General features: G+C 64.2%; 50 protein-coding genes (2 of these 50 running past the window's edge). 18 read left to right on the top strand and 32 right to left on the bottom strand.

All coding sequences use genetic code 11. The features are described 5' to 3' along the window. The 3 genes from UP06_RS26040 to UP06_RS26030 all read right to left on the bottom strand — a co-directional run. On the bottom strand, positions 1-97 hold the beginning of the coding sequence (locus tag UP06_RS26040; RefSeq protein ID WP_045006516.1) for a metallophosphoesterase family protein. Its footprint begins 848 nt before the window's first position; 97 of the gene's 945 nt are visible here — the first part of the coding sequence; its start codon is at positions 95-97; its stop codon lies off the left edge, out of view. A gap of 193 nt (positions 98-290) precedes the next feature. Then, positions 291-1,178 (bottom strand): alpha/beta fold hydrolase, encoded by an 888-nt coding sequence (locus UP06_RS26035; protein ID WP_045006515.1) that lies wholly within the window; start codon positions 1,176-1,178, stop codon positions 291-293. 12 nt (positions 1,179-1,190) lie between these two features. Then, positions 1,191-2,810 carry a GMC family oxidoreductase gene (locus tag UP06_RS26030; protein WP_045006514.1) on the bottom strand — a complete coding sequence of 540 codons (1,620 nt, stop codon included), beginning with the start codon at positions 2,808-2,810 and terminating at the stop codon, positions 1,191-1,193. 175 nt (positions 2,811-2,985) lie between these two features. Here UP06_RS26030 and UP06_RS26025 point away from each other — a divergent pair, with 175 nt between their 5' ends. Then, the gene (locus UP06_RS26025) at positions 2,986-4,158 is read left to right on the top strand and encodes a M20 aminoacylase family protein (RefSeq protein WP_045006513.1); all 1,173 of its coding nucleotides are present in this window, start codon (positions 2,986-2,988) and stop codon (positions 4,156-4,158) included. A 75-nt stretch (positions 4,159-4,233) separates the two neighbouring features. Here the strand turns inward: UP06_RS26025 and UP06_RS26020 are convergent, their stop codons facing one another. From UP06_RS26020 to UP06_RS26010, 3 genes are all read right to left on the bottom strand, one after another. Further along, positions 4,234-5,856: an inorganic phosphate transporter gene (locus UP06_RS26020; protein ID WP_045006512.1), complete on the bottom strand. Its 1,623-nt coding sequence runs from the start codon at positions 5,854-5,856 to the stop codon at positions 4,234-4,236. Between the two features lie 124 nt (positions 5,857-5,980). Continuing rightward, positions 5,981-7,426, bottom strand: a complete 1,446-nt coding sequence (locus tag UP06_RS26015) for a UdgX family uracil-DNA binding protein (protein WP_045006511.1) — start codon at positions 7,424-7,426, stop codon at positions 5,981-5,983. After that, entirely contained in the window at positions 7,426-8,661 is a 1,236-nt protein-coding gene (locus UP06_RS26010; protein ID WP_045006510.1) for a putative DNA modification/repair radical SAM protein, read from the bottom strand. The genes UP06_RS26015 and UP06_RS26010 overlap by 1 nt, the downstream gene beginning before the upstream one ends. 162 nt (positions 8,662-8,823) lie before the next feature. Here UP06_RS26010 and UP06_RS26005 point away from each other — a divergent pair, with 162 nt between their 5' ends. From UP06_RS26005 to UP06_RS25995, 3 genes are read left to right on the top strand one after another with little or no spacing between them, the layout of a single operon-like run. After that, entirely contained in the window at positions 8,824-9,618 is a 795-nt protein-coding gene (locus UP06_RS26005) for an ImuA family protein (protein ID WP_045006509.1), read from the top strand. Further along, a complete protein-coding gene (locus UP06_RS26000; RefSeq protein WP_045006508.1) occupies positions 9,509-11,098 on the top strand; it encodes a Y-family DNA polymerase in 1,590 nt (529 codons plus the stop codon). Before UP06_RS26005 ends, UP06_RS26000 begins: the two co-directional genes overlap by 110 nt. Then, on the top strand, positions 11,095-14,469 hold the full coding sequence (locus UP06_RS25995) for an error-prone DNA polymerase (RefSeq protein ID WP_045006507.1): 3,375 nt from the start codon (positions 11,095-11,097) through the stop codon (positions 14,467-14,469). Before UP06_RS26000 ends, UP06_RS25995 begins: the two co-directional genes overlap by 4 nt. 181 nt (positions 14,470-14,650) lie before the next feature. Here UP06_RS25995 and UP06_RS25990 read toward each other — a convergent pair whose 3' ends face one another. Both UP06_RS25990 and UP06_RS25985 read right to left on the bottom strand, forming a co-directional pair. Next, positions 14,651-15,421, bottom strand: a complete 771-nt coding sequence (locus tag UP06_RS25990; RefSeq protein WP_045006506.1) for an SDR family NAD(P)-dependent oxidoreductase — start codon at positions 15,419-15,421, stop codon at positions 14,651-14,653. 201 nt (positions 15,422-15,622) lie between these two features. Then, positions 15,623-15,910 carry a hypothetical protein gene (locus UP06_RS25985; RefSeq protein ID WP_045006505.1) on the bottom strand — a complete coding sequence of 96 codons (288 nt, stop codon included), beginning with the start codon at positions 15,908-15,910 and terminating at the stop codon, positions 15,623-15,625. A 55-nt stretch (positions 15,911-15,965) separates the two neighbouring features. Between UP06_RS25985 and UP06_RS25980 the strand changes: the two genes are divergently transcribed. The 3 genes from UP06_RS25980 (at position 15,966) to UP06_RS25970 (ending at position 21,912) form a co-directional block, all read left to right on the top strand. Then, positions 15,966-17,366 (top strand): CoA transferase, encoded by a 1,401-nt coding sequence (locus UP06_RS25980; protein ID WP_045006504.1) that lies wholly within the window; start codon positions 15,966-15,968, stop codon positions 17,364-17,366. Between the two features lie 154 nt (positions 17,367-17,520). Next, positions 17,521-18,765, top strand: coding sequence for an efflux RND transporter periplasmic adaptor subunit (locus UP06_RS25975; RefSeq protein WP_045006503.1), 1,245 nt, complete (start codon positions 17,521-17,523; stop codon positions 18,763-18,765). A 30-nt stretch (positions 18,766-18,795) separates the two neighbouring features. Next, positions 18,796-21,912 (top strand): efflux RND transporter permease subunit, encoded by a 3,117-nt coding sequence (locus UP06_RS25970; protein WP_045006502.1) that lies wholly within the window; start codon positions 18,796-18,798, stop codon positions 21,910-21,912. Positions 21,913-22,000: 88 nt separating this feature from the next. Here the strand turns inward: UP06_RS25970 and UP06_RS25965 are convergent, their stop codons facing one another. The 3 genes from UP06_RS25965 to UP06_RS25955 form a co-directional block, all read right to left on the bottom strand. Further along, positions 22,001-22,627 carry a LysE family translocator gene (locus UP06_RS25965; RefSeq protein ID WP_045006501.1) on the bottom strand — a complete coding sequence of 209 codons (627 nt, stop codon included), beginning with the start codon at positions 22,625-22,627 and terminating at the stop codon, positions 22,001-22,003. Positions 22,628-22,828: 201 nt separating this feature from the next. Beyond that, positions 22,829-23,740 carry an amidohydrolase family protein gene (locus UP06_RS25960; protein ID WP_045006500.1) on the bottom strand — a complete coding sequence of 304 codons (912 nt, stop codon included), beginning with the start codon at positions 23,738-23,740 and terminating at the stop codon, positions 22,829-22,831. A gap of 42 nt (positions 23,741-23,782) precedes the next feature. After that, positions 23,783-24,340, bottom strand: a complete 558-nt coding sequence (locus UP06_RS25955; protein ID WP_045006499.1) for a P-loop NTPase family protein — start codon at positions 24,338-24,340, stop codon at positions 23,783-23,785. 92 nt (positions 24,341-24,432) lie between these two features. Here UP06_RS25955 and UP06_RS25950 point away from each other — a divergent pair, with 92 nt between their 5' ends. Next, positions 24,433-26,031: an FAD-binding oxidoreductase gene (locus UP06_RS25950; protein ID WP_050032031.1), complete on the top strand. Its 1,599-nt coding sequence runs from the start codon at positions 24,433-24,435 to the stop codon at positions 26,029-26,031. Positions 26,032-26,040: 9 nt separating this feature from the next. Here UP06_RS25950 and UP06_RS25945 read toward each other — a convergent pair whose 3' ends face one another. The 5 genes from UP06_RS25945 to UP06_RS25925 form a co-directional block, all read right to left on the bottom strand. Next, positions 26,041-26,379 carry a hypothetical protein gene (locus tag UP06_RS25945; protein ID WP_156163224.1) on the bottom strand — a complete coding sequence of 113 codons (339 nt, stop codon included), beginning with the start codon at positions 26,377-26,379 and terminating at the stop codon, positions 26,041-26,043. Next, entirely contained in the window at positions 26,357-27,457 is a 1,101-nt protein-coding gene (locus UP06_RS25940; protein WP_050032028.1) for a hypothetical protein, read from the bottom strand. The genes UP06_RS25945 and UP06_RS25940 overlap by 23 nt, the downstream gene beginning before the upstream one ends. Beyond that, a complete protein-coding gene (locus tag UP06_RS25935; protein ID WP_045006497.1) occupies positions 27,450-27,869 on the bottom strand; it encodes a hypothetical protein in 420 nt (139 codons plus the stop codon). The genes UP06_RS25940 and UP06_RS25935 overlap by 8 nt, the downstream gene beginning before the upstream one ends. Before the next feature lie 34 nt (positions 27,870-27,903). Continuing rightward, positions 27,904-28,872 carry an alpha/beta fold hydrolase gene (locus tag UP06_RS25930; protein WP_050032026.1) on the bottom strand — a complete coding sequence of 323 codons (969 nt, stop codon included), beginning with the start codon at positions 28,870-28,872 and terminating at the stop codon, positions 27,904-27,906. Positions 28,873-28,978: 106 nt separating this feature from the next. Next, a complete protein-coding gene (locus UP06_RS25925; protein WP_156163223.1) occupies positions 28,979-30,409 on the bottom strand; it encodes a TolC family outer membrane protein in 1,431 nt (476 codons plus the stop codon). A gap of 227 nt (positions 30,410-30,636) precedes the next feature. On the opposite strand from UP06_RS25925, the gene UP06_RS25920 reads away from it, so the two are divergent. Then, the gene (locus UP06_RS25920; protein WP_045006574.1) at positions 30,637-32,493 is read left to right on the top strand and encodes an acetyl-CoA hydrolase/transferase C-terminal domain-containing protein; all 1,857 of its coding nucleotides are present in this window, start codon (positions 30,637-30,639) and stop codon (positions 32,491-32,493) included. Between the two features lie 42 nt (positions 32,494-32,535). On the opposite strand, the gene UP06_RS25915 is transcribed toward UP06_RS25920, so the two are convergent. Further along, positions 32,536-33,315 (bottom strand): enoyl-CoA hydratase, encoded by a 780-nt coding sequence (locus tag UP06_RS25915; RefSeq protein ID WP_045006496.1) that lies wholly within the window; start codon positions 33,313-33,315, stop codon positions 32,536-32,538. 110 nt (positions 33,316-33,425) lie between these two features. Beyond that, positions 33,426-34,103, bottom strand: coding sequence for a hypothetical protein (locus tag UP06_RS25910; RefSeq protein WP_045006495.1), 678 nt, complete (start codon positions 34,101-34,103; stop codon positions 33,426-33,428). A 290-nt stretch (positions 34,104-34,393) separates the two neighbouring features. Here UP06_RS25910 and UP06_RS25905 point away from each other — a divergent pair, with 290 nt between their 5' ends. From UP06_RS25905 to paoC, 5 genes are all read left to right on the top strand, one after another. Further along, positions 34,394-34,939, top strand: coding sequence for a sigma-70 family RNA polymerase sigma factor (locus tag UP06_RS25905; protein WP_045006494.1), 546 nt, complete (start codon positions 34,394-34,396; stop codon positions 34,937-34,939). Between the two features lie 2 nt (positions 34,940-34,941). Further along, the gene (locus UP06_RS25900; protein WP_045006493.1) at positions 34,942-35,580 is read left to right on the top strand and encodes an NrsF family protein; all 639 of its coding nucleotides are present in this window, start codon (positions 34,942-34,944) and stop codon (positions 35,578-35,580) included. Positions 35,581-35,774: 194 nt separating this feature from the next. Then, positions 35,775-36,431, top strand: coding sequence for an aldehyde dehydrogenase iron-sulfur subunit PaoA (paoA, locus tag UP06_RS25895; protein WP_045006492.1), 657 nt, complete (start codon positions 35,775-35,777; stop codon positions 36,429-36,431). Next, entirely contained in the window at positions 36,428-37,378 is a 951-nt protein-coding gene (locus UP06_RS25890) for an FAD binding domain-containing protein (protein WP_045006491.1), read from the top strand. Before paoA ends, UP06_RS25890 begins: the two co-directional genes overlap by 4 nt. Before the next feature lie 3 nt (positions 37,379-37,381). Next, on the top strand, positions 37,382-39,586 hold the full coding sequence (gene paoC, locus UP06_RS25885) for an aldehyde oxidoreductase molybdenum-binding subunit PaoC (protein ID WP_045006490.1): 2,205 nt from the start codon (positions 37,382-37,384) through the stop codon (positions 39,584-39,586). A gap of 12 nt (positions 39,587-39,598) precedes the next feature. Here the strand turns inward: paoC and UP06_RS25880 are convergent, their stop codons facing one another. Continuing rightward, positions 39,599-40,702, bottom strand: a complete 1,104-nt coding sequence (locus tag UP06_RS25880; RefSeq protein WP_045006489.1) for a DUF2336 domain-containing protein — start codon at positions 40,700-40,702, stop codon at positions 39,599-39,601. Positions 40,703-40,765: 63 nt separating this feature from the next. Continuing rightward, positions 40,766-41,923 carry a GGDEF domain-containing protein gene (locus tag UP06_RS25875; protein WP_045006488.1) on the bottom strand — a complete coding sequence of 386 codons (1,158 nt, stop codon included), beginning with the start codon at positions 41,921-41,923 and terminating at the stop codon, positions 40,766-40,768. Positions 41,924-42,364: 441 nt separating this feature from the next. On the opposite strand from UP06_RS25875, the gene UP06_RS25870 reads away from it, so the two are divergent. The 4 genes from UP06_RS25870 to UP06_RS25855 all read left to right on the top strand — a co-directional run bounded on the left by UP06_RS25870 (position 42,365) and on the right by UP06_RS25855 (position 46,604). Then, positions 42,365-42,934, top strand: a complete 570-nt coding sequence (locus UP06_RS25870) for a sigma-70 family RNA polymerase sigma factor (protein ID WP_045006487.1) — start codon at positions 42,365-42,367, stop codon at positions 42,932-42,934. Further along, a complete protein-coding gene (locus UP06_RS25865) occupies positions 42,931-43,623 on the top strand; it encodes a hypothetical protein (RefSeq protein WP_045006486.1) in 693 nt (230 codons plus the stop codon). The genes UP06_RS25870 and UP06_RS25865 overlap by 4 nt, the downstream gene beginning before the upstream one ends. Before the next feature lie 16 nt (positions 43,624-43,639). Then, positions 43,640-45,322, top strand: coding sequence for a S8 family serine peptidase (locus UP06_RS25860; RefSeq protein ID WP_045006485.1), 1,683 nt, complete (start codon positions 43,640-43,642; stop codon positions 45,320-45,322). Between the two features lie 484 nt (positions 45,323-45,806). Then, positions 45,807-46,604, top strand: a complete 798-nt coding sequence (locus UP06_RS25855; protein ID WP_045006573.1) for a TIGR03809 family protein — start codon at positions 45,807-45,809, stop codon at positions 46,602-46,604. Positions 46,605-46,726: 122 nt separating this feature from the next. Here the strand turns inward: UP06_RS25855 and UP06_RS25850 are convergent, their stop codons facing one another. The 12 genes from UP06_RS25850 to folK all read right to left on the bottom strand — a co-directional run. Then, positions 46,727-48,097, bottom strand: a complete 1,371-nt coding sequence (locus UP06_RS25850) for a TIGR03808 family TAT-translocated repetitive protein (protein WP_045006484.1) — start codon at positions 48,095-48,097, stop codon at positions 46,727-46,729. A gap of 214 nt (positions 48,098-48,311) precedes the next feature. Further along, entirely contained in the window at positions 48,312-48,959 is a 648-nt protein-coding gene (locus tag UP06_RS25845; protein ID WP_045006483.1) for a pyroglutamyl-peptidase I, read from the bottom strand. Continuing rightward, positions 48,956-49,942: a methylmalonyl Co-A mutase-associated GTPase MeaB gene (gene meaB, locus UP06_RS25840; protein ID WP_156163234.1), complete on the bottom strand. Its 987-nt coding sequence runs from the start codon at positions 49,940-49,942 to the stop codon at positions 48,956-48,958. Before meaB ends, UP06_RS25845 begins: the two co-directional genes overlap by 4 nt. 21 nt (positions 49,943-49,963) lie before the next feature. Then, a complete protein-coding gene (locus UP06_RS25835; protein WP_045006481.1) occupies positions 49,964-50,308 on the bottom strand; it encodes a HepT-like ribonuclease domain-containing protein in 345 nt (114 codons plus the stop codon). After that, complete coding sequence (locus UP06_RS25830) at positions 50,309-50,623, bottom strand: nucleotidyltransferase family protein (protein WP_045006480.1); 315 nt, start codon at positions 50,621-50,623, stop codon at positions 50,309-50,311. It abuts the gene before it with no gap. 122 nt (positions 50,624-50,745) lie between these two features. After that, on the bottom strand, positions 50,746-51,735 hold the full coding sequence (locus UP06_RS25825) for a tripartite tricarboxylate transporter substrate binding protein (RefSeq protein WP_045006479.1): 990 nt from the start codon (positions 51,733-51,735) through the stop codon (positions 50,746-50,748). A 127-nt stretch (positions 51,736-51,862) separates the two neighbouring features. Further along, a complete protein-coding gene (locus tag UP06_RS25820; protein WP_045006572.1) occupies positions 51,863-52,639 on the bottom strand; it encodes an RsiV family protein in 777 nt (258 codons plus the stop codon). A 218-nt stretch (positions 52,640-52,857) separates the two neighbouring features. Beyond that, a complete protein-coding gene (scpA, locus tag UP06_RS25815) occupies positions 52,858-55,014 on the bottom strand; it encodes a methylmalonyl-CoA mutase (protein WP_045006478.1) in 2,157 nt (718 codons plus the stop codon). After that, positions 55,011-55,205 (bottom strand): hypothetical protein, encoded by a 195-nt coding sequence (locus UP06_RS25810; protein ID WP_245305539.1) that lies wholly within the window; start codon positions 55,203-55,205, stop codon positions 55,011-55,013. The genes scpA and UP06_RS25810 overlap by 4 nt, the downstream gene beginning before the upstream one ends. A gap of 25 nt (positions 55,206-55,230) precedes the next feature. Beyond that, positions 55,231-55,695, bottom strand: coding sequence for a GFA family protein (locus UP06_RS25805; RefSeq protein ID WP_045006477.1), 465 nt, complete (start codon positions 55,693-55,695; stop codon positions 55,231-55,233). Next, a complete protein-coding gene (locus tag UP06_RS25800) occupies positions 55,692-57,563 on the bottom strand; it encodes a methylmalonyl-CoA mutase family protein (protein WP_045006476.1) in 1,872 nt (623 codons plus the stop codon). Before UP06_RS25800 ends, UP06_RS25805 begins: the two co-directional genes overlap by 4 nt. 81 nt (positions 57,564-57,644) lie before the next feature. Then, positions 57,645-57,671, bottom strand: partial view of a 2-amino-4-hydroxy-6-hydroxymethyldihydropteridine diphosphokinase gene (gene folK, locus UP06_RS25795; protein ID WP_045006475.1) — the end only. The gene runs 465 nt beyond the window's last position; the window shows 27 of its 492 coding nt (coding positions 466-492); the start codon falls outside the window, past its right edge; its stop codon occupies positions 57,645-57,647.

Here is a 57,671-nt window from a genome sequence, read left to right as displayed (position 1 = left end):
CCGTGACGGTCCAGAGCACCCCGGTGCCGGCCCAGGTCATGCATTCCAGCACCTTGCGGCGGCTGACGCCGTCTTCGCCGTGATCGTGTCCGCTCATCGCACATCTCCTTTGGCCCGGAATTGGGCCGTCTGGGAGGTGATTGGGGGAGGGGCAGGTTTATTCGCGGGAGGCGATGACGTTTTCGTGAGGAGAATACGCTGGATCGAGACCCGCGCAATTCACGCGGTTGCGGCCCCCGCTCAGCGGCTTCGTGCTGCGCTGTGTCCGGGGCAAATAGATGAACGGGCGTCTACTTCGAATATTCCCGGACCGCCCGTACCACGGCGGCCGGCGCCTCCTGCGCCACGCAATGGCCGACACCGTCGAAGGCAAGGGCACGGGCGTGCGGAATGAGGGACACGGCGCGTGAAGCCATCTCCTTGTAGATCGGTCCCGACTTCTCGGCGGTCGTAACCGTCACGGGGCACTCGATCTCGGCGAGCCATGCAAACGGATTGCCGCGGGCGTCGCCGGTGTAAACCTGCTCCATCGCCTCGTAGATCGGACGCAGGATCGCCGACTCGATGTCTGGCGTGCAGCAGAGCCGTACCCGGCCATTGGCGAGTCGCGTGAAGCCGTGCCGTACATAGGCCCAGAGTGACGTCTCAGTCCAATCCGCAAAGGCAGGCGCCGCACGGTAGCGCTTGAAGACGGCATCAGGATTGTCGAACTCGGCCTGACGTCGCAGCGCGCCCTGGACGCGGGACAAGGATTCGTCGCTCAATCCTGCCGATGGATCGCGCGCCACGTGCGGGTTCATCACGGTCGGCTCCATGATGAAGAGACGCGTGAAGCGCTCCGGCCGAAGTTTCGCTGCGAGCAGAAGATCGGTCGCACCTGCGCTGTGGCCGATGCCGTAGACGTCGCGAAGGTCGAGCGCATCGATCACCCGGCAAATGTCCTCGGCGTAATCCAGGAAGTGATAGGCGCCGGGCTTGTGGCTTGCGCCGTGGCCGCGGCGGTCGAGTGCATAGACGGTGTGGGTCGAGGCGAGATCGCGTGCGACCTCATCCCAGACGTCGGCGACAAAGCCGGTGCCGTGCAGGAGCAGGGCCGGCGGTTTGCCGCTCTCGCCCCATTGTACCATCGCAATGTTCGCGTCCGCGGAGCCGATGGAAAAGCGTTGCTGACTGATCATGGTGACGGGACGCTACTTCGCATCCTCCAAAATCATCGCAGCACCCTTCTCTGCGATCATCGCGGTCGGCGTGTTGGTGTTGCCTGACGTGATGGTCGGCATGATCGAGGCGTCGACGATGCGCAGGCCGCTGAGGCCGTAGAAGCGCAAGCGTTCGTCGACCACCGCCATCGGATCGTTCGCCGCTCCCATCTTCGCCGTGCCGACGGGATGGAAGATAGTGGTGCCGATATCGCCGGCGGCTTTTGCGAGCGAGGCATCGTCGTCGCCGACAGTGGGACCGGGCAGATATTCGCTCGGGCGATATTTTGCCAGCGCCTTCTGCTGCATCAGCCGGCGCGTGGTGCGGATGGCGTCGGCGCCGACCTGGCGGTCATCTTCGGTTGAGAGGTAATTCGGGGCGATGATCGGCTTCTCGTCCGGTGTCGTTCCGCGCAGGCGCACGGTGCCGCGCGAGGTCGGCTGGAGATTGCAGGCGCTAACGGTGATCGCGGGGAAGCGGTGCAGGGGATCGCCGAACTTGTCGAGCGACAGCGGCTGCACATGGAACTGGATGTTGGCGCGCGCGCGTGTCGCATCGGAGCGGGTGAAGATGCCGAGCTGCGATGGCGCCATCGTCAAGGGACCGCGGCGGCGGAAGGCGTAATCGAGCCCCATCAGGCCACGGCGGAACAGATTGTAATAGGTCTCGTTCAATGTGCGCACGCCCTCGACCTTGTAGATCGCGCGCTGCTGGAGATGGTCTTGCAGGTTGCGGCCGATGCCGGGCTTGTCCATTACGATGTCGATGCCGAGCGGCGACAACCAGTCCGCTGGCCCGATTCCGGAGCGATGCAGCACCTGCACCGAGCCGATGGAGCCTGCCGAGAGGACTACCTCGCGCCTGGCGCGCGCCTCGATGATCTCGCCGTTCTGGATGAAGCGCACGCCGACGGCGCGGCCCTGCTCGATGATGAGGCGGTCGACCAGCACGTTCTTCTCGAGCCGCAGGGTGGGACGGTTCAGCGCGGGCTTGAGAAACCCGCGCGCCGACGACCAGCGCCGGCCGCGCTTCTGGTTGACGTGGAAATAGCTCGTGCCTTCGTTGTCGCCGGTGTTGAAATCCGGAATGCGCTTGATGCCCATCTCCTCGGCGGCGTCGCCGACCGCATCGAGAACGTCCCACGATAGCCGCGGCGCCTCGATGCGCCAGCCGCCGCCTGTGCCGTGATGCTCGCTCGCGCCCAGGAAGTGATCTTCGAGCCGCTTGAACAGCGGCAGCACGTCGTCATAGCCCCAGCCGGTCATGCCGAGCTGGCGCCAATGATCATAGTCGGCGGCCTGTCCGCGCATCGAGATCATGGCGTTGATCGCCGATGAGCCGCCGATCACCTTGCCGCGGGGATAGGCGAGCGCGCGGCCGTTCAGCCCCGGCTCGGCCTCGGTCTTGAACATCCAGTCCGAGCGCGGATTGCCGATTGCGAAGAGATAACCGACCGGGATGTGGAACCAGATCCAGTTGTCATCACCGCCGGCTTCCAGGATCAGAACGCGGTTCTTGGGATCGGCCGACAGCCGGTTGGCGACGATGCAGCCCGCCGTGCCGGCGCCGACGATAATGTAGTCAAACTCACCTTCGAGCCGTCTTGGCATTCTGCTTCCACCCGGATGGTCACTTAACGTTCCGTCCTAATAGGCAGACGCGGCGGATCGGGACAAGTCCGGCCATGCCGGGCGGGCAGGGCTAGGCTCCGATCTGAGGCAGTTGGGTGGACTGGCGCTTGCATGGTAGACGGTCCTGTATTCCCAACAAAGCTTGAGATCCTCCATGCCCATCGTGAACCGCGTCGCCGACCTTCAACCCGACATCCAGGCCTGGCGACGGGACATCCATCAGCACCCCGAGCTGCTGTACGACGTCCACCGCACCGCAGCATTCGTCGCGGACCGCCTGCGCGAGTTCGGCTGCGATGAGGTCGTGACGGGCATTGGCCAGACCGGCGTGGTCGCGGTGATCAAGGGCAGCAAGCCGGCCGGGGAGGGCCTCAAGACCATTGGCCTGCGTGCCGACATGGACGCGCTGCCGATCGATGAGCAGACCAATCTGCCTTATGCCTCGAAGAATTCGGGCAAGATGCACGCCTGTGGCCATGACGGCCACACCGCGATGCTGCTCGGTGCTGCGCGTTACCTGGCCGAGACCCGCAATTTCGCCGGCGATGCGGTCGTGATCTTCCAGCCCGCCGAGGAGGGCGGCGCCGGCGGTGCGGCCATGGTCAAGGACGGCATGATGGAGCGCTTCGGCATCGAGCAGGTCTACGGCATGCACAATGGCCCCGGCATTCCGATCGGCTCGTTCGCGATCCGGCCGGGCCCGATCATGGCAGCCACCGACGAGGTCGACATCATGATCGAGGGCCTCGGCGGCCATGCCGCGCGGCCGCACAAATGCGTGGATTCCGTGCTGGTCGGCGCGCAGCTGATCACCGCGTTGCAGTCGATCGTCGCGCGCAGCATCGATCCGCTGGAATCGGCCGTGATTTCGATCTGCGAGTTCCACGCCGGCAACGCCCGCAACGTCATTCCGCAGACTGCGACGCTGAGGGGGACGATCCGCACGCTGTCGCCGGAGGTACGCAAGCTCGTCGAGAAGCGCGTGCGCGAAGTGGTGGCGGGCGTGGCGCAGATCACCGGCGCGAAGATCGACCTGCACTACAAGCGCAATTATCCGGTGGTCAACAACCACGTCGCGGAGACCGAGGTGGCGACGCGCATTGCGAAGCAGGTGGCGGGGGACACCAATGTGCACGAGATGCCGCCGCTGATGGGCGGCGAAGACTTTGCCTACATGCTGGAAGCGCGCCCCGGCGCCTTCATCTTCTGCGGCAACGGCGACAGCGCCGGCCTGCATCACCCCGCCTACAATTTCAACGACGAGGCGATCGTCTTCGGCACGTCCTATTGGGTCAAGCTGGTCGAGGAGCAGCTCGCGGCGTCGTAAGCCCTTACGGCCGAGCGCAACGAAAAAGGGCCCGTGCATCGCACGGGCCCTTTGACGTCAGTGGGCGGCGATCTCTCAGAAGACGTGAGAGAAGAAGTAGTACAGCGAGCCCGAGATGATCATCGCGGCCGGCAGGGTCAGCACCCAGGCCATGGCGATGTTGCGGATCGTGGACCATTGCAGGCCCGAACCGTTGGCGGCCATCGTGCCCGCGATGCCTGACGACAGCACGTGGGTGGTCGACACCGGCAGACCGTAGATGTCGGCAGCGGCGATGGTGGCAGCCGCCGTGATCTCGGCGCAGGCGCCTTGCGCGTAGGTCAGGTGCGTCTTGCCGATCTTCTCGCCGACCGTGACGACGATGCGCTTCCAGCCGACCATGGTGCCCAGCCCAAGCGCGATGGCGACCGCGATCTTCACCCAGCCGGGGATGAACTTCGTGGCGCTGTCGAGCGAGCCCTTATAGGCATTGAGCACAGCGACGTCGTCGGCGTTGAGCTCGGCTTCCTTGTCCTTCATCAGGAAGCGGAGCGCTTCCGAAGCGAGGTACATGTCGTTGCGGGTGTTGCCGACGACGTCCGCCGGAACCTTGGCGAGCGAGCCGTAGGTGGTCACCTGCTTGGCGATATCGCGCACGAGCACGGCGAGCGACGGGAAGGTGCCGCCGTTGACTTCGCGCGTGGCGACGTAGCTGGTCACGGCGGGCCGCGGATTGCCGAGCACGTTGTAACCGGCCGCCTTGCCGTCGATGATCTTGCTGGCCGCGTCCGAGTTCGTGACGAAATGTTCGATCTCGGTCGCCGGCAGCGCGCGGTTGAGCGCATAGGCCGTTGGCACGGTGCCGATCAGGATCAGCATGATCAGGCCCATGCCCTTCTGGCCGTCATTAGAGCCGTGGAAGAAGCTCACCAGCGTGCAGGTGAGGATCAGGATGCCACGGATCCACAACGGCGGCGGCTGGTCGCCCTTCGGCTCGCCGAACAGAGCGGGCGTGGCACGCAACAGCGCGTTGCGCAGGATCAGAAGCAGAACGGCGGCGAGCGCGAAGCCGAACAGCGGCGACATCAGCAGCGCCTTGCCGATGTTGGTGGCCTGGGACCAATCGACACCCGAGGTGCCGCTGCGGCCGTGCAGGAGCGCATTCATGATGCCGACGCCCATGATCGAGCCGATCAGCGTGTGCGAGCTCGAGGCTGGCAGGCCGAAATACCAAGTACCGACGTTCCAGATGATAGCGGAGATCAACAGCGCGAACACCATCGCGAAGCCGGCGCTGGAGCCGACCTGAAGGATCAGCTCGACCGGCAGCAACGAGACGATGCCGAACGCCACAGCGCCCGAGGACAGCAGCACGCCGAACAGATTGAACAAGCCGGACCACACCACGGCGATGTTGGCGGGCAGGGAGCGCGTGTAGATGACGGTCGCGACCGCATTGGCGGTGTCGTGGAAGCCGTTCACGAACTCGAAGCCGAGCGCGATCAAAAGCGCGACGAAGAGCATGAGGAAGGGGGCGATGCTCTTGACCTGCGCGCCAGCCGCATCGACATCGACCCAGATGCTGTAGGCAACGAAGAGCAGTGCGGCGGCGATGACCCCCATATAGATGATACCAGTCAGCGGATGGAATCCGCCTTCAAGGTCGGGGCCCTTACGCAAGGCCGGCTCAATGGAGCCGGGTAAAGCAACGTCACTCATCGGAATTCTCCTGTCCCAATGCCTCCGATTTTGCGCGCGGCATGTGACAGCCAGTTGAAATGGTTGAAAAACTATTGATAAGGGGAAACTTTTCCACCGCCTGTTGCGCGCATTGCGGAGAGCGTCAAGCGGCGTGGGCGGATTTCTTCTGAAGACCGGCAGCGATCTTCAGGTCTTCAACAAAGCGCTGATATTCCAGCACCTTGGCCTCGGGGTCGGGCAGCCGCAGCAAATAGGACGGATGTACCGTCACCAGCGCCTTGCGGCCGTCGGGAAGGTCGATCAGCCGGCCGCGGGTCTTGCCGATCGGCGTGATCTTGCCCAACACGCTTTGCGCGGCGGTCGCGCCCATCGCCACGACGAGATCGGGCTGGATTGCCGACACTTCCCGCTCATACCACTGCCGGCACGCTTTGATCTCCGGCGTTGCCGGCTTCTGATGCAGGCGGATTTTTCCGCGGGGCACAAATTTGAAGTGCTTCACCGCATTGGTGACATAGACCTTCTTGCGGTCGACGCCGGCCTCTTCCAGCGCACGGTCGAGCATCTGGCCGGCGGGGCCAACGAAGGGATGGCCGGCGAGGTCTTCCTTGTCGCCGGGCTGCTCGCCGATCAGCATGATGGTGGCGTCCTTCGGACCTTCGCCGAACACGGTCTGCGTCGCATCCTTGTAAAGCGGGCAGGCGCGGCAATGCGCAGCCTCCTCGCGGAGTGTTTCGAGATCGTCGGCGGCTGTGGTTTTGCGGGTCATCGGAGCCTCCGGCCGCTTCTGAGGCTTGTGTGGATCGGTCGCGGATTTAGCGATCATGGCGCCGGTCATGCGTTCGGCGTCCTCGATCAAGGGTTTAATGATCGAAGCCTCGGGCAGGTTCCTCCAATATTTCTTCGGCATCTCCGTCTGCATCGCCTTCACCTTGAGCCGTGCCGGATTGAAGATGCTGGCGTAGTAGCGTCGCCAGGTTTCCTCGAGCCGGTCTTCGCCGGGGGCCTCGCCCTTGCTGACGCCTGATGTGAACGTCAGTGCGTGGCCATCCCAATGCGCGCACAGGTCCGGCGTCAGGATCGACCAGGGCATGTCGGCAAAGCGTTTGGCGAAGAACGGCGCAGCGAGCTCGACGATGTGATGTTCCGGCTCGAACCAGGCGACGTAATGCGCTTCGCGTTCCCGGCCGATCTCGCGGAAACGCACGAAGGCATGCATTTTGTGCTCGTCGCGATGGACGGCTCTTGCCATGGCGGTGATTTGCGCGACGTCGGAATCGGTCGCGACCTCGATGAGATCGTGATTGTCCTTCAGCCGGAAGAGCAGGCGATAGAGGATCGCGAAACGCTCGCCGTCGCGGTGAAGGATTGCCGCTTTTGCGAACTCGACAAATTTTGCGGGCACGTTGAAGGTGCCGTCGTTCACCTCAAGTATCGGAGACGGCGCAGGCATCGCGAACAACTCCGCTTCGCCGCCTTGCACGGTCCAGGTGACATCGGCAGGCCTCACATGATGAAGCACGAGGCTACGTGCGGCTTTGCGCCAGCCGTCGAAATCGGTTTCGGTGTCGAGGGTGAGGTACTGCATCAGAAGCCAAATCCCAATTGCGTTGCCCTCGGCTTGAATCGCTCGATGAGCCCGGCAGCATCGAGCCGATGCGACGGAGGGCGATGATCGCTGAGGACGATGAACGGCAGCGCCTTTTTCTGGGGCACATGCAGCCGCGCGAGATCGGCGACGCGGATCGTGGTCGTGCGCCGCGTTGCGATGATGCGCTCGACCGCCTTGGTGCCGAAGCCCGGCACGCGCAACAGTTCCTCGCGGCTGGCGCGGTTGATGTCGAGCGGGAAGCGGTCGCGATGGCGTAGCGCCCAGGCGAGCTTGGGATCGATGTCGAGCGGCAGCATCGCGCTGTCGTCGACGATCTCGCCGACGTCAAAACCGTAGAACCGCATCAGCCAGTCGGCCTGATAGAGCCGATGCTCGCGCAGCAAGGGCGGTGCGCGCAGGGGCAAAGCGCGGCTGGCATCGGGGATCGGGCTGAAGGCGGAGTAATAGACGCGCCTCAGCCGGTATGAACCGTAGAGATTGGCGCTGGTATGGAGGATGGTGTGATCGGAGGCAGCATCAGCGCCGACGATCATCTGCGTGCTTTGGCCAGCGGGTGCGAAACGCCGCGGCTTCGTCTTCGTTTTCGCGCGGTGGCTTTCTTCCGCTTCGTCCAGCTTCAGCCGCAGCCGGCCCATGGTACGGCGGATCGCGCGCACGTCCTTCTCAGGCGCGAATTGCTGCAGGCTCGTCTCGTCCGGCATTTCGATGTTGATGGAGAGACGATCGGCATATTTGCCGGCTTCCGTGATCAGCGCGTCGTCGGCCTCGGGAATGGTCTTGAGATGTATGTAGCCGCGGAAGTAATATTCCTCGCGCAGTTTTCGCGCGACGCCGACGACCTGCTCCATGGTGTAATCAGGGCTGCGGATGATGCCGGATGAGAGAAACAGTCCCTCGATGTAATTGCGCCGGTAAAAGTCGAGCGTGAGCTTGACCACCTCGTCGATGGTGAAGCGGGCGCGCGGCACGTTGGAGGAGGCGCGGTTGACGCAATAGAGGCAATCGTAATTGCAGGCGTTGGTCAGCAGCACCTTGAGCAGCGAGATGCAGCGTCCGTCCGGCGCGTAGGAATGGCAGATGCCCATGCCCGGCGCGGTCGAGCCCATGCCCTTGCCGTCGCTGGAATCCCGCTTTTCGGTGCCGCTGGAGGCACAGGACGCATCGTATTTGGCGGCGTCCGCCAGAATCTCCAGCTTGCGCTGTACGTCCATCTCAGAATCCCTTTGATTCAGCTCATGAATCCGACTGAGTGCCAATTCGATTGACTCTTCGGACGCCGTTAGCTTTATATTAGAACATATCATGAACAAATGAGCCAGCCGTTGGTTTCTTTTTTGAGAGCCACGGCATCTATCCCTGAAGGAGCGGCGAGCATGAGCGGCGCACGCGGAAGCGCGCTTGCGATCCTGCGCGGCCAGATCGAGCGCATCGAGGCGGCGGAGGTCGTGCATCAGCGCGATCGCGTCGCGCTCGGCCACAGCGAGGTGGACTGCGCGCTGAAGGGCGGGCTCGCGCGCGCGGCGATCCACGAGGTGTTTTGCGAGGGGCGCCAGGGCGCGGCCGCGACGGGCTTTGTCACCGGGCTTGCGGGCCGCGTGACGACACGCAAACCGCTGTTGTGGGTGCGGCAGGATTTTTCGGACATTGAAACCGGCGCGCTGTCGATGAGCGGGCTCGCCGAACTCGGTCTCGATCCGCGCCGCGTGGTGATGGTACGCGCCGCTGACGTGGAGAGTGCGCTGCGCGCCTCGGCCGACGCGCTCGCCTGCGATGCGCTGGGGGCCGTGGTGCTCGAGCTCTGGGGCGAGACCAGGCAGTTCGATCTCGTGGCGAGCCGCAAGCTGACGTTGGCCGCGCAGTCTTCCGGCGTCACCGGCCTGCTGCTGCGGATGGCTGCGCAGCCGCTGCCTTCGACTGCGGAGACACGATGGATGCTGCGCGCGGCGCATTCACCGCCGGGGGCGATGTGGAGTGCCTGGGGCGCGCCGCGCTTCGATGCCGAACTCCTGCGCAATCGTCATGGCCCGTGTGGCCGGTGGATCATGGAATGGAAATGTGATGAGTGCCAGTTCAGTGAACCGCCGGCGTATCCTCAGCCTGTGGCTGCCGCGCCTGCCCGTCGATCGGATCCAGCGATTTTTCCCGGCGCGCAGCGGCGTGCAGGATGAACAAAATATCGTCGTCATCAAGGACAACAACGCGCTGGTGATCCATTCGCTCGACGATGCGGCATCGCGTTTGGGCCTGCATATAGGCCAGCCCTTGGCCAATGCCCGGGCGATGTGTCCGGACTTAAAAGTGTTCGACGCCGATGTCGTGGCCGATGCAAAGACGCTGAGCGACGTCGCCGACTGGTGCGACCGCTTCACGCCGTTGGTTGCGCTCGATCCGCCGCACGGGCTGTTTCTGGACATCACCGGCTGCGCGCATTTGTTCGGCGGGGAAGCGGCGTTGTTGCAGACGCTGGTGCGCGCGCTGGGGCGTCAGGGCTTTGCCGTCAGCGCGGCGATTGCCGGGACCTCGGTCTGCGCGCGCACGCTGACGCGGCAGGCTTCAGGCACCATCGTCGCCGATGGCGGGGAGGCAGAGGCGATCAACCGTCTCCCGGTATCCGCGCTCGGCGCGGACGAGGCCATCACCACGGGGCTGCGCCGTGCCGGCCTGAAAACCATCGGCGATGTCGCATCCCGCGCGCCGCACGAAATCACGGCGCGGTTCGGCGCACGGTTCTCGACACTGCTCGCGCATGCGCTGGGACAGGGCGACGCGCCGATCAGTCCGCGCAAGCCGCTGCCGGATTACATCGTGGAAAAACGTTTCGCCGAGCCGATCGCAACCGACATCATGATCGCGATGACGCTGTCGCGCCTCGCCGATACGCTGATCGCGTCCATGGAGAAGCAGGGTAAGGGCGCACGACGCCTGGAGGCCGCCTTCTTCCGCACCGACGGCGTGGTGCGCGCGATCATGGTCGAGACCGGACGGCCGGTGACGCGAAGCGCCGTCATTGACCGTCTGTTCCGCGAGCGTCTCGATGCGCTCGCCGATCCCCTCGATCCCGGCTTCGGCTTCGACATGGTGCGGTTGTCGGCGAGCCGCACCGAGATCGTGGTGCAGGAGCAGCGCGATCTCGACGCCCATGTCCACGACAATGACGAGTTGGCCGCACTGATCGACCGCATCGCCGCGCGCATCGGCGGAAAACGCGTCGTCGTGCACCTGCCGCAAGATACTCATATGCCCGAGCATGCCGTGTTGGCCGTATCAGCGCAGCATCATCTTGCTGTCGCCACGCATGCAACATGGCCCGCACGCATGGAGAGCGAGCCGCCGCTGCGCCCCCTGCGGCTGTTCGAGAAGCCCGAGCCGATCAAGGTGCCGTTCGCAACCGTCCCCGACGGCCCGCCGCATCAATTCACCTGGCGGCGCGCGCTGCATGCGGTGGTGCGGGTGGAGGGGCCCGAGCGCATCGCCATGGAATGGTGGCGGCAGGACGGCAGGCAGCTCACGCGGGATTATTTTCGCATCGAGGATGCCGAGGGCCTGCGCTTCTGGATCTTTCGCGACGGTCTTTATGAGGGGGAAGTGTTCGACGGCGATGGCAAGCCCGCTTCTCCTGGCTGGTACGTGCATGGTCTCTTCGCATGAATACGCCCGCTTATGCCGAGATCGGCATCACCACGAATTTCTCCTTCCTGCGCGGCGGCTCGGATCCGCGTGCCTATGTGCATCAGGCGAGCATCCTCGGCATCTCCGCGATCGGCATTGCCGATCACAACACCCTTGCCGGCGTGGTGCGCGCTTATAAGGAACTCGACAATGAGAAGGTGCTGAACAAGCCGAAGTTGCTCATAGGCACGCGCATCGTCTTCATCGACGGCACGCCCGATATTTTGGTCTATCCGCGCGACCGCACCGCCTATGGCCGGCTGTGCCAGCTCCTCACGCGGGGCAAGCGTGGCGACGACATCACGCGGATCGAGAAGGGCGAATGTCATCTCAGCTTCGCCGATCTCCTGGAATTCTCGGAAGGCCAACTCCTGGTCCTGACGCTGCCGCATCGCTTTGAAAAAGCGCAAGCGTTGGATGTTCTTGCCAAGTTGAAAGCGAGCCGCGCCGAAGGCGTGTGGCTGGCGGCGAGCCTGATCTATCGCGGCGATGATCGGCGCCGCCTCGTGCGGCTCGATGACCTCGCGGCGACGGCAAAGGTACCGCTGCTCGCGACCAATGAGGTGCTCTATCACGACCCCGGCCGCCGCCCGCTTCAGGACGTGTTGACCTGCATCCGGGAAAAAACCACGATCGAGGTGGTCGGCAAAAAGCTGGAGGCCAATGCCGAGCGCTTTCTAAAGACACCCCGCGAAATGGCGCGGCTGTTCCGCGATTTTCCCGAGGCGATCGCGGAGACCATGCGTTTTGCGGACAAGATCGTCTTCTCGCTCGATCAGCTCAAATACCAATATCCGGACGAGCCGGTTCCGCCCGGCAAGACCGCGCAGCGTCATTTAGAAGATTTAACGTGGCAAGGGGCTCACAGAAAGTTTCCAATCCGAATTGCGCCGAAAACAAAAAAGACTCTGCATAAGGAATTACGGCTCATCAGAAAGCTAAAATACGCACACTATTTCCTTACAGTGCACGATATCGTTCATTACGCCCGCGGCGAGAACATACTGTGCCAAGGCCGCGGCTCTGCTGCAAATTCAGCCGTCTGCTATGTGCTCGGCATCACCTCGGTCGACCCGACCAAGGTTGATCTGCTGTTCGAGCGGTTCATCTCCAAGGAGCGGCTCGAGCCGCCCGACATCGACGTCGATTTCGAACATTCGCGGCGCGAGGAGGTGATGCAGTATGTCTATCGCCGCTATGGTCGCCACCGCGCCGCGATCATCGCCACCGTGATCCATTATCGTCCGCGCAGTGCCATCCGCGATGTCGGCAAGGCGCTTGGCCTGACCGAGGACGTCACCGCCGCGCTCGCCGACACCGTCTGGGGACACTGGGGTAAGGGCCTCAACGACATGCAGGTCAAGCAGGCCGGGCTCGATCCCCAAAATCCCATGATCAACCTCGCGGTCGAGCTTGCGACCGAGCTGATCGAATTTCCGCGCCATCTCTCCCAGCATGTCGGCGGCTATGTGCTCACCCAGGACCGGCTCGACACCTATGTGCCGATCGGAAATGCCGCGATGGAGGACCGCACCTTCATCGAATGGGACAAGGACGACGTCGACACCCTCAACATGATGAAGGTCGACGTGCTGGCGCTAGGCATGCTGACCTGCATTCGCAAATGCTTTGATTTGATCGATCAGCACAAGGGTAAACGATACGAGCTTGCGGACATTAAGTCAGAGGATGACGACGAAGTTTATCAAATGCTTCAGCGGGGGGAATCGCTCGGCGTATTCCAGGTCGAGAGCCGCGCGCAGATGAACATGCTGCCGCGCCTGAAACCGCGGACTTTTTATGATCTCGTCATCGAGGTCGCGATCGTGCGGCCCGGGCCGATCCAGGGCGACATGGTGCATCCGTATTTGCGGCGGCGGAAAATGAAGCCGGAGGATATCGAGTATCCTTATCCAAAGGGTGGCAACAAGAACGAACTTCGTGAGGTCTTGCACAAGACACTTGGCGTGCCCTTGTTTCAGGAGCAGGCCATGCGGATTGCGATCGTGGCTGCAGAGTTTACCTCGGAAGAGGCCAACGGGTTGCGGCGTGCCATGGCAACATTTCGAAATGTCGGAACCATCGGCAATTTCGAAGAAAAAATGATCGGCAACATGATCCGTCGGGGTTACGACCCTCAGTTCGCCAAGAATTGCTTTGAGCAGATAAAGGGCTTTGGCTCCTACGGCTTCCCCGAGAGCCATGCCGCAAGCTTTGCCCAGCTCGTCTACATCTCATCATGGCTGAAGTATCATCACCCCGACGCGTTTTGCTGCGGTTTGCTGAATTCGCAGCCGATGGGCTTTTACGCCCCGGCACAAATCGTCGGCGATGCCCGCAAGAATGGCGTCGAGGTGTGCGATATCGATGTGTCCTACAGTTTTGCGCAGAATACGCTGGAGAATGTGGCCGACAGATACTGTGCAGTGCGTCTTGGCTTCCGTCAGATCGACGGCTTTCATTGGCTCGATCCGGATGAGGAGCTCCTCAAAAAGAAACAGGCAAAGCGGCGAGGTGAAGAATATGTCAGTCCGAAAGACTGGGCCGATCGCATCATCGACGCCCGCAATCTCGGCCCCTTCACCTCGCTCGAAGACTTCGCCCGCGACACCGGTCTCCCCAAGCGCGCGCTGATCCTGCTTGCGGACGCCGACGCCTTCCGCTCGCTCGGGCTCGATCGCCGCGAGGCGCTGTGGCAGGTGCGGCGGCTGCCCGACGACGTGGTGCTGCCGCTGTTTGAAGCGGCGACCGCACGGGAGCAGCCGGACGAGCATGCCAAGCCGTTGCCGGTGATGCCGCTCCCCGAGCAGGTGGTCGCGGATTACCAGACCATCCGCCTATCGCTGAAGGGCCATCCGATGGAATTCCTCCGCGAGATGTTTTCGCGCGAACGTATCGTGGCCTGCAAGGACGTCAGCCATGAGAACGAGCGTCGCCGCGTCCGCTGCGCCGGCGTGGTGCTGGTGCGGCAGCGACCGGGCAGCGCCAGCGGCGTGGTGTTCATGACGCTGGAGGACGAAACCGGCATCGCCAATGTCGTGGTGTGGCCCAAGATCATGGAGCAGTACCGCAAAGAGGTGATGGGCGCGCGCCTGATCCTGGTCGAGGGCTATATCCAGAGCAGCCCCGAGAAGGTGACGCATCTGATCGCGCAGCGCATGATCGACCGCTCGCATGATCTGATTGGACTGGCCAACGACGCGCTGAGCCGCACGCATCCAGTGCTGGCTGGCGCCGCCCTGATCGAGCCGCTCAACGACGACCGCCGAGATCACATGGATGCGCCTGCGCAAAAAATCCGCCACCCCCGCAACGTCCGCATCCTGCCGCCGTCGCGGGATTTTCATTGAAGCTTGTCGCTCACAACACCGCTCTCAAACCGTCACCCTGAGGTGGCCGCTTCTTCAGCGGCCCTCGAAGGGCGACGGCCCGGTTGCATCGGGGCCGTGCATCCTTCGAGGCTCGCTGCACGGTGCGTTGCACCGTACAGCTCGCACCTCAGGATGACGGAACTGGCAGGGATGCGTGCCCCTAAAAATTTACCCGGTTCGAGATCGCCCCATCCACGATGAGATTGGAGCCCGTGGTGAACGATGACACCGGGCTTGCCAAAAACGCCGCCGCGCTCGCGATCTCCTGCGGCGTCGCCATGCGGCCCGTCGGGTTGCGGCTCATCGCATCTTCGTAGCGCTTCGGCATATTCTGCTCGATCGTATTCCAGACGCCGCCCTTGAAATAGACCGTGCCGGGCGACACCACGTTGACGCGGATTTTCTTCTTGGCATATTGCCGCGCCAGTCCCTTGGCCATGTGGATCAGCGCCGCCTTGATCGGGCCGTAGGAGCTCGCGAGATCGGCCTGCGCCGCCGAGATCGAGGAGATGATGACGAAGGCGGCGTCCCCGCTCTTTTCGCCGCTTGTCTCGAGAAACGGCCGCGCGGCGTCAAACGCATGCACGGCGCCGAGCAGGTCCAGCCGGAAATTTTGCTCCCACGATGCCGCATCATGACCTTGCGCCATGGCGCCCGCATTGGAAAACAGCATGTCGATGCCGCCGAGCTCTTTTGCGGCACCCTCGATCCAAGATTTCAGCGCCGCGCCGTCGCTGATGTCGGCCGGCCCGCCGGTGGCGCGGATACCGCTCGCCTTCAACTCGGTGACGGTCGCCGCGACCTGATCCGCATTGCGTGCGCACACCGCGACATTGCTGCCTTCACCGGCCAGCGTCGCCGCAATCGCCCGCCCGATGCCGCGCGTGCCGCCGAGCACGATGGCGTTCTTTCCTTTGAGACCGAGATCCATTGATGGCACCTTCTTGTTGATCCTGCGGACCTTAGTTGTTTGAACGAGGATATCGAATTCGTTTTCGGTGTCATACCCCGCGCAAGCGGGGTATCCAGTACGCCGTGACGTCTCGGCTCTATCATCAGTGTCTCTGGAATACTGGATCATCCGCCTTCGCGGATGATGACACCGAGTAAAATGGCCAAGAGCGCGCCGTACTCACTCCGGCGCGGCGCCCACCGGCGGGCCGCCGGGCGGGCGGTGCAGGTAGGTCAGCGACACGTAGGCGCCGGCCCATGAGCCGATCGCCGCGAAAGCGACATAGAAGGCGTTTTCGGTGTAGCTGATCACGGCGTAGGAGGAGAGCAGATACCAGACTGCGCTCCAGTTCGCGGCCGGCACGCGCTTGCGTGCGATCACGGCCGAGGTGAACATCACATAGACTGCGTCGGTGGCCGCCGTTGCGATGAATACGGCGCCTGCGGTGAGGGGATCGATGGCGGCCATTGCATGCCTTTATGTGGTAATGGAAGGTCGCAAAAACTAAGGGAGATAAGCGGCCATGCAAAGCCCCTCCAACATTCTCAGTGACATCTGGACCTCCGCCGATGGCGATAAAGCCGCGCTCGAACGCGTACGGCTGACCGGCGAGGAGCCGCAAATCCCGTCCTCGTTCCGCGTCGCCGTAGCCGGACAAACGACCATCGCCGCCGCCGGCCTTGCCGCCGCGGAGATCTGGAAGCTGCGCAGCGGCGTGGCGCAGGACGTCAGCGTCGACATGCGCCACGCCGTAGTCGAATGCCGCTCGGAACGTTATTTGCGCCTCGACGACAAGCCGCCGCCACCGGCCTGGGACGTCATCGCAGGCGTCTACAGGACCGGCGACAACCGTTTCGTCCGCTGCCACACCAACTTCCCGCATCATCGCGACGCCGTCTGCAAGGTGCTGGCTTGCGAGCCCGAGCGCGAGAAAGTGCAGGCCGCATTGATGCAATGGAAGGGCGAGGATTTTGAAACCGCAGCTTACGCCGCCGGCGGCGTCGTTGCCCTGATGCGCTCTTACGACGAATGGTTGGCGCTGCCGCAATCGCGTGCGCTCGCAGAACTGCCGCTGGTCTCGATCGAAAAGATCGGCGATGCCCCGCCAAAGCCATGGCCTGAAGGCGATCGTCCGCTCTCAGGCCTTCGCGTGCTCGATCTCTCTCGCGTCATCGCAGGTCCTGTTGCCGGCCGCACGCTCGCCGCACACGGCGCCGATGTGCTGCTCGTCTCGGGGCCCGATCTGCCGGCCATTCCCTGGCTCACCATCGACACCGGCCGCGGCAAGCTCAGCACATCCATCGAACTCAAGAGCGAGGCAGGACGGGCGCAACTGCGCGAGCTGTTGAAAGAGGCCGACATCTTCTCGCAAGGCTATCGCCCGCGCGCGCTCGCAGCCCTCGGCTTCTCGCCGGAGGATACAGCCAGCATCAATCTCGGCATCGTCTATGTGACGCTGTCGGCCTACGGCCACGTCGGCCCCTGGGCTGAGCGGCGCGGCTTCGATTCGCTGGTGCAGACCACGACCGGCTTCAACGATGCGGAAGGGAAGGCCGCCGGCATCGACGGGCCGAAGGAATTGCCGGCGCAGATGCTCGATCACGCCACCGGCTATCTGATGGCGTTCGGTGCGATGATGGCCAAGGCCCGTCAGGCCCGCGAAGGCGGAAGCTGGCATGTGCGGGTGTCGCTGGCGCAGACCGGACGCTGGCTGTGGAATCTCGGCCGGCTCGAAGGTGGGCTGAACACCCCGGATCTTACGGGCGAGGCCGTACATCCAGCGTTCATGGAAACAGTGTCATCTGGCTTCGGTACACTGATGGCGGTGCGCCATTCGGCAGTGCTGTCGGCAACGCCGGCGCGTTGGAGTCGTCCGGCCATGCCGCTCGGCAGCCATCCGCCGCAATGGCCGGGGCGAAGCTGACATGGAGCTTACGTGGAGCTGACGTGGCAAAATTTTAACGCAAATTCAAAGGCGAGCCGCACTTTTTAGGTTGTTTGAAATCTCAATTCAGCACTATTAGCGCGACCGATGAGGCAGTCGCTTGCCGAGATCGTCGCGGACTTGACCGGGCCCCATGGTAGTTGAAAATACCAAGCGATTGCAGGTGTTTACAAAACAACGGGTGATCACATCCGTAGTTTTACTGGCGCTTGCAGGGGCCGGGGCCTACGGCTTTCTCTTTGCGGGCGCCAAGGACAAGAGCCATTCCGAAGTCTCCAGCCAGTCGCGCCGGAATGCGCAGAATTTCACGCCGACGCCGTCCGAATGGGCGACGCTGACAATCGAACCGGTCAAGAGCAAAGCCTTCAGGGCCGAATATGTCACCGAGGGCAAGGTCGCCGTCGATGAGGACCGTTCGACGCCGGTGTTCTCGCCCTATGCAGGCCGGGTGACCAAGCTGCTCGCCAAGCCGGGCGAGAGCCTGACCCAAGGTCAACCGCTGTTCACGATCGAGGCCGCCGACACCGTGCAGGCCCAGAACGATTTCATCACGGCGATGACGTCGCAGAACAAGGCGAAGTCGGCGGTCGATCTTGCCGACATCCAGTTCAAGCGCGCCAAGGACCTCTATGAGGGCCATGCCGTCCCGCTGAAGGACTATCAGCAGGCGGAAGCGACCCAGGTCCAGGCGCAGAACGACATGCGCTCCTCGGTGACGGCGCTGGAGGCCGCGCGCAACAAGCTGCGCATCCTCGGCTTCACCGACGAGATGATCAAGGCGTTCCAGGACAAGGGCGCCATCAATCCGGAGATCACGATCTATTCGCCGATCGCGGGCACGGTCGTGCAGCGCAAGATCGGCCCCGGACAGTACGTCAGTGCTGGCGCCAGCGATCCGGTCTTCGTCATTGGCGACCTCTCCACGGTCTGGCTGATCGCCTTCGTGCGCGAGAGCGACGCCGCCTCCGTCTCCGTCGGCCAGGACATCTCTGTCAACGTGATGGCGCTGCCGGGCCGTCCGCTGACCGCCAAGATCAACTACGTCGCCACGGCGATCGATCCCAACACCCGCCGCCTGCTGGTCCGCGCCACCATCGACAACAAGGACGGCCTGCTCAAGCCGGAAATGTTCGCCAACGTCACGATCTATTCGGCCGGCGATCGTGCAGCGCCTGCAGTGCCGAAGCAGGCACTGATCTACGAAGGCGATCAGGTCCGCATCTGGATCGCGCGTGAGGACAAGTCGGTCGAATTGCGCCAGATCAAGGTCGGCCTCATCAATGGCAACCTCGTCGAGGTGACCAGCAACCTGAAGCCCGGCGAACAGATCGTCACCAGAGGCAGCCTGTTCATCGACCGCGCGGCGTCCGGTAGCTGATCGACGACCCAAGAAACTGCGAAGACCTGAATGGATCGTCTCGTCGCCCTTGCCGTCAACCGACGCTACCTGATGGTCGGCATGTTCGTCGCCGTGCTCATCGGCGGCCTGATCGCGTTCAACCAGCTCAACATCGAGGCCTATCCCGACCCGACCCCGCCGATGGTCGACATCGTGACCCAGAGCCCCGGTCTGTCGGCGGAAGAGATCGAGCGTTACATCACGATCCCGATCGAGACCCAGGTCGCAGGCCTGAAGAACCTCACGACCATCCGCACGATCTCGCTCTACGGCCTCTCCGACGTCAAGCTCCAGTTCTCCTTCGCCTACACCTATGACGAGGCGCTGCAGCAGGTGCTGAACCGCCTGGCGCAGCTCGCGCCGCTGCCGGGCAACGTGCAGCCGCAGATCTCGCCGCTCAGCCCGATCGGCGAAATCTTTCGCTACCGCCTGGTCGGCCCGCCGAACTACAGCGTGCTCGACCTCAAGACCATCCAGGACTGGATTCTTCAGCGTCGCTTCCGCTCCGTGCCCGGCGTGATCGACGTCACCGGGTGGGGCGGCAAGAGCAAGACCTATGAGCTCCAGGTCGATTTCAACAAGCTTGTCGCCAACGGCCTGACGCTGCCGCAATTGTTGCAGGCGGTCAGCAATTCCAACGTCAATGTCGGCGGCAACACCGTCAATATCGGCCAGCAATCGGCCGTGGTGCGCGGCGTCGGCCTGATCCGTTCGATCGACGACCTTGCCAACACCATGGTGGCGCAGTCCGGCGGCAATCCGGTGCTGGTGAAGGATGTCGCCACCGTCACCGTTGGCCAGAAGCCCCGTCTCGGCATCGCCGGCCTCGACGATGCCGATGACATCGTGCAGGGCATCGTCCTGATGCGCCGTGGCGAGCAGAGCACGCCGACCATCAAGCGCGTCGAGCAGCTCGTCGCCGAGATCAACAACTCGAGCATCCTGCCGCCGGGGGTGCGCATCGAGCGCATCTATGACCGCAAGGACCTGATCGACCTCACCACCCATACCGTGCTGCACAACATGGTGGTCGGTATTTTGCTGATCGTGCTGTTGCAGTGGATCTTCCTCGGCGATTTGCGCAGCGCGCTGATCGTCGGCGCCACGATTCCGTTTGCACTGTTCTTCGCCGTGATCATCCTGGTGCTGCGTGGGGAATCGGCCAACCTGCTGTCGGTCGGCGCCATCGATTTCGGCCTCATCGTGGATGCCACCGTCATCATGGTGGAAGCCATCTTCCGCCGCCTCACGCAGACCACGCCGCCGGCGGAATCCGAGCAGATGTCGCCCGAGACGATGTTCGGCATGAAGAGCCATGCCATCCTCAGCGCCGCGGCCGACGTGTCGCGTTCGATCTTCTTTGCCGCCGCGATCATCATTGCGGCCTTTCTGCCGCTGTTCACGCTGTCCGGCGTCGAGGGCAACATTTTCGGGCCGATGGCGCGTACCTATGCCTACGCGCTCGCCGGCGGCCTGCTTGCGACCTTCACGGTGACGCCGGCACTGTCTGCGATCATCCTGCCCGCGCATGTCGAGGAGACCGAGACGAGGATCATGCTGATCCTGCACCGGATCTACATGCCCGTGCTGCATTGGGCCGTCGCCAATCGTGGCATCATGCTCGGCGCCGCCGTCGGTCTCGTCCTGATGACGGTGGCGCTTAGCCGGCTGCTCGGCCTGGAGTTCCTGCCCAAGCTCGAGGAAGGCAACCTCTGGGTCCGCGCCACGCTGCCGCCGACCATCTCGCTCCAGGAGGGCAACAGCTACGTCAACGAGATGCGCAAGCTGATCCGCGCCCGGCCCGAGGTGGAATCCGTCGTATCGCAGCACGGCCGTCCTGACGACGGCACCGACGCGGCCGGCTTCTTCAATGCCGAGTTCTTCGCGCCGCTGAAGCCCGCGAGCGAGTGGCCGGGCACGCACGACAAGGAGGAGCTGACCGCGCAACTGCTCAAGCAGCTCGACGACCGCTTCCCCGGCGTCGAATTCAATTTCTCGCAATATCTCCAGGACAACGTGTCCGAAGCCGTCTCCGGCGTGAAGGGCGAGAACTCGATCAAGCTGTTCGGCGGCGATCTCCAGGCGCTCACCGACACCGCCGCCAAGATCAAGTCGGTGCTGGCGACCGTGCAGGGCGTCACTGACCTTGCGGTGTTCACCTCGCTTGGGCAGCCGACGGTCCAGATCGACATCGACCGCGCCAAGGCCGCGCGCTATGGCCTCGCCCCCGGCGACATCAACGCCACCATCAAGGTCGCGATCGGTGGCGACACCGCGGGCGATCTCTACGAGCCGGGAAGCGACCGTCATTTCCCGATCATCGTCCGGCTCGCGCCGGAATACCGCAGGAGCGCGGAGGCAATCCAGAATCTGCGGATCGGCGCGCCCGGACCGAACGGCACCGTCACGCAAATTCCGCTGAGCGAGGTCGCCACGATCAGCCTCGTCTCGGGTGCGGCCTATATCTATCGCGAGCAGCAGGAACGCTATCTGCCGATCAAGTTCTCGGTGCGCGAGCGCGATCTCGGCAGCGCCATCCGCGAGGCGCAGCAGAAGATCGCCGAACAGGTGCAGTTGCCGCCCGGCTCGCACATGGAATGGGTCGGTGAGTTCGGCAATCTCCAGGATGCGATCAAGCGGCTGTCGATCGTGGTGCCGATCTCGCTGGCGCTGATCGCCGTCCTGCTCTGGTTCAATTTCGGCTCGATGACCGATACGCTGCTCGCCATGAGCGTCATCCCGATGGCGATCTTCGGCGGCGTGCTCGGGCTATTGATCACCGGCACCGCCTTCAGCGTCTCGGCCGCGATCGGCTTCATTGCGCTGTTCGGCATCGCCGTGATGGACGGCATCATCATCCTGTCGCAGTTCAACCAGTTGATCGATGAAGGCATGGACCGCGTCAGCGCGGTGATACGCACCGGCGAGTTGCAGCTCCGCCCGGTGCTGATGACCTGCGTCGTCGCAGGCGTCGGCCTGCTGCCGGCCGCGCTGTCGGGAGGCATCGGCTCGCAGGTGCAGAAGCCGCTCGCGGTCGTGGTCGTCACCGGCATGATGCTGGCGCCGATCGTGATCCTGGTGACGCTGCCGGTGCTGATCTCGTTCTTCTCGCGCCGCGCGCGCTGACGCGCATTGTTTGAGCATGATCTCCGCGCAAACGCGTCCCGCGTTTGTCGCGAGGGAAAACCGCTGCACACTTTTCCGGATCATGCTCTCACAACATCCGCTGCGCGATCCGCACCAGCATTGTGGTGCCGAGCCCGAGCAGCATCAGGCTCGCGAACCGGCTGCTCAGCGACAGCATCCGCGGCGTCAGCCGTGATCGCGCGGTTGCGACCATCGTGCTGAGCACGGTCCACCAGACCGCCGAGCCGACGAACACCCCAGCGATCAGTGGAGCCGCCGCGGATTGCGCGGAGAACGCGTTCAGCGCGGCAAGAAACAGGATGACCGTGAGCGGATTGGTGAATCCGAGCGCGATGGCGCTGAGATAGGCGCGCGCCAGGCGCACCCGGTCGATCTCGTTCGTTTCCTGAAGCATCAGGGAATTGCGATGCGTCCGGATCGCGAACCATAGCAGCGTGAGGGCCGAGACGATGCCGAAGCCCGCGGCATTGGCTTCGACCCACGGCTGCGCAAGCGAGCCCAGGCCCAGAACCGCAAAGGCACTGTAGGCGAGATGGACGGTTGCTGCGCCGAAGCCTGTTGCGAGGCCCGTGGCCATCCCCGATGCCAATGTACGTTGAATACACAGCATTCCCATTGGGCCGATCGGAGCCGCGACAGTGAAACCAATTCCAATGCCGGAGAAAAGTGCGGCAAGATAATGCGATAAAGGCATGCGACCGTACGAACAAATGAAATCTGTTCGTGTGCGTACCGGCGAAAATGAATCGTCGCCTCAACCGAACGGGTGAAAAGCGGACGAAAGCATCAACACGTTCGTGTGAGTCAGTGTCGTTGTGCTCTCGCGACAACAGTTCCAAGACTCAACGTGGAACCACATCGCACTTCGTTTGAACCTAATCGGACTTGTCGCGACTCAGAAGCCGTAGAGTCGCGCAGGATTGTCGACCAGGATTTTCTTGCGCACGTCGGCATCCGGCGCCCACGCCGGGAGCTGGTTGAGCAGGCGGCCATCGTCGATCGCGTGGAACAGTGCGATATCGGTGGCCTTGCGGCCCTCGACTTGCGCCGAATCCGGGTGCGGCCAGTCGGTGCCCCAGATGATCCGGTCCGCGTTCGCGGCGATCAACGCACGTGCATAGGGCACCATGTCCTGATAATCGGGCGCGAGGTTCGACGAGCGGTAGGCGCCTGAAATCTTCACATAGGCCTTGCCGGATTTGACCAGCGCGATGAGGTCGGCAAAGCCGGGCTGCTCGAGTCCGAGCGAAGCGTCGAGACCACCGAAATGGTCGAACACCGCCGGCACCGGTGAAGCCAGCACGAGATCCCTGATCGCGGAGATCATCGGCAGTGTGGTGTAAAGTTGCACATGCCAGCCGCGCGCCTTCATACGCTCGATAGCGGCGGTGAAACGATCGCGGCCGACATTGGGATTACTGACGCCGTCGGTCGCAAGATTGATGCGGATGCCTCGAAAGCCGTCCGCATGCATCGCGTCGAGCTCGTTCTCCGTGGTCTTGTCGTCGATCACGGCGACGGCGCGCGCGGTCGCGCCGCGCGCCTTCATCCCGAACAGGCTGGAGGAATTGTCGGTGCCGTAGATGCTCGGCGTGACGATGACCACGCGCTCGATGAGCAGCGCCTTGTGCAGCGCTGCCATTTCCTCGGGGCTCGCCGGTCCCGGCGTATAGACGCGCCCCGCGAAGAACGGAAACTTTTCGACATCACCATGGATATGGGTGTGACAGTCGCAGGCATGCGGCGGGACGTCGAAATTGATCGGCGTCGCGGGTTGCGCTGCGCGCGCGTAAATTTGGTCGGTCATGGCTACTCCGGCGGCGAGGAAGGCGCGCGGAACGATATCACATCAGCCGGGCAGTCCTGCCACGTCGGCGCATAGCTGCTCGACGAGCTCCGCAACCGGCCGCGCGCCGTCGACGCGTACGACCGGGCAGGGCAGGCCCGCGAGCCACGCTTCATGTTTTGCGAGACTGCGGCCTTCGCGATCGCCAGCTTCGTAGTGCGAGGCCCACTCGACGAACGACTCTGTCTCATCATGTCGCCAGCCGCCCGGCGCGACGGCATCGGCGCCGAAATGCGTGGCCTCGCGGGCTCGCAATCGCTTCAGCCGGATTTCGCGCGGCGTGGTCACGTAGACGACGAGATCGAACAGCGGGACGAGTTCGTCACCCCAACCGGTCACGGTCCCGCTCAGCACCCAATCGAGACGCGGCAGGAAGATCTCGCGCATCAGGCGCAGCCGATCTATGGCAGGGCGGGTCGTCTGGTAGGGCGGCGCGGTCGGCAGCCAGAAATAGTCGTCGCTGTCGTGATGCGGCAGCGCAAGCTGGTTCGCCAACGCACGGCCGAGCGTTGTCACGCCGGAGCCCGACGCGCCCATCAAGTGAATGCGGCAGCTTTTCATATTCGTTTCCTGGGAAGGCTTGAACCAAACAGACGACGGTTTGACTAATGATCCGCGCTCCCGGATCATACCCGCCCCGCTGGAATCATCTCATGCAAAAATCTTTTGGCAAATTTAAAGCAGGCGTCTCGGCCGCGGCCATCCTCGTGGCGCTGTTTGGCGTCTACGGCTTCCGCAAATTGCAGGCGCTGGCGGCTGATCCGACCGGGCCGAAGGATTGCCGGGCTACCGACGACATCGGCGAGCGGGGCAAGATCGATCTGGACAAGGTGCGGGCGATCGCGCCGCTATCGGGCGTAAAATGGTCGCAGCTCGGCGGCAGCATCAATGACGCGAGCTGCCTCAACCGCACCGAGATCTACGGTATGGTCGAGGTGCACAGCATCGACGATATCACGAGGACGCTGGCCTTTGCCCGCGACAACAAGCTGCCGGTGACGACGGCGGGCGTGCGCCATTCCATGGGCGGGCAGGCCTTCCGCAAGGGTGGCATCGTGCTGGACATGCGCGGCTTCAACCGCATCACGCTCAACGAGGCTGCGCGCAGCATCACCGTGCAGCCCGGCGCGACCTGGCACGACATCCAGATCGCGCTGCATCCGCGCTTCGCAGTCCGCGCCATGCAGTCGACCGACATTTTCAGCGTTGGCGGCTCGATCTCGGTCAATGCCCACGGCATGGATCATCAGGCCGGCGCGCTGGCCCGCTCGATCAAGGCGATGAAGGTGATGCTGGCTGACGGCTCGATCAAGAGCGTCTCGGCGGCCGAGAATGCGGAGCTGTTCAATCTCGTGGTCGGCGGCTACGGTCTGCTCGGCGTCATCATCGAGGCCGAGCTCGACGTCGCCGACAACACGGTCTACCAGACCGGGCGGCGTGTGCTGGATTACAAGGCGTTTCCCGCGCTGTTTTCGGGCGAGATCGAGAAGGACAGCAATATCGGCCTGATGTACGGCCATCTCTCGACCGCCCCGAGCAGCTTCTTGCAGGAAATGCTGCTCTATACCTACACCAAGGCCGACGGCACTGATTTCCAGCGCCAGCCGCTCGGCGAGGTCAGTGGCACGAAGCTGCGCCGACTCACCATCAATCTGTCCAAGCAGGGGCCGTTCTTCCAGGAGCTGAAATGGCTCTCGGAGAAGCACATCGAGCACCGCATGGAGAGTTGCACGGTGACGCGGGCGCAGGCGATCGCCTCGGGCGAAGCCTGCCTCGTCAGCCGCAACGATCCCATGCACGATTCCGTGCCTTACCTGCGCAACGCGTTGCAGGACGAGACCGACATCCTCCACGAATATTTCATTCCGCGCAGAAATTTCACAGCCTTCGTCGACGGCATGCGCAAGATCATGCTCGCCAACAAGACCAATCTGCTCAATGCCTCGGTCCGCATCGTGCACAAGGAAGACAACTTCTTGACTTATGCGCCGGAGCCGGCGTTCTCGCTGGTGCTCTACATCAACCAGCCGACGGACGATGAGGGTAATCGCCGCATGAAGAAGACGACGGAAGAGTTGATCGATCTCACCATCGCCAATCAGGGACGCTTCTTCCTGCCGTACCAGCTCTATTACTCGCGCGATCAGCTCAAGAAATCCTATCCGCAGATCGACGATTTCTTCGCGGCCAAGCGCAAATACGACCCGGCCGGGCTGTTCACCAACACGATGTACCAGAAATACGCGTCGTAAGCGGCACGCTCAGCTGCGCTTCGGCGCCAGCCCGTTGCAGCCGCCGGCCTGCTCGGCGTCGAGAACGAGCAGGGCACCGGCTGTATAGAGCCGGCCGACAAAGTCGGCGGCATCGGAACGTGCGATCGTGACATAGCCGCTGGACGACAGCACACGTCCGTTCGCCTTGGCGACAGCTGCGATCGCTTGTGCCTGCGGACCGATCACGGCCAGCGAGCGGCCGGGTGACGTCCCGAAGGTGAGGGCGACGACGAGCGCAAGCCAGCCGGCGACGACCAGCGTGACCGCAAGCACGATCCTGCCGAGTGGCCGCAGTCTTGTTCCGCTAGAAGTCGTAGAAGTGCTCAAGGCTCACATCCTTGGCCGTCAGCGCGCGCTTGATTTCGACGAGCCGGTCGATCCTAACCCTCAGACCGGCGCGGCGGAAGCCCGGTTTGGCGTCGAGATCGAGTGAAAACAGTTCCGTGGTGTCGGCAATGTCGAGCTTCGTGTCCTTCGGTGCGATCACCGTGATGAGGATGTCGTGATTGCCGGCGACCTCCGCCAGGCGGTGACCGCCGTCCAGCAGCTTGCTCAGGATCTCGGTGAGCGCCTTGTAGCGCGGCGCCTGTACCAGCTGCCAGTCCGGCGACAGCGTGCGGATCAGCGTGAGGCGAGGCTCGCCGGCGAGCACCTCGGGCGGCAGCGTCGCCACCACGAACATGATGTCGCGCGGCTCGTCGTCATTGGCGGCGTCGAGCGCGGATTGGATCGCGTGGGCGTAGCCGATCTTGAGGAAATATTCGGTGCCGAGCGCGAAGTCGCGCTCCCATGTGCGCAACTGGCTCGGCGTCGGGGCCGAGATCGCCTCGAGCCCGTCGAGCTTGTCGCGGAATGGATATTTGAACCAGGGCACGGTGTAGAGGAACGCGGCGTAGTCCTGGAGCACTGCGCGGGCATATTCGTCCTGCGGCGTCAGCCGGTCGCCCCTGATCCATTCGAAGACGCGGCCGACCGTGTTCTCGTAAAATCCCTTGATCGCATACTCGGTCGAGTAGCTGATCCCGATGACATAGATCATCATCTTGACGTCGAAGCGGGACTCGGTCGCCGCCGGCATGGCGCGGTTGATGGTGCAGAAGCTGCGCCAGAAGCCGAGGATGTGGTGGAGATAGCCGAACTGGCTCTCGCTGGAATGGTCGAGGAAGCGGCCAAAATCCTCGAAGGAATAGACAATGTACCACTCCGGAAAGGTGAAATAGGTGTTGTCCAGCGGCCTGCGATAGCCCTTCTCGGTGATCGGCGGCAGCGTCACGGCGGCCGTTGCCGCTGATGCCGTTTGCGAAACAGGCTGGCAGGTCCCTTCGATGTAGGCGAGCGGCACCAGGATCGCGATCGCGATCAGTGCGAGCAACGCCAGGACAATGCGGCGCAGGCGCTTAAGCATGGGCCGGTCGCGTACGCGGCGCGAGCAGATAGCCGATCAGGATGGCGATTCCGCCCAAGCCCAGATGCGGTGCATTGGCGAAGATGCGCGTCGACAGCGGCAGGTTCAGCACGCCATTGATGAGGATGCCGAAGTCGAGATAGCCGCTTCCGGTGAGGAGGCCCAGTACGCCGTCGGCGAAATAGAACACACCGAACAACTGAAAGAACAGTTCGGACGCGCGCCTCGAGGTTAGTGCTGCGGTCAGCGCCCACAGCGCGGAGACCAGATGCAGGCCGTCGGCGTACCAGGTGCGGCGGAACAGGCCGAAGATCATGTCGTTCTGGTCGATGAAGGCGGGGATGTAGCCGGTCGCGATCACGAATCCGAGCAGCGCGGCATAGCCAAGGGCGCAAAATCTGATGATGTCCATGGATCCTCCGGTCGCGTCTCGAATCTTGCCAAGTCTAGAGTGTCGCAAGCGCCTTGAGCAGGGCATCGTTGAAGGTTTTGGGATCTTCGATCTGCGGAATGTGACCGAGCCCGGGCAGTAGTCTTAGGTGCGCCTGTGGCAGCAACACGTTCAAATCGCGCGCCTGCTCAAGCGGCGTCACCGTATCCAGCTCGCCCCAGAGGATGGTGACGGGTTGCTTGAGGCGCGCATAGGCGCCGCGGTCCGCGCTTTGGGCGGTGCGATCGGAGCCCGCGAAGTAATACAGCCAGTCGGCGATGTCGGACGTGCTGTTCTGCCGGGAGAGTGGGCGCTGGAGAATCTCGACATATTCGGGCAGCGCGCGATCCTTGTTCGCGATCAGCGATTTCAGCAGCATCTTCGTCGCCAGCGGATTGGTGACGGTGAGAGACACCAGCACCTCGCGCAGCCATTTTGGATGCAACAGCGCCGGCGCATCCGACGGCGTGGCCGTCAGCCCGAGCGCCGCATCGACCAGCACGAGCGCGCGGGCACGATCCGGGAAGCGCAGCACCAACTCGGTCGCAGCCCCCGCGCCGAAGGAATGGCCGACGATGATGGCAGACCGCGCGTTGAGCCGCACCAGCACGTCATTCACGCGCTCGGCCTGGTCCTGTCGCGTGTAGCTGCCCGGCCGGTCCGAGAAGCCGAACGGCGGAAGGTCCAGCGCAATGACGTGATAGCCGGCGCCAGCGAGCGCCTCGCTCGTCGCCCGCCACAACTGGCTCCAGGCTGCCGTGCCGTGGAACAGCACGACGGGCGTTCCCGTTGTCGGTCCCTTCTCCTGCACGAACACGTCGCCGGAACGCGTGGATACCCAATGCCCCGTCGATGGCGCAAGATCGCCGCGGTCGGCAGTCTCGCGAACGGCGGCAGCAATTCGAAATGCAGCGATCGCAGCGACCACCAGCAATAAAACAATCAGACATAGTTTCGCGGTGTCGCGGAGAAGTTTGAAAATCAAAATGGCCCTCGGCGAAACCGACGCGAATATCCTACAGCCACTCTAGCGAAGGTAGAGCAGTGGGCCAGCAGCAAAGTGGCTGCGCGCTGCTTGTGCGGTTAATGAATCACTGCCCCGAGGGCGTGCGCAGACCGTGCCAGGCGTCGCGGACCTGCTGGTAATGTACCTCGGGCAGATAGTCCGGCGTATTCAGGCTCAACGTCTTGACGTCGAGGTGACCGACGGCGCTGAGCAGCGTGTAGGAGGCGATGACGCGGTCGCGCAGCGCCCCGATCAGGCGCGCCTTGGCTTGGATCAAATCGGCCTGCGAGTTCAGCACGTCTACGGTCGTGCGCTGTCCGCCGGCGGCCTCGCGCTGCACGCCCTGGAGCGCGACGGTCGCCGCCTTCACCTCGGACTCCGAAGCCGAGACTGCGATTTTGGCGCCTTCATTGGCCACCCAGGCGCTGGTCGCCGCGGTGCGCGCCTGGTTGCGGACCTGGTCGAGCACCAGCCGGCTCTGCGCCGTGACTTCCTTCGCCTGCCGGGTCTGTGACGCGGCCTGGCCACCGTCATAGATCGGCGCAGTGACGTTGGCGACGATCGAGGCCTGGTCGGTGGCGAAGGTGCCAAGGGTCTGGTCGCTGTCGCGGCTGCGGCTGGCGCTGCCCTGGATGCTGGCGCTCGGCAGCAGCGCGCCTTCGGCGACGCGGATGTTGGTAGAGGCGACATCGACGTCGAAGCCTGCGGCCATCACGGCCGGGTGCTCGCGGATCGCCATCGTCATCGAGTCTTCGCGGCTCTTCGGCAGATAGCGATCGACCACTTCGGCGGGCCGAAGTGCCGAGGGCGCATTGCCGATCACCTGGGCGTAGGTGGCCTGGCTCACCGCAAACGCGACTTCGGCGGCGTTGAGATCGGCGAGGCCACGGCTGAGGCGCGCCTCGGCCTGCGCGGTGTCGGTCGGCGTGACGTCGCCGGCGTTGAGGCGGCGCTGGGTGACGGAGAGCGTCTCGCGCAGGAAGGCGACGTTGGAGCGCTGGGCGTCGACCAGCGACTGGTTGGCGAGCACGTTGGTGTAGGCAGTCACCGCATCGAGCAGCACGCCCTGGCCGACATTGCGCAGCGCTTCGCGCCCCGACTGCACCTGGAGTTCCGCCACCCGTACGCTGTTGGCGGTCCGGAAGCCGTTGAACAGCGTTTGCGTCACCGTGACGCCGATTGTCCACGGCTTCAGACTCGCGGTCTGGATGGTGTTGTCGGGCAGCAGGTTACGAACCGCTTGCAGGCCGGCGCTGAGGCTCGCCACGATCTGTGGCCGGTAGCCGGCGAGGGCCTGCGGCACGGTCTCGTCGGTCGCGCGCTGTCGCGCTCGCTCGGCATTGAGCGCCGGATTGGTCTGGTAGGCCTTGGCCAGCGCCTCGGGCAGGGCTTCCGCCCATGAAGCTGTGGGCAGGGCGCAGCAGACCGCCAACGCGGTCCATGTTGCCAACACAGGACCCACGCCCGATCGATGCCGCGTCATCACGCGACCAGCTCTGGCGGCACGCCCAATCATATAATCCCGCAAAACCCCGGCTGTCCGCCCCCGCCGACGGCGACCTCTTACCTGTTTAACCAGCGCCGGTCCCGCAGGCAAACTGCCGCGGAGGAAACCCCCATGAATTCCATGCTTGTTGCAGGTGCGTCACACACCGATCCTGCCCCAAATGCGCTATAGGGGACCCGCGGCGCCTTCCAATCCCGTCAGGCGCCTTTGTCATGCGGTCCGGACCCCCACGGATGATGCCGAAATTCTTCTCCGATCCCGATGCGCTCGCGGAGGAGATCATTCGCGACGTCGGAACCGATTTGGTGGTTGGTCTGCCGCTCGGCCTCGGCAAGGCCAATCACGTGATCAACGCCCTCTATGCGCGGGCCTGCGCCGATCCTGACATCAAGCTGACATTGCTCTCGGCGCTGACACTGGAAAAGCCGAGACCGAAGAGGCTGATCGAGCATCGCTTCATCACGCCCGTGATCGACCGGCTATTCGGCGGCTATCCCGATCTGGCCTACGCCGATGCGTTGCACGAAAATCGGCTGCCGGCCAACATCAACGTCGTCGAATTTTTCTTTCTTGCCGGACGCTGGCTGCGCGTCGCAGCCGCGCAGCAGAACTACATCTCGGCCAACTATACTCACGCGGCGGGTTATCTGCTGGCGCGCGGGCTCAACGTGGTGACCCAATTGGTGTCCAAGCGCGTCGTTGACGGCGTGCCGCGCTACAGCCTGTCCTGCAACACCGACACGACGCTGGATGTGCTGCGCGAGCGCCGCGCCGGCCGTGCATCGTTCAAGCTGATCGCGCAGGTGAATTCCGAACTGCCGTTCATGCCGGGTGCGGGCGATCTTCCGGCCGATGAGTTCAGCGCCGTGCTGGAGAGCCCTGCGACCGACTTTCCCCTGTTCGCACCGCCGTCGGAGCCGATCTCCGATGCCAAATACGCGATCGGCCTGAACGCGGCATCGCTGGTGCGCGATGGCGGCACGCTTCAGATCGGCATCGGGCAGATCGGCGATGCGCTGGCGCAGGGCCTGATCCTGCGCCACCGCAACAGCGGAGCTTTTCACGACGTCGTAACCCGGCTGTCGCCGGCGCGGCCGGCGGTCGCGCAGGAAGCCGGCGCCTTCGAGACAGGCCTCTATGGCGTCAGCGAGATGCTGACCGAAGCCTTCATCGGCCTGATCGACGCCGACATTCTCAAGCGCGCCGTCGACGGCGTGGTGTTGCACGGCGCTTTCTTCCTCGGTCCAAAATCCTTCTACCGCGCGCTGCGCGAGATGCCGCCGGACCAGATCGCACGCATCCAGATGATGCCGGTGTCGTTCACCAACGAGATCTACGGCGAGGAGGAGCAGAAGCGCCGTGCCCGCATCGATGCGCGCTTCATCAACAACACGATGATGGCGACGCTGTTGGGCGCGGCCGTTTCCGATGGCCTCGACGACGGGCAGGTGGTGAGCGGTGTCGGCGGGCAGTACAATTTTGTGGCGCAGGCTTTTGCGCTCACGGGCGCGCGCTCGGTGCTGACGCTCGAGGCAACGCGGCAAGCCGGCCGTGCGCTGAAATCCAACATCCTCTGGCGCTACGGGCACGAGACCATCCCGCGGCATCTGCGCGATGTCTTCATCACCGAGTATGGTGTTGCCGACCTCAGGGGAAAGTCGGATGCCGACGTGATCGCGAGCATGCTGATGATCGCGGATTCGCGCTTCCAGGACGAATTGGCGCGGGTCGCGAAAGACGCCGGAAAATTGCCGCGCGGCTACGACATTCCGGCGGCCCATCGCGAAAACCATCCGGAGCGGATCGCAACTGCGCTCAAGCCCGCGCGAGACGCCGGCTTGCTGCCATCGTTCCCGTTCGGCTGCGATTTCACCGACATTGAGCAACGCCTCATCCCGGCGTTGGAGATCCTGCAAGCCGCACAACGTTCGCCGCGAGCGCTCGCAGGCTTGTTGTGGCAGGGGGAGATACGAACTCCCGACAGCGCTGACGAGGCATGTCTCGCACGCCTCGGTCTCGATCGCCCAAAAACGTGGGCTGAACGTGGCTATCGCGCGCTGGTCAGCGCGGCCCTTGCGCAGAGCCGCAGCTAAGTGTCGTCCCGGCCTTCGCCGGGACGACGGATGAGGCGAACCCTACCGGTTCTTGTTCACCGGCTTGCGCTTCTCGATGAACGCCGCCATGCCCTCGGAACGGTCTTCGAGCGCGAAGGTCGAATGGAACAGGTTGCGCTCGACGCTCATGCCTTCGGCGAGCGTGGTCTCGAAGGCGCGGTTGACCGCTTCCTTCGCCATCGCAACCGCGGGCCGCGACATCGCCGCGATCTTGTCGGCCGCCGCCATCACCTCGTCCATCAACTTGTCGGCGGGCACGATGCGGCTGACGAGGCCCGAGCGCTCGGCTTCGGCTGCGTCCATCATGCGGCCGGTGAGGCAGAGATCCATCGCCTTGGACTTGCCGATCGCGCGCGTCAGGCGCTGGGTGCCGCCGATGCCGGGAATGGTGCCGAGCGTGATCTCGGGCTGGCCGAACTTGGCTGTGTCGGCGGCGATGATGAAATCGCACATCATGGCGAGCTCGCAGCCGCCGCCCAGCGCATAGCCCGCGACCGCGGCAATGGTCGGCTTGCGGCAGCGCGCGACGCGGTCGCCGCCGATCGCGGCAAAATCCTCGGAGAACATGTCGATGAAGCCCTTCGGCTGCATCTCCTTGATGTCGGCGCCGGCGGCAAAGGCCTTCTCGCTGCCGGTCACGACGATGCAGCCGATGGCGTCATCGGCCTCGAGGTCGTCGACGGCCGCCGCGATCTCGCGGAAGACGCCGAAGGAAAGCGCATTGAGCAGCTTCGGCCGGTTCAGCTTGATGATGCCGACCGCGCCTTTGCTTTCGACGATGATGTGTTCGAACGTGCTCATGCTCCACCCACGCTTTTGATTGAGCGGGCAATCTGCCCGCTGGCGGGGTGGGCTTCAAGGGCCAAAGGCCGCCGGAACGCGCGGCGAGATGCGCGTCCCGGGCAGGGGCCTCAGGCCATGAACATGCGTGCGGCAGAGGCCAGCGTCAGCAGCGTGCCGACGCCGATGAAGATCTTGCCGATCAGGGAGCTCTGGTCCCAGGCCGAGTTCGGCTGGCTGCTTGCCATCACCGGCGCCGGACGCGGCTGCGCGTCGGTTGCGGCCACCACCGCCTTCTGCGCGGGCGGGTTGTCCTGTTGCAGGGCGCGATCGATGTCGTTGAGCTGGTCGGGAGGGACGACCTGGGTCTCGGCACCCGGGGCGGCAGCGGTATTATCGGCTGCTGCCTGCACATTGTCGTTGGCGCGGCCGGTCAATGCGCTGGCCGCGGCGGCGGTCGGCGTGTCGGCCGCGGCGAGCTGCGCATTGGCGTTGGCGACGTCCGGCGGCATCTGGCTCGAGGCCGGCACGTCATTGCCGGCCTCTTTGCCAGCCTTGGCCTCGTCGGTCTGCGGCGCGGCGTCCTTCTTGTCGGCCTTGTCGTCGGATTTCTGCGCGGTCTTGCTGCTGGTGCGGCGGTGAGCGTAATGGCGCCGCTGCTGGCTCGGCTTGACCGCATCGGCTTGCTTGCTCGCGCTGTCCGGTTTCGAGCTTGCGCTCGCGCTCGGCGCGGCCTGTGCGGCGCCTCCGAACAGCAGGAATAGTCCGGTCAGAACAATCGATGCCGCGCGCCCGCTGGCTTTCATCATGTTGACGATCTCCCCAATTCACCCGTCCCGGAGCGAACAGAGACCCCGGCCCATGACGACAACGGGGCAAAAAATGGGAATCTTCGGGCTAGACCGGGCAAAAACGCGGCAAAACCCGTCGGGCGGCCCGGGCAGCCGGGTGCAGGGCCGGTCGATCGGTGTTATGAGCGCTCGCGGGTTTTTGCGGCTGCATCGAATGCCGGGTCTGACGTCGATCACGATTTCGTGATGAAGCGAGTGCCGGTGTAACAAACTGACAGAGCGGCCGAATTGCATGGTGAGGGGCGCGCGTGCGCGGACGTGAGGACGAGTGGACCGACCTGATGCGGTCGGCCATGGCAGGCGATGATGCGGCGTATCATCGCCTGTTGAAGGCGGTCACACCGGTGCTGCGCGCTGCCGCGAGGCGTGGTCTGGCGCGGGCCGGGCAACCTCCCGATCAAGCCGAGGATATCGTGCAGGAGATTTTGTTGGCGGTGCATCTGAAGCGGCACACCTGGGACAGCGAAGCGCCCTTCGCCCCCTGGCTGTTCGCGATTGGCCGCAACAAGCTGATCGATGCGCTGAGGCGGCGCGGCAGACGCGTCTTCGTCAACATCGACGATTTCGTCGAGACCCTGCCGGGCGAGGCGCCGCAGGAGACGGCCTCTACGGGCGAGGTCACCGCGCAGCTCAACACCTTGCCGCAGCGCCAGCGCGACGTGTTGCAGTCGATCGCGGTCGACAGCGTCTCGATCAAGGATACGGCGACGAAGTTTTCGATGAGCGAAGGTGCGGTGCGGGTCGCGCTGCATCGGGGCCTTGCGGCCCTCACTGCCAAACTACGGGACCACTAGTCATGGATACCGATCAACTCATTCGCACGCTTGCGGCCGACAACCCCCACCGCGCCCCGCGCGTCGGTGCGATGTTGACCATGGCGCTGTTGGTGGCAGCCCCCTTGTCGATCCTGATCTTCGCGACGTTCCTCGGCGTTCGGCCCGATGTGATGACGGCGATGCATAATCCGTTTTTCGACATGAAGTTCGCGGTCACGCTGTCGCTCGCGATCCCCGCGATCATCGTCAGCCTGCATCTGTCACGGCCCGAGGCCTTGATGCGCGGTTGGGGTTGGCTCCTGCTACTACCCGTCGGGCTGCTTGCGGTTGCGATCGGCAGCGAAGCGATGATGGCCCCGGCCATGCCGATGACGATGCGGCTCGTCGGCAAGAACTCGCGGTGGTGCATGCTGGCGATCCCCGCGATGTCGCTGCCGCTGCTTGCGGGCGCACTGTTCGGACTGCGCCACGGTGCGCCGTCGCGACCGGCGCTTGCCGGCGCGCTTGCCGGCCTGCTGTCGGCCGGGCTCGCCGCGACCCTCTATGCCTCGCACTGCACGGATGACTCGCCGCTGTTCGTCGCGACCTGGTACACGATCGCGACTGCGGTCGTGACCGCGATCGGCGCCGCCGTTGGCTCAAAAGTGCTGCGCTACTAGGGCAGATTTTGCCATCAGCGTAACCTCCGCATCCGCGCTCAGTGCGCCGGCCACGGTCGCATTCATGAATGGCGCATATAAGTTCATGCCATTGTGAAGGACTAATCCCGTTCGCGGCTAGAAACTAACTTCGGTTGGACGACTTCTATCCAGAGCGTCGTTGGACGCTGCTGTAGCGAGGGATATGCCCAACCATGCGAAAACCCAGCGCATTCGAAATGTCGCGGCGGAACCTTCTGATCGGAACCGCCACGTCGGTCGCGATCGGCGCTGCGTCACGCTCCGCCCAGGCTCAGAATTTCGCCACCGGATCCGCCGCCGATGCGGAGGAACCGCCCGCGATGGCGACGGTGTCCTTCAACGTCAATGGCGAGATCCGCGCCCTGAAGCTGGACACCCGGACCACGCTCCTCGACGCGCTGCGCGAACATCTCCATCTCACCGGCACCAAGAAGGGCTGCGACCACGGCCAATGCGGTGCCTGCACCGTGATCGTCGGCGGGCAGCGCATCAATTCATGCCTGACACTGGCGGTCATGCACGAGGGTGACAGCGTCACCACGATCGAAGGGCTTGGGACGCCGGAGCATATGCATCCGATGCAGACCGCCTTCGTCAAGCACGATGGCTTTCAGTGCGGCTATTGCACGCCAGGACAGATCTGTTCGGCCGTGGCCGTGCTCGACGAGATCAAAGCCGGCATTCCCAGTCACGTTACGGGTGACCTCAACGCAGTGCCGCAATTGACGAACGACGAACTGCGCGAGCGCATGAGCGGAAACATCTGCCGTTGCGGCGCCTATTCCAACATCGCTGAGGCAATCACCGAGGTTGCTGGGAGGCCCGCATGAAGTCATTTACCTATGAGAAAGCGAATTCGCCTGCGGCGGCGGCTTCTGCGGCCGTCAGGACCACCAATGCGAAATTCATCGCCGGTGGCACCAATCTGCTCGACCTCATGAAGCTTGAAATCGAGACGCCGGCTCATCTGATCGACGTCAACGGCTTGGGCTTCGACAAGATCGAACCGACGCCCGAGGGCGGCCTGCGCATCGGCGCGCTGGTCCGCAACACGACCTTGGCTGCCGACGAGCGGGTTCGTCGTGATTATGGCCTGCTGTCACGCGCGCTGCTTGCGGGTGCGTCGGGCCAGTTGCGCAACAAGGCGACCACGGCGGGAAATTTGCTGCAACGGACGCGTTGCCCGTATTTCTATGACACCAATCAGCCGTGCAACAAACGCAATCCCGGTAGCGGCTGTGCTGCTATCGGCGGCGTGACCCGCCAGCATGCGGTCATCGGCTCGAGCGACGCCTGCATCGCGACGCATCCGAGCGACATGGCGATCGCGATGCGCGCGCTCGATGCGAGCGTCCAGACGGTTCGTTCGGACGGTACGACCCGAAATATCCCGATCGCCGATCTTCATCGTCTGCCGGCAGACACGCCGCACATCGAGACGACGCTTGCGGCCGGCGAGTTGATCACATCCGTGACGCTTCCGAAGCCCGTTGGCGGAACGCATATTTATCGCAAAGTGCGTGACCGCGCCTCCTACGCGTTCGCATTAGTCTCGGTCGGGGCAATCGTTCAGCGCGATGGAACGGGGCGCGTTGCCGTCGGCGGCATCGCTCACAAGCCCTGGCGGGTCGAGGCGGCCGAAGCCGAGATGCAACGCGGCGCCAAGGCCGTCGCCTCACGTCTGCTCGACGGTGCCAAGCCGACCCGAGACAATGCATTCAAGTTGGCATTGGTCGAGCGTACGCTCGCCGCCGTGCTCACCGACGCGAAGGGTTGAGCCATGAAGTTCGATACGCCCGCAACCACCAATCCGATCGATCAGCTCAAGATCATCGGGCATGCGACCAGCCGGATCGACGGCCCTCTCAAGACGACGGGAAGGGCAACCTACGCCTATGAGTGGCACGATGCCGTCTCGAGACCTGCCTACGGCCATATTGTCGGTGCTGCCATAGCCAAGGGCCGGATTGCATCGATGGATTTGTCTCGCGCCAAGGTCGCGCCTGGCGTGATCGCGATCGTCACCGCGGAAAATGCCGGCAAGCTCGGCAAGGGCAATTACAACACGGCGAAGCTGCTCGGCGGCCCCGAGATCGACCACTACCACCAGGCCGTCGCGGTCGTTGTTGCGGAAACTTTCGAACAGGCCCGCGCCGCCGCCCAGCTTGTCCAGGTCAGCTACAGCGCGGCCACGGGGGCGTTCGACCTGTCCGTTGGACGGGATGGCGCCGCAAAACCTCGCGGCCGCGGTGACGACCAGCCGGACACGAGTGTCGGTGATTTTCCGGGCGCCTTCGCGGCTGCACCGGTGCAACTCGATGCGACCTACACCACCCCGGATCAGGCCCATGCCATGATGGAGCCGCATGCGTCGATGGCGGCGTGGGATGGCGACAAGCTGACGCTGTGGACCTCCAATCAGATGATCGCCTGGACGACCGGCGATGTCGCCAAGACTCTCGGTCTGCCGAAGGACAATGTTCGTCTCATTTCACCGTTCATCGGAGGAGGGTTCGGAGGAAAGCTGTTCCTCCGTTCAGACGCGATCCTCGCAGCTTTAGGCGCCCGCGCCGCCAATCGCCCCGTCAAGGTCGCCATGCAACGCCCGCTGATGTTCAACAACACCACGCATCGTCCGGCGACGATCCAGCGCATTCGCATCGGTGCTCACAGGGACGGCAAGATCACCGCGATCGGACACGAGAGCTGGTCGGGTAACTTGCCGGAAGGCAGGCCGGAGACGGCGGTTCAGCAGACCCGTCTGCTCTATGCCGGCGAGAACCGGATGACGGCGCTGCGCCTCGCCATGCTGGATCTCCCCGAGGGTAACGCCATGCGTGCGCCGGGCGAGGCGCCCGGCATGATGGCGTTGGAGATCGCCATGGACGAGATGGCGGAGCGGCTGAATCTCGATCCCGTCGAATTCCGCGCACGCAACGACACCCAGGTCGATCCCGAACATCCGAGCCGTCCCTTCTCGCAGCGGCAGCTCGTCGCGTGCATGAAGACCGGTGCGGAACGCTTCGGGTGGAGCGCGCGAAATGCCGAGCCCGGCAAGCGGCGGGAAGGCCGCTGGCTGGTCGGCATGGGCACGGCTGCCGCGTTCCGCAACAACCTTCTGATGAAATCGGGTGCGCGCGTTCGTCTCGACCGAAGCGGGACCGTGACCGTCGAGACCGATATGACGGACATCGGAACCGGCAGCTACACCATCATCGCCCAGACCGCGGCAGAGATGATGGGGCTGCCACTTGAAAAGGTCGTGGTGCGCCTAGGCGATTCCAGCTTTCCTGTATCCGCCGGCTCCGGCGGGCAATTCGGTGCGAACAATTCGACCTCGGGTGTCTACGCTGCCTGCGTCAAGCTGCGTGAGGCGGTGGCACAGAAGCTCGGCTTCAATTCCGCGGACGTCGCGTTTTCGGACGGGCAAGTGTCCTCGGGTAACCGAAGCGTCCCGCTGGGACAGGCGGCGTCGGACAGCGAACTCACGGCGGAGGATTCGATCGAGTATGGCGATCTCGCCAAGACGCATCAGCAATCCACGTTTGGCGCTCATTTCGTCGAGCTCGGTGTCGACGTGGCGACGGCAGAGATTCGTGTCCGCCGCATGCTCGCCGTCTGTGCCGCAGGCCGCGTCCTTAATCCGAAGACGGCGCGCAGCCAGGTGATCGGCGCAATGACGATGGGCGTCGGCGCGGCGCTGATGGAAGAGCTGGCGGTGGACAAGCGCACCGGTTTCTTCGTCAACCATGATCTCGCCGGCTACGAGGTCCCGGTTCATGCCGACATCCCGCACCAGGACACGATCTTCCTGGACGAAACGGATCCGATGTCTTCGCCGATGAAGGCGAAGGGGATCGGTGAGCTCGGGCTATGCGGCGTCGCTGCGGCGCTCGCCAACGCCATCTACAACGCAACCGGGATACGCGTGCGCGACTACCCGATCACGCTCGACAAGCTGCTGCATCGCATGCCCGACGCATGACGGTGACGGCCGTCAGGCCGCCGGCGTCGCGCCCTGCTGCATGCGGTGAAAGCGCAGCACCTGCTGCGCTGTGGAGCTGCGCAGGGCTTCGTAGGTATCGCGCTGCTTCAGCATCTCCGTCTGCGAGCCGCCGGAGAGTTTTTCGCGCATGGCAATGATCGCGCGCACGCTCGGCCATGACATGCCGGCGACCTTGGCGAGGATCATCACGCCCTCGGTGCGGCTCTCGATCATCAAGTTCTCGGCGGTCTCGACCGAGACGCCGGCGAGCGCGGCGAGCCCCGCATTGGTCTCGTCGAACTTGCCCTGCTCGGCGAAAGCCGTGACCTGTAGTTCGTTGAGACGGCCGTCGGCGTGCAGCGATTTCACCAGAGCACGCGCCATCTCGGTCTGCCTGGTCATGGCGGCGGCACGGATCCGCTGGGCCGCTTCCTGGACCACGCTCGACACTTCGTCGGCGAGATCCGGATGGGCCGCCTCGAGCTTCCTGCGCACGCTTAGGGAAGCCTTCGCAACCAGCCTCAGATAGTGATGCCGCGGCAGGTCCGGCCGCAGGCCGATGCAGGTGGCGAGGTCGTCGTCGCGCGCGGCGCGGGTGACGAGATCGGTCAGACTTCCTTCGGAGAGCTGCGCGCCCGGGTTCGCAGCGGTCGATTGCACCACCTCGTCGTTGCCGCGCATCACCAGCACGTCGGTCAGCTCCTCCGAAAGCACCCGCCGCAGCGAGATCGCCTTGAGATGCGCCTGGCTCTTGTTGCGCGCGATCTCGATCAGGGTCGTCTCGTCCAGCCGCTCCGACTTCGACAGCACGGGGCCGGCGACCTCGATGACGTCGTCAAGCGCGAGCGTGCGGATGATCTGGGGCGGTGCGGCTCCGATCGGCGCGAGGCGGTCGGCGAGCAGTGCCCTGGCCGAGGTCTCGATCTGATCGACCAGGCATTGGAACACGTCGTCGAACACCCGGATATGCTCGTCGGAATAATCCACCGCGTTGTTGATGAAGAGATCGGTGACCCGGCGCAGCGTCTCGACCCGGCGCGCAACGGTGCCGTGCGAGAGCGCCGACTGCAATTCGTCGAGCAGGTTTTCGGATGTCTTGGCGGATTTGGATCTCATAGCCCTGTCCTGGAGCGTTCGGTCCGGTCGCGGTTTCTGTGCGACCGGCAGAAAATGGATTGGTCAGCTTGTTGCAATGCGGTTGCGCCCTTGCGCCTTGGCGGAATAGAGCGCGCTGTCGGCGCGCGCGAGAAACGTGTCGGCAGTATCGTTGTCGCGCAGCGTCACGACGCCGGCGGAAATGGTTACCTGCATACCGGGCGAGAATGCGCTCCAGTCGAGCTCGGCGACGATGCTGCGCAGCCGCTCGAGCATGCGCGATGCAGCGTTGCCGTCGGTGCCGGGCAGCAGCAGCAGAAATTCCTCGCCGCCATAACGGCCGAAGCGATCGTCGGGGCGGATATTGGCAAAGATGGTGATGGCAAAGGTGCGCAGCACCTCGTCGCCGACGGGATGGCCGTGGGCGTCGTTGATGCGCTTGAACCAGTCGAGGTCGATCAGTGCGATGGCGCAGGGCGCCGTCGCCTGCCGCGACTGTTCGATCTCGACGTCGAGAAGCCGCATGATGCAGCGACGGTTGTAGGAGCCGGTCAGCTCGTCGAGCTCGGCGAGCTCCTCGATTCGCTGATAGGCCTCTTTCAGCTCGATGCTGCGCCGGTACAGGATCTTGCGCAGCGTGGCGCCGAACAGGCCGAGGAAGGCGCACTGGCCGATCACCAGCACGAAGCACAGCATCGAGGCGGTCCGCTGGAGCCTCGTCGCAACGGGCATGCCGATCGGCAGGTCGGAGGCGAGGAACACGGCCGCGAGCGCGCTGGTCGCGATCGCCCAGGTGAGCATCGCCTGGGCCGAGGTCATGCGCAGCGTGCCGAACGCGAAGATCAGGAACAGCACGCTGATGAAGGCAATCCCGATCGTCGGTACCGACACCAGGAACACGAATTGCAGCGCCATATGCGCCGAGATCTGGAAGACAGTGAGATAGTGGTCGTTGTGCTTGTCGCCGACGCCAGCCTCCGACATCACGATGAAGATGCCGATGATCAGGACGCCGCCGACCCAGAACAGCGACGGAACGTTCATATGAACGGCGCCGTCATAGGCGTAGAGCAGCAGCACAAAAGCGCCGAGCGAATAGCTTGCGATCTGGCCGACATACATCTGCCGGCGCTGCCGGGTCCGGCGCGCCAGCACCTCGGGCGCCGCCGCCGCGGATGTGAGGACGAGATCCACGACTTCAGCGGCATTCCTCTCCGGAAAGGACGTCGCGGCCGTGTTCATGGTCCCGCCAATGGTGGATGTCAGCCGAAAAAATCTACGTGGCAAGCCTTTAGGTTTGGTATCCTTTTGCACCGAATCCCCGGGGGACGCCGCGCGGGTGAGGGGGCCTTGAACGGCGCGGAATTTTCCGGCGAGTTAGGCATCGCAGGCGATATCGCGGACCAAAGCCGGCTCTGTGCGACATAAGCTGCACAGGGCTGTGTTATGGATCGGGCTCGATCGGGCCGTCTGTGCCGGCCCACGGCGTTCCGCAGGAAAGTGTTTCCGTATTATGTTACCGTTTTGGAGCGAAGCAGCCGGCCACCACGGGTGGGACAGGGAAAATGCGCGTATGTGGGGTAGATCACACAGACCCCCGTATGACTGCGGTAGGCTGAAGAATTTCGTCCCTCCCGTCGAACCGTCCACCGTATCGCCCCGACCAACCTTGCGAGACGGCCTTTGAGCGTGACACAGGCGGCTACGGACGAGGTCCTGATCGCCAGGATCGCCCAAGGCGACCGGCTCGCCATGCAGGTGCTGTACGGGCGGCATCATGTCAGGGTGTATCGGTTCGGGCTCAGGCTCGTGCGCGATGAACAGACGGCAGAGGACCTCATCAGCGAGGTGTTTCTGGACGTCTGGCGTCAAGCCGGCAAGTTCGAGGGCCGATCCGCCGTTTCCACCTGGCTGCTGGCAATCACCCGATTCAAGGCCCTGTCTGCGCTCCGGCGCCGGAAGGACTTTGAGTTGGACGACGAGGCCGCCAATGCGATCGAGGATTCGTCCGACAATCCAGAAACGGCGGTTCAGAAGAAGGATACCAGTGAAGCGTTGCGGGAGTGTCTGACGGGCCTCTCGCCGGATCATCGGGAAATCGTCGATCTCGTCTACTACCACGAGAAGTCCGTGGAAGAGGTGGCCGAAATCGTTGGCATTCCGGAGAACACTGTGAAGACGCGTTTGTTTTATGCGCGCAAGAAATTGGCCGAACTGCTGAAGGCAGCCGGCATTGAGCGAGGCTGGCCATGATGGCACTGAGCAAGAAGATGCTGGAGCGAGAGCCCAGTGAGATCGAGTTGCTGCTGCCGTGGCACGCCGCCGGCACGCTGAACGCGCGCGACGCCCGCCGCGTTGAGGAAGCGCTCGCCAGCGATCCGGAGCTCGCCCGCCAATATGCGGCGATCCGCGGCGAGTACGAAGAGACTATCCATCTGAACGAGAGCTTGGGCGCTCCCTCGGCGCGCGCGATGCAGAAGCTATTCGCCGCGATCGATGCCGAGCCGGCGCAGGCCTCCGGTTCGCTGCCGCTGTCGGCGCGTATCTCCACCTTCTTCGCGAGCCTGTCGCCGCGCACGCTGGCCTGGTCGGCGGGCTTTGGTGCCATCGCGCTGTTGCTTCAGGCCGGCATCATCGGCGCGGTGCTGATGAAGACCCAGCCCGCGACGTTCGAGACCGCCTCGCTCTCAACCAGCGCGCCGATCACGCGTGAGCTCGGAGCCGCCGCGCCGTCGCGGGCGCTGGTGCGCTTCACGCCCGAGGCGCGCGTCGCCGACGTCACCGCGCTGCTCGACAGCTACCAGGCTTCGATCATCGGCGATGCCAAGGGCGGCATGTTCCGCCTCCAGTTTGACAAGGCGATGAGCCGGGACGAACTCGCCGCACTGCTCGGCAAGATGCAGCGCGAGAAGTTCGTCAACCTCGCCGTGGCGGCGCCTTAAACGCGCCGCTGAACCAATGACGCGCAAGTCCGAGAGTAAGTTGCGAGCCGGGGCCTATGCTTCGTCGGTCGGAGCGGTGCTCCTGCTTGCCGCCTGTCTCGGTATCGAGGTCGCCCACGCCCAGGCGATCATGCGCACGCCCACCATCAGCCTACCCTCGCGCACGCCGACGATCTCTCCGAGCGTGGCGGCAAGGGCCGTGAGCGTCGATCGCGGTCCGCGTGTGGTCACCACCACTCGGATCTCGGCACGGATGGCGCCGACCTCCGTGCTGCCCTATGCGCACTACTCGCCGAACCTCTATCCGGCCTGCACCGCGGCCTATCGCGACGCCGACGGCGAGTGCCTGGCGCAGCCGAACGCGAGCGGTGACGGCTCCGGCAAATCGGCCAAGAAGAGCGCCGGTAATGGACGCCGCAACAACACGCCGGTCGCCGTAAACCTGCGCAGCTTCGCCAATGAATTCGTGGCCGAGATCGACAGCGCGCTGTCGCTGACCGAAGCCGATGAGCTTGCACGCCGCCACGGCCTTACGCGCATTGCATCCGAGAATTTCCCGCTGATCGGGGCCACGATCGGCCTGTTCCGCATCACCGACGGTCGGCCGTATGAGACGGTGCGGCGCGAGTTCGCCGCCGACGGCAGCGTGCGCTCGCTCCAGCAAAACTTCCGCTACGTGCTCCAAGACCAGAAGTCGGCGGTTCCGACCGAGGGCGACCCCGCGCAATATGTGCTGGCAAAGCTCCGCCTGCCGCAAGCGCACACGCTGGCGCATGGCGCCAATGTCACGGTTGCGGTGATCGATTCCGGGATCGACGCCAAACATCCCGAGCTCGCCAATTCCATCGCCGACACTTTCGACGCGCTCGGCAGCACCGAGGGACCGCATGTCCACGGCACCGGCATTGCGGGGGCCATCGTCGCGCATGCCCGGCTGATGGGCAGCGCGCCGGAAGCGCGCATCATCGCCATTCGTGCCTTCGGCGGCACCACGGGCGGCGCCGAGAGCTCGTCCTATATCATCCTGCGGTCGCTGAACTACGCCGCCGAGCACGGCGCGCAGATCGTCAATATGAGCTTTGCCGGTCCGAAGGACGCGGTGATCGAGCGCGCCATCGCGGCGACCGCGGCGCGCGGCCTGGTGCTGATTGCGGCGGCCGGCAATGCCGGCGCGAAATCGCCGCCGCTCTATCCCGCCGCCAATCCCAACGTGATCGCCGTCAGCGCCACCGACCAGCAGGACAGACTGTTCACCGCCTCCAACCGCGGCAATTACATTGCGCTGGCCGCACCCGGCGTCGACATCTTCCTGCCGGCGCCGGACGGCAAATACCAGATGACGTCGGGCACCTCGTTCTCGGCGGCCTATGTCTCCGGCGTCGCGGCGCTGCTCCTCGACCGCAACTATGCCCTGAAGCCGGAAGCGCTGCGCATGACGTTGGCGAAGACCGCGCGCGACCTCGGTTCACCCGGGCGTGATGATCTCTTCGGCGACGGCGAGGCCGATGCTTTTGCCGCAGTCATGGCTGTTCCGGCCGACAGCGCGACGCCGGTTGCGGCTGTGTCCGGTACAACAAAACGTGAAGATGTCGAGAAGCGTCGCGACGACCCAGGCATCCGCGCAATCGACCAACCTTCGCTGTCGAGCGCGGACGATAAAGCCACGATTTCTCAGGTGGATAGGCCGGCGACGCGATAGCGGCTGCGACAAGATTGCGCGCGGCGCGAAGGTTAAAAAATCGAACGCCGCGTTGAACGTTCAGCCCGCTGCCAACGACCTAAATATGTGGGAGCGGTTATCCCTCCCCATCAGTCATATTAGGCGCGAGCGCCCATCCACCCCAAGCGCCCATATGGCTCGACCCGTCCGGTTGTCCCCCCGGACGGGTCTTTTCTTTTTGGGGGTCTGATTTCTTGAAGCGCCGTATGACATCAGCTTCCGGTTGAGAGATTGCGGCTGGCTCACCGCCACCGCTCGGCCCCGGCGCCGCAGGCGCGCTATGCTTGTGCGGAGCTTGACTCCAAAACCCCTTAAAACTCCGCACGACTACGGACTTTTGCGACGAAAGCCGTGTCGTTGCTGGACAAGTCGAAACTTTTCCACAAAATATTCATGTCGCGTCTAAATTGATTCGTGTGCGTTGCGTCCCCGCGTCCGTATTTTTCTCCTCACGGGCTGGTTCATGACACATCGCCAAGAGTCTGTTCGCGCGTCTGTGCGCGCCGCGGCTTGCGACCCCGCCATTGCGGTGCGCTGGTGCGCTCTCGCCGAGCAGCGGCTGGAACATCTTTCCGAAATGTTCGAGACCGGACGCTGGCGCCGCTACCATTCCGAGATCGCATTCCTCGAAAACATCCAGGAAGCCAAACGCGCGGTCCAGACCTGGCGCGCCATCGCGACCGGCGAGGACGTCGCCGCGGCTGCCGCGAGCGTGACCACCGCGTTCGGCTGGTCGCCGGCGACCCTGTCGCGTCCCGCCCCGCGAGAGAAGCCGCAGACCTTGCAGCCCAAGGCCGTTCACATCCAGCCCGAGACGGCCGTGCCGGTCAGGCTCGATCCCAAGCCGGATGTACTGGCCGAGGTGACGGAAGCCCCGCTTGCCCCGACCGCACCGCTTGCGGCGCCTGCTACTGTGGCATTGTTCACCGCGCCTGCCGCTGTCGCACCGCTCAAGGCTCCCGCTGCGAAGGCACCGCTAACCGCACCTGCGGTGAGGCCGCCGGCCGCCGCGCCCGTTGCAATGGCAGCGTCCACCGCGCCTGCTGTAAGGCCACCGATTGCCGCGTCCGCTGCAATGGCGCCACTCGCCGCACCCGCTGTGAGGCCACCACTGACCACGCCAGCCACGATGGCAACGCTCCTGCCTCAGTTCGCCCCGCCGGCCGCCGAAATCGTCGCAGCCCCCGAGCGCGTCGTCGAATTCACCTTCAGCCTCGACGGCCTGGAAGCGAAGTACCCGCTGCTGCGCAACGCGTTCTGAGAGGATTGTTCGAGAGGATAGTAGCCTTCTCCAACCCCGTCATCCTGAGGCGCGAGCTCTGCGGTGCGCAGCACCGCGGGGCGAGCCTCGAAGGATGAATGGCCCGTCTGCCAACCGCGCGCCTACTGCCGCACCGCATTTCCGCTGACCACCACCTGCGCGAACCTCTGTGCGCCGTCCGCCGACAGATCGGACGTCACGGCACGTGCATGCTCCAGCCCCACCACGGCGCCGCGCGGGGTCTCGGAGATCATGTTGTTGTTGACGAGTGCTGTCCCCGCGCCCGGCACCACGGAGACGCCGACGCCGGCCAGCGCCTTGCGGATCACGTTGCCGGAGATCACGACGTCGCGCAGATATTTGCCCCAGCCGGCGACGATGCCGTAGGAGGGCGCATTCTCGATCACGTTGCCGGTCACCGATGAATCCGCCTCGATATAGATCCCGACGCCGGCATCATCGTCCGGCGCGGTGCCGATCGGCCGCTTCGGGATCAGATTGCGGATGATGTTGCCCTGGACCACCGCAATACGGCCGCCTTCGTTGAAATTGCAGACGGAGACGCCGACCGCAGCGCCGTCCACAATGTTGTTGGCGATCACGGCGGCCTCGAACGCAAACTCCGAATAGAGCGCGACCTCGCGCACGTCGCTGACGCTGTTGCCGGTAATGTGGATGTTGGAGGCCGAGTTGCCGCGCACCGCGGAATAATCGCAATTCCTGATGCGATTGCCGCGCACGATGACGTTGCCGGCGCGGAACGCGTTGATGGCGTTGCCATACTGGCCGGAGCCGCCGGGACCGGCCTTGATGTCCTCGATGCGGTTGTCGGCGACCAGCGTGCCGTCATCGCCGATCCCCGTGCGAAGGATCTCGATGCCGTTGTCGTTGGTCCCGATAATGGTGTTGCGCGCGACGCTGAGACCCCTGGCATCGAACGAGACCACGGCCGTCGCCGCGATGTTGGTAAAGATGTTGCCTGAGATGTCGCCGGACACCTGCTCGAGCCAGATGCCGCTGCCGCCGGACCCCGTGATCTCGCAATCATTGATGCGGACGTCGCGCCCGCCGAGCACGTGGATCAGTCCGCGCCGTGTCGGCAGCGGAATGCCGCCACCATCAAAGGTGATGCCGGCGATGCCGATCGAGTCCGAACCATCACTCTGGATCGCGGAGGCGCCGCCGGTGAAAATGAACTTGGTCGCGCCGCGCACGCCGATCAGTTGCGCACCATTCGGAAGCCGCAGCAATCCGCTGCGGTAGATTCCGGGCGGCAGCGCCAGCGGCATCTGCGCCCGCGCGGCCTCGTCGATGGCGCGCTGGAGCAGGCGCGTCTGGTCCTCGCTGCTGCCGGGCCGCACGCCAAACTGGGTCGCATCGCGGCCAAGCAGCGACGTCAGCGGCGCCGCGCGCGCGGCGTCGGCCGGCATGGCCAGCGCGCCGGCGATGCCTGCGGTCGAAGCTCCGATGAGATGACGGCGGTTGAGGTTCATGGCGCGTCCTTGCGGCGGACGCGGGACGTGTCCGCGCGGATTAGGTAGCGCAGAAACGGGGCGGGGCGGCCGGGGCCGCGAGGATTGTTCGTAGTAGGGTTAAATGTTTACGCAAGCGGAGGTGCCGTAGGGTGGGCAAAGCGTAGCGTGCCCACCCTTATCGCTGCGTATGTCGTTGCATGGTGGGCACGGCGCAAGGGCGCCTTTGCCCACCCTACGAAACGCGCGCCTTTCGTGCCAATTGCACCATCTCCATCAGCATCGCTTCGCCGGCATCCACCAGTTCCTCCAGCGTGATGCGCGGCGCGCCCTTGCGGCGTACCGCGCCACTTCGCGCGAGCAGGGGAATGTGGATGAACGCCGCAAGTTGCGGCCCGCCCGCCTTCACGTTCTCGATCGCGCGCCAGCTCAGATAATTGCAGAGATAGGCGCCGGCATCGCGCGACGACCGCGCGTCGATGCCGGTGAGGCGCGCGGCGCGCAGCAACCGTGCGGTGTGCTGACCGAACATCATCGCGTCGGCATTGCCAGCGATGCCGCGCTTGCTCGAGCGGGTGTTGGCGGCGTCCGGCCAGAGCATCGTGACCGCGTTGCGCGCGCGGGTCTCGATGCGCAGGTAGGAGGTCCGCGCCGCGAGACCGAACATCAGCAGTGCATCAGGCTTTACCTTCGCAATGACCTCCGGCAATTGCCGGTCGACCGCGGCATAGGTCACCGGGAAGATGTGGCTCGCGATCTCGACATCATCGAGCCCCGGCCGGCGCAGCCGCATCAGCCGTGCGACCAGCGGCTGGGTCGGATTATACGGCGCGCCGGGAAACGGCCCGAAGCCGGTGAGGAGAATGCGAAGCTTCTCGCTCATTGCAGCAACTCCAGAATCTGCTCGGCGGCGAGCGCCGGCGTGAGATGGCCGTCCGCCACTTCGGCCTCGATCTTCCGGACCTTCGTCCGCACCGAGGCCTCGCTGCGCAGCCGCGCCAGCATCCGCTGCTCCAGCATCGACCACATCCATTTCACCTGCTGCTCGCGCCGCCGCGCGGCGAACTCGCCGGACGCGTTCATCGCCTTGCGGTGATCGAGGATTTTCTGCCAGAGCTTTGCGATGCCGTCGCCGGTCAGTGCCGAATAGGTCTCGACCGGCGGATGCCAGTGCTCTGAGCGCGGCGTCAAAATGTGCAGCGCGCCGCGATAGTCCGCGGCCGTGATGTTGGCGCGCTTGAGATTGTCGCCGTCGGCCTTGTTGATCGCGATCATGTCGGCGAGCTCGACCAAGCCCTTCTTGATGCCTTGCAACTCGTCGCCGCCGCCCGGCAGCATCAACGCAAGGAAGAAATCGGTCATGTCGCAGACCGCGGTCTCGGACTGGCCGATGCCGACGGTTTCCACCAGCACGACGTCGAAGCCGGCCGCCTCGCAGAGCAGCATCGCCTCCCGCGTCTTGGCGGCGACGCCGCCGAGCGTGCCTGACGATGGCGAGGGGCGGATGAAGGCGTCGTCGGAGGCCGACAGCCGCGCCATCCGCGTCTTGTCGCCGAGGATCGAGCCGCCGCTGCGTGCCGAGGACGGATCGACCGCGAGCACCGCGACCTTGTTGCCCTGTTCGATCAGGTAAGTGCCCAGCGCATCGATGGTGGTGGATTTGCCGACGCCGGGCGAACCCGTGATGCCGACGCGCGCCGCCTTGCCGGTGTCGGGCAGCAGCATCTGCACCAGCTCACGCGCCAGCGCCTGGTGGTCGCCACGCCGGCTTTCGACCAGCGTGATGGCTCGCGCCAGCGCGGCGCGACTGCCGGCACGGAGGTCGCGGGTGAGGAATTTGATGTCGATGGATTTGCTAACGGTCATCATTGTCTTCGCGTTCAGCCGCTAGCGGCCCGACATGCGAATGTGTCTTTCGGCGCAGGATTTCAATGGTGGAAGGTGGACCTGAATAATGTCCCAAACGATTTCGGCTTTTGTCATATGATAGGCGTGACGCAACAGATTTCCGAAGTCGATCATCTTGCGCCAGTCGATCTCTGGCTCGGCGCGCTTTACGTCATCCGGGATGGATCTCGACGCCTCGCATATGATCTCGAGAAGACGTTCGATTGCCAGCCGAGCGGTTTTTTCAGAGACGAATTGCTCGAATGTGGAGCCCTTCACGACAATTTCGATGTCGGTGATGGCTTCCAGAATGTCCCGCAGCCGGTCTTCCACGGTCGGCGGCATTCAGAAGACCTCGATCAGGTCATCCGCGATCCGCTCTGCCATGCGCGGCTTCAGCAAATCTCGCATCGATAGTTGCGCCTGAAGGCCGACATGGTCCTCGATCAGGTGCAGGGCCTTGAAGTAGTCGAACTGTGGTGTTTCCTTGCGCGAGGTCGTCTCGATCAGGACGTCGAGATCGCTATCAGGACGGGCGTCGCCTCGCGCGCGGGACCCAAACAGGTACAGGCGCGTGACGCCCGCAGCCCTCAGGGCGGGAGCAAGCTCTCTGAGCTTCCCGACAAGCGTCTTGAGCGGAACGTCTGCGACATCGGTCATGGCTGGATACTAGCACGAGGCAGCCGTCCGGCCCAGCGATAGCGGGGCCGGCACTAACGCCTTGGCGGGCAGGCGAGGGTCCCTCAAGGGATGTTGCCGCGGGTTCGGCGTCCAGCACGAGCTCACGAGGCCTTGGCAAAACCGGCGGCCTTCATGGCTTGACCCATCTGGGCATCGGCCTGGTCCATGAAGGTTGCGAACTGGCTGGCATCGCGCCACACGGTGCCGAAGCCGCGCCGGGCCATGAAATCCCTGAACTCGGGGGAGTCGTGCACCTTCTTCAAGGCCGCGGTCAGCTTGGTGGCGATGTCCGGGGCCAGGCCCCTGGGCGCCGCGATGCCGCGCCATGAGCTGGTGGAATAGTCGACGCCAAGCGCCTCTTTCAGCGTCGGGACGTCGGGGAAGATCGGATTGCGTTCCGGCGCCATGATCGCGAGGCTCCGCGCCTGACCGGCCTCGATCGTGGCCCGCGCCTCCGGCACCGAGCAGGTGGTGAGATCGAGGCTGCCTGCGACGAGATCCTGCATGGCCGGTGCTGCGCCATTCGACGATGACCACAAGACCTGATTTGCCGGCAATCCCATCGCCTGCATCCAGCCGACGAGCGCGAGATGCCAGATGCCGCCTTGTCCCGTGCCCGATGCCTTGAACTTTCCCGGCGGGGCCACCTTGATGGCATCCGCGAGCTCTTTCACCGTCTTGTAGGGTGAGGACGTGGAGACCTGGATGCCCGGCGGGTCTTCGTTCATCAGCGCCAGCGCGGTGAAATTCCGCGGCGTGAGATGCGTCAAAGCCTGCCAATGCAGCATCGAGATTTCCACGGTCAGCATGCCGATGGTGTAGCCATCCGGCGGCGCGGTGGCGATCTCGGCATGGCCGACAACGCCGGACCCGCCGGTGCGGTTGACGACGTTGAATGGTTGGCCGAGCTCCTTTTCCAGCAGAGTCGCGATGATGTGCGCGGTTGCATCCGATCCGCCACCCGCACCCCAGGGCACGATCAAGCTCACCGGCCGCGCCGGATAGGCTTGCGCGCGCGCAGGCGTGAGGAGAGCGGAAGTGGCAGCAGCCACAGAAGAGGCCGCGAAGGTGCGGCGCGTGATCCCTGACATCAATGTTCCCGGCGGCGCCCTCGGGAATCGGGCTTGTATCCTGACCGCATTTTACGCGGCTTTGCGCGGATGTCGCAAGCGGCAGGCCTGCGGCGCTGTGAGCAACGCCTCCCGTCCCTTATGGCGATCACTGCGCCTCGTCTGCGTCGCCCTTGGGCCGCGCGCCGCCGAAGATGCGTGCGCCCTCCACCGTAAGGTAGGGCTTCAGCGTCTCCCACGGCACGAAGGCGACATATCCGCCCTCGGCGTAGGGGCCGACCGCATAGGGTGGATAGTGGAAGGTGAGGCCGGAGCTTTTTCCCGCCTCGGTGGAGGGCGCGAGCGTCACCGCACCGATCTTGACGAGGCTCGGCTCAACGCCCTTGAACCATTCGTCGGTCGCGGTCTCGCTGGTGTCGCGCCTCTTCTTTTCGCTTCTGAGCGAGGCGATCACGGCCTTCACCATCGTTTTCATGGTCGCGTCGTTGTCAGCGGTCTCGGTGAGCAACCGGCGGATCGAGATGCGCTTGTTCTCTGTCTTGTCCCACAGGATCGTGTTCACGTCGGAATTAGGATGCGCGCCGTGAGTGTCCATGTAGTCGTCGCGCAACAGGCTGACATAGCGGTCGGCAACGACGGAGCGAATGCTGTATTTGCGCTCAAAGTCCCATCCGCCGTCTTTGAAAAACTGTGGATCTTCCTTGCGCGAAGCGGCAGCATCGGCTGCGTTCTTGTCGAGCCATTTCTTGCCCTCAGTCAGACAATCCGCCGCCAGCGCCGCATCGGCCTTGATCTTGTCGTCGAAGAAGACGCGGGCCTCGATATTCCTGTTTTTGATGACGGCGTCGGGCTTGGGATCGGCGGCATGGGAAGGGGAGGCGAGGGCGATCGCAACGACGGCCGACAGGGCCGCGATGGTGCGCAGGAGCAGGCCCGTATGCGCATTTGCACGATGATATGTCACGTTAGTATCCATGAATTCCATACTCTCTTCGGCGCAGCCGTCTCCGAGCATCTGCCACAACATGGAGATCGCAAGATGAACCGGCCCAGAACGCCCCAGTGCGAACACCGGGTCGTGAAGTTTGGTCGCGGCAAACCGCCTGCCGGTTTGATGGTTGGGAGGCCGAAGCGGCGGCGGAATTACTCCGCCGCCTCGCTATGCCCGAGCCGGGCATTCAGCTTGCGGATCAGCTCTTCGGCCGCATCCGCGATCACCGTGCCAGGCGGGAAGATCGCTTCGGCGCCGGCCGCGTAGAGCGCGTCGTAATCCTGTGGCGGCACCACGCCGCCGACGATGATCATGATGTCGTCGCGACCCTGCTTCTTCAGCGCAGCCTTCAATTCGGGCACGGCGGTGAGGTGGGCGGCGGCAAGCGAGGAGACGCCGAGAATGTGCACGTCGTTCTCGACCGCCTGCCGAGCGGCTTCGTCGGCGGTGGCAAACAGGGGCCCGATGTCGACGTCGAAGCCGATATCGGCGAAGGCAGATGCAATCACCTTCTGGCCGCGGTCATGGCCGTCCTGGCCGATTTTTGCGACCAGGATGCGCGGGCGGCGGCCTTCCGCCTCCTCGAAGGCATCGATCAGCGCCTGAACCTTCTGGACCCGGTTACCCATGCTGGACGCCTCCCGCTTGTAAACGCCGGTGATGGACTTGATCTCGGCGCGGTGCCGGCCGAACACCTTTTCCATCGCGTCCGAAATTTCACCGACGGTCGCCTTCGCCCGCGCAGCGTCGATGGCGAGCGCCAGCAGATTGCCGTTGCCTTCGCCGGCCGAACGCGTCAGCGCGGCGAGCGCGGCATCGACGTCCTTCTGGTTGCGCTCGGACTTCAGCCGCGTCAGCTTGTCGATCTGGAGCCGGCGGACATTGGTGTTGTCGACCTTGAGGATGTCGATCGGAGCTTCGTCAGTCGGCTTGTACTTGTTGACGCCGATCACCGCCTGCTTGCCGGCATCGATCCGCGCTTGCGTCTTGGCGGAGGCTTCCTCGATGCGCAGCTTGGGCACGCCGGCTTCGATCGCCTTGGCCATGCCGCCGAGCTCCTCGACCTCCTGGATATGGCCCCAGGCCTTCGCGGCGAGATCGCGCGTCAGGCGTTCGACATAATACGAGCCGCCCCAGGGATCGATGATCCGTGTGGTGCCGCTCTCCTGCTGAAGGAACAGCTGGGTGTTGCGGGCGATGCGGGCGGAGAAGTCGGTCGGCAGCGCCAGCGCTTCATCGAGCGCGTTCGTGTGCAGCGACTGGGTGTGGCCTTGCGTCGCGGCCATCGCCTCCACCGTGGTGCGCATCACGTTGTTGAAGACATCCTGCGCGGTCAGCGACCAGCCGGAGGTCTGGCAATGCGTACGCAGCGAGAGCGAGCGCGGGTCCTTCGGATTGAACGGCTTGAGCAGCTTCGCCCACAGCAGCCGCGCCGCGCGCATCTTGGCGACTTCCATGAAGAAGTTCATGCCGATCGCCCAGAAGAACGACAGCCGTGGCGCGAAGCGGTCGACGTCGAGACCGGCGGCAAGGCCGGCGCGGAGATATTCGACGCCATCGGCGAGCGTATAGGCGAGTTCGAGATCCTGCGTCGCGCCGGCTTCCTGCATGTGATAGCCGGAAATGGAAATGGAGTTGTATTTCGGCATCTTCTGCGAGGTGTAGGCGAAGATGTCGGAGATGATCCGCATCGAGGGCGCGGGCGGATAGATGTAGGTATTGCGCACCATGAACTCTTTCAGAATGTCATTCTGAATCGTCCCTGAGAGTTTCTCCGGCGGTACGCCCTGTTCGCCCGCGGCCGCGACGAACAGCGCCAGGATCGGCAGCACAGCGCCGTTCATGGTCATGGACACACTCATCTGGTCGAGCGGAATCCCGGCAAACAGCGTGCGCATGTCGTAGATGGAATCGATGGCCACGCCGGCCATGCCGACGTCGCCGCCGACGCGCGGATGGTCAGAGTCATAGCCGCGATGGGTGGCGAGATCGAAGGCGACCGAGAGGCCCTTCTGGCCCGCAGCGAGGTTGCGGCGGTAGAACGCGTTGGAATCCTCCGCCGTAGAGAAGCCGGCATATTGCCGCACCGTCCAGGGTTGGTTGACATACATGGTCGGGTAGGGACCGCGCAGGTAGGGCGCGATGCCGGGATATGTGTCGAGGAAATCCAGGCCGGCGAGGTCGGCCTCGCCATAGGCGGGCTTCACCAGAATGCCCTCGGGCGTCAGCCATGGCTCGGCGCTGCCGGTTGGAGCGGCGGTGGCGATGCGCTCAAAGGCGACATCGGCGAAATTGGGAATGCGGCTCATTCCTTGGATTCCTCAAACCTGCGGTTTCGTTCGATCAGTCTCTGCACATTTTGCTTGTAGACTGGATCGTCCATGCGGCTCTTGGTCATCGCGCCAGTCCCGGCCCAGATCAGCCGCGCGAGTCCGACGTCCCACTGCATCAAGATCCGCAACAGTCTTCCGAGCACCCGCAGCATGTTATAGCCTATCATAGTTGCAGCCTCGACGCGCCGGTGCTCAATCATGGTCCGGATGCTGATGGCTGACGATGGTCGCCATCTTCTCCGGTCCGTAATTCTGCTGCGTGGTTTGGCTCGGCAGATTGGAAATCCCGACCACCCATCCGAGCCGCGCCTCGGTTCCGTACTGCCGCGTCGGCACCAGCCGGTCGGGGCGGTCGAACGCGCCGGTCATGATCTCGATGCGCGGGCCGTCGATGCGGCGGAAGCTCAGGGGCGTGCCGCAGGCGACGCAGAAATCCCGCATCGCGATCGAGGACGACTGGAACGTGGACGGCGTGCCTTTGGTCCAGGCGAAGTTGTCCTTCTCGATTTCGGCGAAGGAGGCGAACGGCGCACCGCTCGCCTTCTGGCACATCCGGCAGTGGCAGATCGAAGTCTTGTTCGGCGCTGCTGAAATCGCAAAGCGTACTGCGCCGCATTGGCAGCCGCCGGTGAGAACGGGTTTGCTCGCGTCCGTCATGGCTGTTCCATCCGTCGGTAGGCGTCTTGCAACGTCGCAAGCGCATCGCCCCCGGCGAAGACAAAACCCGTGACGCCGGCGGCCCGCAACGCCGCCTCGGCATCAGTCGGGCGGCCTCCCAGATAGATATGTCGTGCTCCGGCCGTTTGCAGGGCCTGCGCGGCGGCTTCAGCATGTTCCGCATAGACCTTGTCGCTGGAACAGAGGAAGGCAAGCTCGGCCCCGGAGGCCTTGAACGCGGCGGCGAGTTTGGCCGGATCGGCAAAACCCTCGCTGTCGACGGCCGCGATGCCGCCGGTCTCGAAGAAGCTCTTTGCGAAGGTCGCGCGCGCGGTGAAATCGGCGGGCGTGCCGAGATTGGCCAAAAACACTTTTGGCCGCGCGCCGCGTGCCTTCAGCGCCGCATCGGATTTGTCGCGAAGTGCCTCGAATGGCTGTGCGAGCCTGATCGGGCTAAGCGCGTCGAACTTGTATTTCTGCTCGCCGTAAGGTGCGAGCGCGATCGGCGTTGCCTTCAGCACCGCCGTCTCGCGCTCATGCAGGTTCGGAAACTCGCTGGCGCCGGTCAGCACGTCGCGGCGCTTGGCGATGTTGGCGTCGCGCGCTTTTCGCGCGGCTGCGACCTTGCCTTGGAACAGACCCTGCTGAAGCGCGGCAAAGGCGCCGCCGGCTTTCTCGCTGTCCTGGAACAGCGCCCAGGCTGCGTCGCAGAGCTGCGCCGTCAGCGTCTCGATGCCGCCGGAGCCGGCCGCGGGATCGCTGACCTTGGCGAGGTTGCTCTCTTCCAGCAGCAGGAGCTGGGTGTTGCGTGCGGCGCGCCGCGCGAACGGGTCGGGCAGGCCAAGCGCCAGCGTATGCGGCAGCACCGTGATCGCATTGGCGCCGGCGAGGCCCGCCGCGAACGTCGCCATGGTCGCGCGCAGCATGTTCACATAGGGATCGCGCTGCGTCAGCATGCGCCAGGCGGTATCGGCGGCGATGAACAGCGGTTTTGGCGTCAGCCCGCTGGCCGTCTCCACGCGCGCCCACAACAATCGCAGTGCGCGGAACTTTGCCATGGTCAAAAACTGGTCGGCGTCCGCAGACAGCCGCGCATAGACCATGCCTTGCGCCTGCTCCAGCGGAACGCCCGCACTTTCGATCGCACGCAGATAGGCAACGCCGCAGGCGAGCGCGAAGGCGAGCTCCTGCACTTCCGATCCTCCGGCATCGTGGATCACGCGGCCGTCGGCGGACGCAAACGGACCCTTGAAGCCGAGCGCGGCGAGGCCCTTGATTCCGCCGGTGACCGCAGGAACGATCTCGTCCCAGGTGTAGGGGCTGTGGCCCCACACCGCGCAGGCCGCGAGCGGATCGAGTCCGAAGCGGATGTTGCAGGCCGAGGGATCGATGCCGTTGCTCTTCACATATTCCGCGACATGGATCGCCGCCATCCGCGACTGCGGGCCGACCTGGAGCTCGATGCCAATCCCGGCATCGAGATGAATGTCCTTCAAGACTTTTGCGACTGCATCGGCCGTCGGTTCCAGGCCAAAACCGTGGCTGCCATTGCCGCCCGCGAACACCAGCGAAAGCCCCGTCGCGCCGTTCTCCAGATCCGTCAGCGCTTGCGCGTTCGCGGCAGCCGCATCGGGATGGTCGATCCGCTGCATGATCTGCCAGGGTGCTGCCGCAGGCCGACCCACCACGGGCGCAACGCCCTTGGCGCGCGGATAGAGTGGGTCGATCTTCAATCCGTCATAGGTCTTGCCGACCAGCTTTTCGAACGGCGCGCCCTTCAGCACGCCATCGACCAGCTTGCGCCAGTCCGCGTCCGTCGCCTTGGGAAAATCGGCCGCCAGCGGCAGATCGTCAGTCACGGAGGTCATGCGGCGAGGGGCTCCCGAAAATCTTGTTGTTCGGCGGCGAAATTGCCACGGCCGGCCGTCCCTGCAAACGGTTGTTTTTGGTTAACCGGTATCCGGAAGCCGCTCAAT

The sequence above is a fragment of the Bradyrhizobium sp. LTSP857 genome, from assembly GCF_000938285.1.
In the GTDB taxonomy this organism is placed as follows: Bacteria; Pseudomonadota; Alphaproteobacteria; order Rhizobiales; family Xanthobacteraceae; genus Bradyrhizobium.
The sequence above is the reverse complement of the archived record's forward strand: the minus strand, read 5'-3'. Positions and strand labels throughout refer to the sequence as shown.

Coding starts and splice junctions, on each gene's coding strand:
- UP06_RS26035 (WP_045006515.1), bottom strand. CDS start 1,178: ATGATCAGTCAGCAACGCTTTTCCATCGGCTCCGCGGACGCGAACATT.
- UP06_RS26030 (WP_045006514.1), bottom strand. CDS start 2,810: ATGCCAAGACGGCTCGAAGGTGAGTTTGACTACATTATCGTCGGCGCC.
- UP06_RS26025 (WP_045006513.1), top strand. CDS start 2,986: ATGCCCATCGTGAACCGCGTCGCCGACCTTCAACCCGACATCCAGGCC.
- UP06_RS26020 (WP_045006512.1), bottom strand. CDS start 5,856: ATGAGTGACGTTGCTTTACCCGGCTCCATTGAGCCGGCCTTGCGTAAG.
- UP06_RS26015 (WP_045006511.1), bottom strand. CDS start 7,426: ATGCAGTACCTCACCCTCGACACCGAAACCGATTTCGACGGCTGGCGC.
- UP06_RS26010 (WP_045006510.1), bottom strand. CDS start 8,661: ATGGACGTACAGCGCAAGCTGGAGATTCTGGCGGACGCCGCCAAATAC.
- UP06_RS26005 (WP_045006509.1), top strand. CDS start 8,824: ATGAGCGGCGCACGCGGAAGCGCGCTTGCGATCCTGCGCGGCCAGATC.
- UP06_RS26000 (WP_045006508.1), top strand. CDS start 9,509: ATGAGTGCCAGTTCAGTGAACCGCCGGCGTATCCTCAGCCTGTGGCTG.
- UP06_RS25995 (WP_045006507.1), top strand. CDS start 11,095: ATGAATACGCCCGCTTATGCCGAGATCGGCATCACCACGAATTTCTCC.
- UP06_RS25990 (WP_045006506.1), bottom strand. CDS start 15,421: ATGGATCTCGGTCTCAAAGGAAAGAACGCCATCGTGCTCGGCGGCACG.
- UP06_RS25985 (WP_045006505.1), bottom strand. CDS start 15,910: ATGGCCGCCATCGATCCCCTCACCGCAGGCGCCGTATTCATCGCAACG.
- UP06_RS25980 (WP_045006504.1), top strand. CDS start 15,966: ATGCAAAGCCCCTCCAACATTCTCAGTGACATCTGGACCTCCGCCGAT.
- UP06_RS25975 (WP_045006503.1), top strand. CDS start 17,521: ATGGTAGTTGAAAATACCAAGCGATTGCAGGTGTTTACAAAACAACGG.
- UP06_RS25970 (WP_045006502.1), top strand. CDS start 18,796: ATGGATCGTCTCGTCGCCCTTGCCGTCAACCGACGCTACCTGATGGTC.
- UP06_RS25965 (WP_045006501.1), bottom strand. CDS start 22,627: ATGCCTTTATCGCATTATCTTGCCGCACTTTTCTCCGGCATTGGAATT.
- UP06_RS25960 (WP_045006500.1), bottom strand. CDS start 23,740: ATGACCGACCAAATTTACGCGCGCGCAGCGCAACCCGCGACGCCGATC.
- UP06_RS25955 (WP_045006499.1), bottom strand. CDS start 24,340: ATGAAAAGCTGCCGCATTCACTTGATGGGCGCGTCGGGCTCCGGCGTG.
- UP06_RS25950 (WP_050032031.1), top strand. CDS start 24,433: ATGCAAAAATCTTTTGGCAAATTTAAAGCAGGCGTCTCGGCCGCGGCC.
- UP06_RS25940 (WP_050032028.1), bottom strand. CDS start 27,457: ATGCTTAAGCGCCTGCGCCGCATTGTCCTGGCGTTGCTCGCACTGATC.
- UP06_RS25935 (WP_045006497.1), bottom strand. CDS start 27,869: ATGGACATCATCAGATTTTGCGCCCTTGGCTATGCCGCGCTGCTCGGA.
- UP06_RS25925 (WP_156163223.1), bottom strand. CDS start 30,409: ATGATTGGGCGTGCCGCCAGAGCTGGTCGCGTGATGACGCGGCATCGA.
- UP06_RS25920 (WP_045006574.1), top strand. CDS start 30,637: ATGCCGAAATTCTTCTCCGATCCCGATGCGCTCGCGGAGGAGATCATT.
- UP06_RS25915 (WP_045006496.1), bottom strand. CDS start 33,315: ATGAGCACGTTCGAACACATCATCGTCGAAAGCAAAGGCGCGGTCGGC.
- UP06_RS25910 (WP_045006495.1), bottom strand. CDS start 34,103: ATGATGAAAGCCAGCGGGCGCGCGGCATCGATTGTTCTGACCGGACTA.
- UP06_RS25900 (WP_045006493.1), top strand. CDS start 34,942: ATGGATACCGATCAACTCATTCGCACGCTTGCGGCCGACAACCCCCAC.
- paoA (WP_045006492.1), top strand. CDS start 35,775: ATGCGAAAACCCAGCGCATTCGAAATGTCGCGGCGGAACCTTCTGATC.
- UP06_RS25890 (WP_045006491.1), top strand. CDS start 36,428: ATGAAGTCATTTACCTATGAGAAAGCGAATTCGCCTGCGGCGGCGGCT.
- paoC (WP_045006490.1), top strand. CDS start 37,382: ATGAAGTTCGATACGCCCGCAACCACCAATCCGATCGATCAGCTCAAG.
- UP06_RS25880 (WP_045006489.1), bottom strand. CDS start 40,702: ATGAGATCCAAATCCGCCAAGACATCCGAAAACCTGCTCGACGAATTG.
- UP06_RS25875 (WP_045006488.1), bottom strand. CDS start 41,923: ATGAACACGGCCGCGACGTCCTTTCCGGAGAGGAATGCCGCTGAAGTC.
- UP06_RS25865 (WP_045006486.1), top strand. CDS start 42,931: ATGATGGCACTGAGCAAGAAGATGCTGGAGCGAGAGCCCAGTGAGATC.
- UP06_RS25860 (WP_045006485.1), top strand. CDS start 43,640: ATGACGCGCAAGTCCGAGAGTAAGTTGCGAGCCGGGGCCTATGCTTCG.
- UP06_RS25855 (WP_045006573.1), top strand. CDS start 45,807: ATGACACATCGCCAAGAGTCTGTTCGCGCGTCTGTGCGCGCCGCGGCT.
- UP06_RS25850 (WP_045006484.1), bottom strand. CDS start 48,097: ATGAACCTCAACCGCCGTCATCTCATCGGAGCTTCGACCGCAGGCATC.
- UP06_RS25845 (WP_045006483.1), bottom strand. CDS start 48,959: ATGAGCGAGAAGCTTCGCATTCTCCTCACCGGCTTCGGGCCGTTTCCC.
- meaB (WP_156163234.1), bottom strand. CDS start 49,942: ATGACCGTTAGCAAATCCATCGACATCAAATTCCTCACCCGCGACCTC.
- UP06_RS25835 (WP_045006481.1), bottom strand. CDS start 50,308: ATGCCGCCGACCGTGGAAGACCGGCTGCGGGACATTCTGGAAGCCATC.
- UP06_RS25830 (WP_045006480.1), bottom strand. CDS start 50,623: ATGACCGATGTCGCAGACGTTCCGCTCAAGACGCTTGTCGGGAAGCTC.
- UP06_RS25825 (WP_045006479.1), bottom strand. CDS start 51,735: ATGTCAGGGATCACGCGCCGCACCTTCGCGGCCTCTTCTGTGGCTGCT.
- scpA (WP_045006478.1), bottom strand. CDS start 55,014: ATGAGCCGCATTCCCAATTTCGCCGATGTCGCCTTTGAGCGCATCGCC.
- UP06_RS25810 (WP_245305539.1), bottom strand. CDS start 55,205: ATGATAGGCTATAACATGCTGCGGGTGCTCGGAAGACTGTTGCGGATC.
- UP06_RS25805 (WP_045006477.1), bottom strand. CDS start 55,695: ATGACGGACGCGAGCAAACCCGTTCTCACCGGCGGCTGCCAATGCGGC.
- UP06_RS25800 (WP_045006476.1), bottom strand. CDS start 57,563: ATGACCTCCGTGACTGACGATCTGCCGCTGGCGGCCGATTTTCCCAAG.